Source organism: Luteimonas endophytica, assembly GCF_029887875.1.
In the GTDB taxonomy this organism is placed as follows: Bacteria; Pseudomonadota; Gammaproteobacteria; order Xanthomonadales; family Xanthomonadaceae; genus Luteimonas; species Luteimonas endophytica.
The window spans coordinates 55,269-100,353 of record NZ_JARXRM010000031.1 but is presented as its reverse complement, the minus strand read 5'-3'; the positions used below and the strand labels follow the sequence as shown (position 1 = coordinate 100,353).

At 71.0% G+C, this 45,085-nt stretch carries 39 protein-coding genes (1 of these 39 running past the window's edge); 11 read left to right on the top strand and 28 right to left on the bottom strand.

The genetic code is table 11. The features are described 5' to 3' along the window. Positions 1-55: 55 nt before the first annotated feature. From QFW77_RS10100 to QFW77_RS10065, 8 genes are all read right to left on the bottom strand, one after another. Positions 56-601 carry an XAC0095 family protein gene (locus QFW77_RS10100; protein WP_280574495.1) on the bottom strand — a complete coding sequence of 182 codons (546 nt, stop codon included), beginning with the start codon at positions 599-601 and terminating at the stop codon, positions 56-58. Between the two features lie 486 nt (positions 602-1,087). Continuing rightward, positions 1,088-3,580, bottom strand: a complete 2,493-nt coding sequence (locus QFW77_RS10095) for a hypothetical protein (protein ID WP_280574494.1) — start codon at positions 3,578-3,580, stop codon at positions 1,088-1,090. A gap of 503 nt (positions 3,581-4,083) precedes the next feature. Continuing rightward, entirely contained in the window at positions 4,084-4,677 is a 594-nt protein-coding gene (locus tag QFW77_RS10090; RefSeq protein WP_280574493.1) for a hypothetical protein, read from the bottom strand. 230 nt (positions 4,678-4,907) lie between these two features. Next, positions 4,908-5,138: a hypothetical protein gene (locus tag QFW77_RS10085; RefSeq protein ID WP_331487923.1), complete on the bottom strand. Its 231-nt coding sequence runs from the start codon at positions 5,136-5,138 to the stop codon at positions 4,908-4,910. Continuing rightward, positions 5,102-5,974 (bottom strand): Fic family protein, encoded by an 873-nt coding sequence (locus QFW77_RS10080; RefSeq protein ID WP_280574490.1) that lies wholly within the window; start codon positions 5,972-5,974, stop codon positions 5,102-5,104. The genes QFW77_RS10085 and QFW77_RS10080 overlap by 37 nt, the downstream gene beginning before the upstream one ends. A gap of 180 nt (positions 5,975-6,154) precedes the next feature. Next, positions 6,155-7,171 carry a 3-oxoacyl-ACP synthase III gene (locus QFW77_RS10075; RefSeq protein WP_280574489.1) on the bottom strand — a complete coding sequence of 339 codons (1,017 nt, stop codon included), beginning with the start codon at positions 7,169-7,171 and terminating at the stop codon, positions 6,155-6,157. 165 nt (positions 7,172-7,336) lie between these two features. Continuing rightward, a complete protein-coding gene (locus tag QFW77_RS10070) occupies positions 7,337-7,639 on the bottom strand; it encodes a DUF4156 domain-containing protein (RefSeq protein WP_280574506.1) in 303 nt (100 codons plus the stop codon). Between the two features lie 106 nt (positions 7,640-7,745). Continuing rightward, positions 7,746-10,721, bottom strand: a complete 2,976-nt coding sequence (locus tag QFW77_RS10065; RefSeq protein ID WP_280574488.1) for a M16 family metallopeptidase — start codon at positions 10,719-10,721, stop codon at positions 7,746-7,748. 126 nt (positions 10,722-10,847) lie between these two features. Between QFW77_RS10065 and QFW77_RS10060 the strand changes: the two genes are divergently transcribed. Further along, a complete protein-coding gene (locus QFW77_RS10060; protein WP_280574487.1) occupies positions 10,848-11,558 on the top strand; it encodes an SDR family oxidoreductase in 711 nt (236 codons plus the stop codon). Between the two features lie 53 nt (positions 11,559-11,611). Here the strand turns inward: QFW77_RS10060 and QFW77_RS10055 are convergent, their stop codons facing one another. Next, entirely contained in the window at positions 11,612-14,056 is a 2,445-nt protein-coding gene (locus tag QFW77_RS10055) for a TonB-dependent receptor (RefSeq protein WP_280574486.1), read from the bottom strand. Between the two features lie 231 nt (positions 14,057-14,287). Between QFW77_RS10055 and QFW77_RS10050 the strand changes: the two genes are divergently transcribed. Beyond that, entirely contained in the window at positions 14,288-14,764 is a 477-nt protein-coding gene (locus QFW77_RS10050; protein WP_280574485.1) for a tRNA (cytidine(34)-2'-O)-methyltransferase, read from the top strand. A 123-nt stretch (positions 14,765-14,887) separates the two neighbouring features. On the opposite strand, the gene QFW77_RS10045 is transcribed toward QFW77_RS10050, so the two are convergent. The 8 genes from QFW77_RS10045 to QFW77_RS10010 all read right to left on the bottom strand — a co-directional run bounded on the left by QFW77_RS10045 (position 14,888) and on the right by QFW77_RS10010 (position 26,778). Next, positions 14,888-16,510 (bottom strand): serine hydrolase, encoded by a 1,623-nt coding sequence (locus tag QFW77_RS10045; protein WP_280574484.1) that lies wholly within the window; start codon positions 16,508-16,510, stop codon positions 14,888-14,890. Next, positions 16,497-17,654, bottom strand: coding sequence for a YkvI family membrane protein (locus QFW77_RS10040; RefSeq protein WP_280574483.1), 1,158 nt, complete (start codon positions 17,652-17,654; stop codon positions 16,497-16,499). The genes QFW77_RS10045 and QFW77_RS10040 overlap by 14 nt, the downstream gene beginning before the upstream one ends. A 109-nt stretch (positions 17,655-17,763) precedes the next feature. After that, a complete protein-coding gene (locus QFW77_RS10035) occupies positions 17,764-18,807 on the bottom strand; it encodes an N-acetyltransferase DgcN family protein (RefSeq protein WP_280574480.1) in 1,044 nt (347 codons plus the stop codon). A 58-nt stretch (positions 18,808-18,865) separates the two neighbouring features. Then, on the bottom strand, positions 18,866-21,232 hold the full coding sequence (locus QFW77_RS10030) for a TonB-dependent receptor (protein ID WP_280574479.1): 2,367 nt from the start codon (positions 21,230-21,232) through the stop codon (positions 18,866-18,868). 40 nt (positions 21,233-21,272) lie between these two features. Continuing rightward, positions 21,273-22,358 (bottom strand): dipeptidase, encoded by a 1,086-nt coding sequence (locus QFW77_RS10025; protein WP_280574477.1) that lies wholly within the window; start codon positions 22,356-22,358, stop codon positions 21,273-21,275. A gap of 93 nt (positions 22,359-22,451) precedes the next feature. Next, positions 22,452-23,774, bottom strand: a complete 1,323-nt coding sequence (locus tag QFW77_RS10020) for a peptide MFS transporter (protein ID WP_280574476.1) — start codon at positions 23,772-23,774, stop codon at positions 22,452-22,454. Continuing rightward, a complete protein-coding gene (locus QFW77_RS10015; RefSeq protein ID WP_280574475.1) occupies positions 23,771-24,775 on the bottom strand; it encodes a dipeptide epimerase in 1,005 nt (334 codons plus the stop codon). The genes QFW77_RS10020 and QFW77_RS10015 overlap by 4 nt, the downstream gene beginning before the upstream one ends. 11 nt (positions 24,776-24,786) lie before the next feature. Next, positions 24,787-26,778: a serine hydrolase domain-containing protein gene (locus QFW77_RS10010; RefSeq protein ID WP_280574474.1), complete on the bottom strand. Its 1,992-nt coding sequence runs from the start codon at positions 26,776-26,778 to the stop codon at positions 24,787-24,789. A 219-nt stretch (positions 26,779-26,997) separates the two neighbouring features. Here QFW77_RS10010 and QFW77_RS10005 point away from each other — a divergent pair, with 219 nt between their 5' ends. Both QFW77_RS10005 and QFW77_RS10000 read left to right on the top strand, forming a co-directional pair. Further along, complete coding sequence (locus QFW77_RS10005; protein WP_280574473.1) at positions 26,998-27,663, top strand: response regulator transcription factor; 666 nt, start codon at positions 26,998-27,000, stop codon at positions 27,661-27,663. Beyond that, a complete protein-coding gene (locus QFW77_RS10000) occupies positions 27,663-29,021 on the top strand; it encodes an ATP-binding protein (protein ID WP_280574472.1) in 1,359 nt (452 codons plus the stop codon). The genes QFW77_RS10005 and QFW77_RS10000 overlap by 1 nt, the downstream gene beginning before the upstream one ends. Positions 29,022-29,065: 44 nt before the next feature. On the opposite strand, the gene QFW77_RS09995 is transcribed toward QFW77_RS10000, so the two are convergent. After that, the gene (locus QFW77_RS09995; RefSeq protein ID WP_280574471.1) at positions 29,066-29,545 is read right to left on the bottom strand and encodes a hypothetical protein; all 480 of its coding nucleotides are present in this window, start codon (positions 29,543-29,545) and stop codon (positions 29,066-29,068) included. Between the two features lie 347 nt (positions 29,546-29,892). Between QFW77_RS09995 and QFW77_RS09990 the strand changes: the two genes are divergently transcribed. After that, positions 29,893-30,483: an OmpO family porin gene (locus QFW77_RS09990; RefSeq protein ID WP_280574470.1), complete on the top strand. Its 591-nt coding sequence runs from the start codon at positions 29,893-29,895 to the stop codon at positions 30,481-30,483. Between the two features lie 87 nt (positions 30,484-30,570). On the opposite strand, the gene QFW77_RS09985 is transcribed toward QFW77_RS09990, so the two are convergent. From QFW77_RS09985 to QFW77_RS09965, 5 genes are all read right to left on the bottom strand, one after another. After that, positions 30,571-31,590 carry an NAD(P)H-dependent glycerol-3-phosphate dehydrogenase gene (locus QFW77_RS09985; protein ID WP_280574469.1) on the bottom strand — a complete coding sequence of 340 codons (1,020 nt, stop codon included), beginning with the start codon at positions 31,588-31,590 and terminating at the stop codon, positions 30,571-30,573. A 3-nt stretch (positions 31,591-31,593) separates the two neighbouring features. Continuing rightward, on the bottom strand, positions 31,594-32,130 hold the full coding sequence (secB, locus tag QFW77_RS09980; RefSeq protein ID WP_280574468.1) for a protein-export chaperone SecB: 537 nt from the start codon (positions 32,128-32,130) through the stop codon (positions 31,594-31,596). A 77-nt stretch (positions 32,131-32,207) separates the two neighbouring features. Beyond that, positions 32,208-32,648: a rhodanese-like domain-containing protein gene (locus tag QFW77_RS09975; RefSeq protein WP_280574466.1), complete on the bottom strand. Its 441-nt coding sequence runs from the start codon at positions 32,646-32,648 to the stop codon at positions 32,208-32,210. 133 nt (positions 32,649-32,781) lie between these two features. Continuing rightward, positions 32,782-33,201, bottom strand: coding sequence for a hypothetical protein (locus QFW77_RS09970; protein WP_280574465.1), 420 nt, complete (start codon positions 33,199-33,201; stop codon positions 32,782-32,784). A 31-nt stretch (positions 33,202-33,232) separates the two neighbouring features. Beyond that, positions 33,233-33,691, bottom strand: coding sequence for a YiiD C-terminal domain-containing protein (locus QFW77_RS09965; protein WP_280574463.1), 459 nt, complete (start codon positions 33,689-33,691; stop codon positions 33,233-33,235). 73 nt (positions 33,692-33,764) lie between these two features. Between QFW77_RS09965 and QFW77_RS09960 the strand changes: the two genes are divergently transcribed. The 3 genes from QFW77_RS09960 (at position 33,765) to QFW77_RS09950 (ending at position 36,934) form a co-directional block, all read left to right on the top strand. Then, a complete protein-coding gene (locus tag QFW77_RS09960; RefSeq protein ID WP_280574461.1) occupies positions 33,765-34,535 on the top strand; it encodes a uroporphyrinogen-III synthase in 771 nt (256 codons plus the stop codon). A 42-nt stretch (positions 34,536-34,577) separates the two neighbouring features. Beyond that, entirely contained in the window at positions 34,578-35,585 is a 1,008-nt protein-coding gene (locus tag QFW77_RS09955; protein WP_280574460.1) for a uroporphyrinogen-III C-methyltransferase, read from the top strand. 95 nt (positions 35,586-35,680) lie between these two features. Continuing rightward, positions 35,681-36,934 carry a heme biosynthesis protein HemY gene (locus QFW77_RS09950; protein WP_280574459.1) on the top strand — a complete coding sequence of 418 codons (1,254 nt, stop codon included), beginning with the start codon at positions 35,681-35,683 and terminating at the stop codon, positions 36,932-36,934. Between the two features lie 194 nt (positions 36,935-37,128). On the opposite strand, the gene QFW77_RS09945 is transcribed toward QFW77_RS09950, so the two are convergent. Further along, positions 37,129-38,406, bottom strand: coding sequence for an acetyl-CoA C-acetyltransferase (locus QFW77_RS09945; RefSeq protein WP_280574458.1), 1,278 nt, complete (start codon positions 38,404-38,406; stop codon positions 37,129-37,131). A gap of 83 nt (positions 38,407-38,489) precedes the next feature. Between QFW77_RS09945 and QFW77_RS09940 the strand changes: the two genes are divergently transcribed. After that, positions 38,490-39,371 (top strand): hypothetical protein, encoded by an 882-nt coding sequence (locus tag QFW77_RS09940; RefSeq protein ID WP_280574457.1) that lies wholly within the window; start codon positions 38,490-38,492, stop codon positions 39,369-39,371. Between the two features lie 224 nt (positions 39,372-39,595). On the opposite strand, the gene QFW77_RS09935 is transcribed toward QFW77_RS09940, so the two are convergent. The 4 genes from QFW77_RS09935 to QFW77_RS09920 form a co-directional block, all read right to left on the bottom strand. After that, entirely contained in the window at positions 39,596-40,231 is a 636-nt protein-coding gene (locus tag QFW77_RS09935; protein WP_280574456.1) for a superoxide dismutase family protein, read from the bottom strand. A 61-nt stretch (positions 40,232-40,292) separates the two neighbouring features. Next, positions 40,293-40,844, bottom strand: coding sequence for a superoxide dismutase family protein (locus QFW77_RS09930; RefSeq protein WP_280574455.1), 552 nt, complete (start codon positions 40,842-40,844; stop codon positions 40,293-40,295). A gap of 352 nt (positions 40,845-41,196) precedes the next feature. Continuing rightward, the gene (gene ntrC / locus QFW77_RS09925) at positions 41,197-42,621 is read right to left on the bottom strand and encodes a nitrogen regulation protein NR(I) (protein ID WP_280574453.1); all 1,425 of its coding nucleotides are present in this window, start codon (positions 42,619-42,621) and stop codon (positions 41,197-41,199) included. Continuing rightward, entirely contained in the window at positions 42,614-43,669 is a 1,056-nt protein-coding gene (locus QFW77_RS09920; RefSeq protein ID WP_280574452.1) for a two-component system sensor histidine kinase NtrB, read from the bottom strand. The genes ntrC and QFW77_RS09920 overlap by 8 nt, the downstream gene beginning before the upstream one ends. 126 nt (positions 43,670-43,795) lie before the next feature. On the opposite strand from QFW77_RS09920, the gene ku reads away from it, so the two are divergent. After that, the gene (gene ku / locus QFW77_RS09915; RefSeq protein ID WP_280574451.1) at positions 43,796-44,725 is read left to right on the top strand and encodes a non-homologous end joining protein Ku; all 930 of its coding nucleotides are present in this window, start codon (positions 43,796-43,798) and stop codon (positions 44,723-44,725) included. A 14-nt stretch (positions 44,726-44,739) separates the two neighbouring features. Beyond that, positions 44,740-45,085, top strand: the start of a protein-coding gene (ligD, locus tag QFW77_RS09910) for a non-homologous end-joining DNA ligase (protein WP_425603310.1). 509 nt of this gene lie beyond the right edge of the window; only the first 346 of its 855 coding nucleotides appear in the window; it begins with the start codon at positions 44,740-44,742; its stop codon lies off the right edge, out of view.

Below are 45,085 nucleotides of genomic sequence, written 5' to 3'. Positions count from 1 at the left end.
CTTCCGGCGCCCGCACCAGGCGCTGGGCATGAAGACACCCGCCCAGGCGTATGTCTTAGCGGCCTGACCTGTGCAGGAAGCGCTGGGTCATTACATCCAGCTGGTCCATGGTCATGCCGAAGACGAGGCGGGCTTCGGCCTCCTCCACCGTCGCGGCGGCGTCCGCCAGGTCAGCCTCGTCACCCTCCTTGGCGCCTGGTGCTTCGCCCACTTCGTCGTCCTGCGTGCCTGCGGCCGAGGCCGCTTCTGCCTCGTCATCCTGTGCGCCGGCAGCCAACGCCTCGCCGGTCCGTGCCGGTGCCTCCAGCACGTCGTCCTCATCGCGGGCCTGCGACCGATCGCCGCCCACCACCCGCTCGGCCGGCCATGTCACCTCGTGCAGCACGCGCTCGGCCTGGGCGGCCAGCACCTCCAGGCAGACGGCCAACTCATCCCCGCTGATCTCGGGCCCCCAGCCCGTCTCGTCCTCGTCGTGCGTGCGCGGCTGCGCCAGGTGCGACAGGAACACCATGTGGTCATGCAGCTTCTTCAGCCGGAACTGGCTGTCTTCCGGCAGGAAATAACCCCGCACCTGCAGATCGTTTGATTCACGGTTCGACATCGTTGCCTCCTCCTTCCATGAAGTGCCCGCCCACCGCGGCACGGCAGACGGGAAGTCGGGAGGTTAGAAACCGCACAGAGCCGGCGGGCGTATTTCCCCGAAGGGTGTTGTATTAGCCGCCCTCCCGACGCAGGCATCGCGTCGGTCGTGCCCGCAGCAGCACGGACACAAAAAACCCACCGGATTGTCGGAGGTGGGCACCGCTCTGTGTGGAGTTTCTACGCTCCTTAAGGTGAGTCTGTTCCGGTACAGCAACCCTGTCAAGTACCGTTTCTCTGAACCTCTCATACTCGAGCTTCACCCAATCCTACAAGGTCGCCCTTGATTCAGAGATCTTAATCGCTTGGCGCATCCGTGAAGCACAGCCTTTACCTCATCGGGGAGGACGTGCTCAGGCAGCGCGCAGTTCTGCGCCAGTAAGCAGCTGGCCTCGCGGGGAAGATATGCAGAAGCCTCAGCACTTGAGCTTTCTGATCCCATTATTTTCTAACCTGCTCTACTTCTCGGAACGCGAACTTTATTAGAAGGCGTTGGTCTTCGTCTGGCGACGCGTTGATGTAGCTGATCGATCTCAGATCTGACAGAGACAATCCAGGGATAAACATCCTCAGCCACAAAGGGAAAAACCTGGGTATCTTCCGCCCGCATCTCCGTCAGCAAAACATTGCAGATCTTCATCCAGCCCTGGTAAGTTTTCTGCACTTCCTCTCGAATAGTAATCGCCGCCGACTCGGCAGCTACGGGAGTAACCAATGCCATCTGAGATATGTACACATTATCGCTAAAGACCATTCGCAGATGGGCCAAGCCTGCAGGACTCACCCGAATCAACGTTTCGTCTCGCAAGGATTTCTCGGACGGGTCGTAAGTTTCAATTAGAGATCGCGAATGAAAGCGATCTACGTAGTATCTGAAAGTTTCTCTGTGAACACCTAAAGAGTGGAATCTATCCCAAAGCTCCGAGACCCCAACAAATCTATCCCTTGTCGTAGATGCCTTCTCATCAATCATCGCAAGGTACTTCAAGAGATACAAACCCATAAACGGCGAGGTCAACGATCCAGCCGGGCGCGCGAAGACATTGATAAGGAAGTTGTGCTTGTCCTCGTCGTAGATTGTCCCCTTCTGAAGAACCAGAGATGTCATAAGAACCGTACGCTTTGGCCGAACCTCGCCTCTAGCGACGTACATTTTTAGCAACTCTTCCAAACCAATCCACGGCGAAGAAAGAACCTCACCAGAGAGCTCTAGGCTTCTTCGAACATCGTAATTACAAAGGCGACCAATAACTGCTGTTATATCTGATGTGGCAACGAATATAGATTCAACTGCAGCACAAAATGATTGAATATCTTTAATTGTAAGGCGCATTCCACCACCGACAAACGCACTCTTTTCTGTTCTGTCCTTCTCTGTGATGTCCCACTCAGCTTGAAGCACCTCGAGCCGCTTAGCAAAGACATCCTTCAAGCTGGGAACAGGAAGAAAAAATGCGCGCGAATGAAAACTCTGAAGTGGTCCGGCTTTACTTAGGGACCAAACCGTAGTGTCAGTCACTGGGCAAACAAGGAATGAGGCAACGCTAGTGGAAAGACCAACAGCATACTGAAAAACTCTGTCCTGGATGGATCGCGGCAAATGATCCACGTTGTCGAACACAAGGATAGGAAGTCGCTGCTCTCCCACGAGAGAACGCTTCAGCAGATCAAGGAGAAACTCTCTTGGCTGGTCACGCCTAAGGCGCGACAACTCCTCGCCAAACCTCTGTCGAAAATCTTCTGGATTCTTCTTGTAAAGGGGCGCCAACTCTCCGCCGCGCATCTTTGTATACATCGACCAAAAGGCGCCTCGAAGCTGATCGTACGTCGGCTTAGTGGTACCAAATAGTTCTCGCTCTGACTGCTTTATCAGCTCGCTAGACATCCAGTCAGTTAGATGCGCCTCTGATCCCTCGCTCTTGAGCAAATCCACCGTGAGCGTAAGAACCTTATCTCTCAAGTTTGACGGTAAAACTTTTGAGAAGAATCTATCTAAGAAAGTAGTCTTTCCAGAGCCCTTGTTGCCTACAAGCAGGACAAATTCGCCTGTGCGAAGCTCTACTGAGTTTTCAATGAGTCCCTGAAGACTGTCCGGATTAGATACATCAATTCGATCCAATCGCCTAACAGTCCTGTCAATTAGTTCGTTAACTATTTTCTCAAAAGCGACATCGTTCTCACGGCTGGCTCGAGTCTCCACAAAGCATTCTATTAGTTCTGCTCTCGATTTTGTATTAATTTTAATGAATGATTTGCGAAACAGTTCACTCAAAGAGAATGCAAGCTCAGAAGACTGCGGCACGCGTTTATAGCTTCTATCCAATGCCCTGTAATAGGAGACGGTCACTGGAATTGATCCTGCGTCCTGCTCGCGGATATAGGTGGCGAGTTTTTGCTCCTGCAAACCAGCTTCCGAAAGGAAGTCATAGAACTGAGCCCAGGATTCGACTATGGACTCATAGGAAGGAAAGACTACCGCCAGCCCCTCGCTTGGGGGCCTACCATCGGTCCTAGATGCCAAAAAAAGAATCCATTGGCGGCCGTTGGTCACCACTCCGACCTGCGAACCAAGTCGAGCGGCGTACCCAACTGCCTGAGCTACACCATCTGCAGCTGCTTTCAACGCGGAGCCGTTCAGAGCAACAACCGCCATTTGTGGTTGTTTTACGGTACATAGATCCATGCCATCTCGTTTGGCCTCAAGCACAGCTTTGCAGCGGCCAGAGCTGAAGACTGCATAGTCAGCAAAGCCAGCACCGTCAAGGTAGGGTTCCACACGTATCGCGTCCTTTCGCCAGTCGAGTTCTCTGGAGAGGAACTCGTCGATCACGTGGAATCTTGTTTGAGCTTCATTCGCATCGACTTCGAGTGCGGCTCGGTACTCCGCGATTCGTTGCGCCAGCCCATCTTCCTTTGAAGCCGATGTCGTAAGAGTGTCCACAGCCCCTCTCCGCAGTAACTTCCCGTTCGCTCAGACGTTCCGCTGACACCTCCCAGCCGCGTCATACACCGCATGACTGAACTGCCTGAGGCCATAGCTCTTTACGGCCTCCTCCAGCGCCGTCGCGACGTTTCTTGAAGATACGCCAGCCCGCGTCCGTCGTGCATCTGATCGGCAGCGTTTTGCTCCCCAACCAAATCCGCGTGCGGAATCTCACCTTCTGGTGCCAGCCGGTTGCAATAAAATCCCGACCCCCCGCCGTTATGCTCCTTGGCAGGAAGGTGGTCGTGCCCACCAGCGACGGTTTATCGTGATCGTAGTACATGAAGCCTTTCTGGATCTTGTCTCGCTGATGCATGCTGTCCAGTACGCCGAGTACATCGCCGCGCTCGCTGGTGGCCTCTAACCCCTTCTAGAAGGCCTGCTCCGCGATGCCGATAGCTTGTGGACGATGAATCAGCCCTACCGGGAATTCTCGTATGGAGCTTCCTCCGTCCCAAGCGTCAATTCAACAGAGAGCTTGATTCGGGACGAACCGGGTGACCGACGTTAGTTTCGTCAGCACGAATTGCCGCCAAACGCTGCTCCAGCTCCTCGTCTGACAACGCGCCCTCGCGGTGCAGCCACTTGAAACGGCTGCGGTGCTGGTCCGGCGATTCCCCTTCCGGCATGAAGTCGTACTCGCGGCGAAACTGGTCGGCGCGGCGCGATGCGATCTCCTGCAGGATGCGCTCGCCTTCGGTGTCGTCGATCACCAGCAGGTTGCCCTTGTCGGACGGCACGATGGTGAAGCGGGTGACCCGGTAGCGGTAGATCGCGTAGCACGCGGCGCCCACCCAGAGCCAGATCGAGATGCTGCCGCCGCCCTCGCCTGCGAAGCTGGCGGCGGTGAGCACCGCGCCGATCGCCAGCCAGAGCAGGCCGACGTTGCCGAGCCACTGGTTGCGTTCCACCAGTGTCTGGCGGTCGCGGCTGGTTTCGATGTACGGGACGGAGAACGACCGGCTACCGGACCGGTCCTCCAGGCTGTACTGAAGCTCGTCCTGGCCGAATGCGAAGCGGATGCGGTTGGCGTTCCGCCGCTGGCTGATTTCCATGTGACACCCCCCTGGTGCCTCCCCTGGCAGGCAGGAAAGCCATGCCTGGGCCGACTATAGACCAGGGAACGGCGGGCTGCATGGGGCCCGCGGGGTCGGCGCCTAAGACCTTTGATGGCGCGAGTTCTTTCAAAGCCCGGGAGAGAAATGAAATTAGGCTTTACTTTCGGCAGGCCCGGCATTCGGCAGGTAGCTGGCTTGGGTCCGACCCGATGCCGGCATCCACGTTCCTAGCCGGCGCCGCGGCCGAGCAACTCGAACAGCGGTCGGTTCACATAGTAGTTGTTGCGACCTATCCGTATCTTGTCCAGCACGCCATCGCCGGCCATCGCATCGAGGTATCTGGTGGCGGTGAGTCGCGACACCCCAAGCTCGCGCTGGACGAACTCTACCCGGGTGTATGGATGGTTGAACAAATTGTTGATCAGATCCTGCGAGTAGAACTTGTAGTTCGCGCGCACACGCTGCTTGGTCTGTTGCAGCAGGATCTTGATGGCCTGGATCGTGGCGACGCTCTCGGCGGCCGTTGCCTCCACCGCGTCGAGCATGTAGAGCACCCAATCCTCCCACGCATCTTCGTCGCGGACGGCCGCAATAGACGATAGTAGTCCGGCTTGGTACGCACGATGTGGCGGCTGAGATACAGCACCGGAATATCGAGGAGACCTTCCTTGACCAAGTACAGCACGTTGATGATGCGCCCGGTGCGGCCGTTGCCGTCGTAAAACGGATGGATGCTCTCGAACTGGTGATGGATCAGGGCCATCTTCACCAGTGGATCGGCGGCAAAGGGCGGCTGGCCATGGAGGAAGCGTTCGAGTTCGCCCATCAGGCGCGCCACCTCGTTGGCATCCTGCGGAGGCTCGTATACCAGAGTGCCAGCGCCGTCGCGCAATGCGGTTCCGGGCAGCTTCCGCAGCCCGGCCCGATTGCACTCCAATTGCTCCTGGATTCCGAGGATGGTGTTGAGGGTCAGGAGGCCCGTCTTCCGGACCTGGGCGTATCCAGCCTGGAGCGCTTGCCGGTAGCGCAGGACTTCCTTGATCGCGGTGCCAGTGGCAGTCGCCGGGTCGTCCTCCCGGTACAGATCGTCCTGGGTGGTGATGATGTTCTCGATCGCCGAACTGTCCCGGGCTTCCTGCAGGGTCAGTGTGTTGATGAGGATGTTCTGGTTGGGGATGCTGGCCGCCACGCCCTTGAGTTCGGCCAGGCTGCGGCTGGCCGCGTTCAAGCGCTTGAGGATCGGCGCCGTCTCGAACCGCTCCGGCGCGAGTCCATTCAGGGGCGGAATGGGCATAAATGGCCTGACATGTATAGATAACTGACGTTTTTTATACACGTCACCGGCGATATGTCAAAGATCGCCGGAATTCCATACATGATGACTGGCCCGCCGCGGCCCCGAATCGAGCGGGGCGAGTCGCAGCCGCTCAAATCCCGTGCCGTGGGTCGGCCCGGCGCAGCCGGGCCGCCGGCCCTACCAGACCACCTCGGCCATCGAGCAGTTCAGGCCCGAGCCGATGCCCAGCAGGGCCACGCGGTCCCCCTTCTTCAGGCGGCCCATCTCGCGCAGCTTGCTGAGCACGATCGGCACCGAGGCCGGGCCGATGTTGCCGTGCTCGCCGAAGATGGTCATGACCTTCTTCGGGTCGATGCCCATGGCCTTGGTGAAGGCGGCGGTGTGCGCCTTGCTGACCTGGTGCACCACGAACTCGTCCAGCTCCTCCACCACCCAGCCCAGTTTCTGGGTGGCGACCTGGAAGGTCTTCTGGGCCAGCTTCACGCCCTCGATCAGCAGCATGCGGGTGTCGGTGATCATGCCGTCCAGGTTGCCGCGGCACAGCTTGTTCCACTCGGTGGCGGCGCGGGTCACGCCGCCGCGGTAGCGCGGGGCGCCCGGGGCCAGCTCGGCGCGCGCCAGCACCATGCCCGCGGCGCCGGAGCCCAGGGTCAGGGTGGCCAGCTCGTTGCGGAAGTCCTCCTCGCTCACGTCCACGCGGGTCATGCGCTCGAGGGTCTTCTCGTAGGCCAGGTCCGCGGTTTCGCCGTCCACCACCAGGGCGTAGTCGATCTCGCCGCGCTCGATCATGCGGCTGGCGATATCCATGCCGTTGATGAAGGCCAGGCACGCGTTGGCGATGTCGAAGTTCTGGCAGGTGTCGGGCAGCCCCAGGTTGCCGCTGACGATGCTGGCGGTGGAGGGCTCCAGGTAGTCGCGGCTGACCGAGGTGTTGACCAGCAGGCCCAGCCGGGACGGGTCGATGCCGGCATCGGCCAGCGCCTTCACCCCGGCCAGGGTGGCGGCGTCGGAGGCCAGCATGGCGCCGTCCCACAGGCGCCGCGCGTGGATGCCGGCGATGTCCTTGAGCACGTCGGTGCGGATGTTCAGCCGGTCGAGGGTGGGCTTGAGCCGTGCGTTGATCTCGTCGGTCGAGAGCCGCCGCGGCGCGTCGATATGGGCCAGGCCGGCAATGGCGACGTGTTGGAACAGCATGGCGGGCACACCGGGAACAAAAGGGCGCATAGCTTACCGGCTTCGCTCCCCCGGCGCATGATTGTCCCGCCGGTGCGCCGGATGCGGTTCACGCAAGCAGGTCCGGGGCCGGCGGGGCCGGCGCCGCGGGCCGGCACCGCTGCGCCCGCCGGCAGGGTGAACGGTTCAGCCGCCGCAGCGCCAGGCGGCGTAGCGCTGGTCGCCGTTCACCGGCTCGGACAAGGGGTGCACGGTGTCGGCGCCCAGGCCGGGCGCCTCGTTGCGGGCCAGGGTTTCCAGCTCCTCGCGCACCCGCAGCGGGTTGCGGTCGATGAAGGCGATGCTGTGCTTCACCGACACCGCCACCTCGCCGCGCTTCTCGCAGCCGGTGGGCGCGGTGGCCGCCACCCGCACCGCGCTGGCCCCCGGCGCCATGTGCACCCAGGTGCAGCCGGTGGCGGCCAGGATCGAGGCGAGCAGCAGGGTCAGGCGCATGCGTGTATTCCGATAGCGGTCCCGGCGCACATGGTGCGCGCCGGCCCGGGTGGCGGCAAGCGCGGGGCCCGGGCGGCCCGGGCGCCGGTGCGGGCGCGGTTCATCGCGCCCCGGCATCGGCCGCGTCGTTGTCCGGTTCGGCGGCCTGGTCGTCGCTGGCGTCCGCTTCGGCACCGCCGCCGGGCACCACCGGGTTGCCGTCTGCATCCACGATGGCCACCTCGCCCAGGCCGAGCGCGCGGATCGGCTGCTCGATCCGGTCCAGGTCGCCCACCACCACCCAGGTCAGCGCCGCCGGGTCGAGGGTGGCCGCGGCCTGGGCCACCTGTTCGGGCGTGAGCGCCTCGATCTCGGCGCGGCGGCGGTGCACGTAGTCGTCCGGGCGGCCATAGCGGACGATGCCGCCGATCTCCGACAGCACCGCGCTCGCGGTCTCGTAGGAGCCGGGCAGGCCGCGGATCTCCTGCGCCTGGATCCGCGCCACTTCCTCGTCGGAGGGCGGGGCCCGGCCGCTGGCGTAGCCGGCGATCTCGCGCTGCAGCTCCTGCAGTGATTCCACGGTCTTGTCGATCTGCACCGGCGCGAACGCCATCCACGGCCGCGGCCCCACCGCGCCGGGGCTGAAGCTGTAGGCGCCGTAGGCCCAGTGCTTGTCCTCGCGCAGGTTCATGTTCAGGCGCGAGGAGAAGGTGCCGCCCAGCACCGCGTCGGCGATGTCGAAGCGGGTGGCGCCGGGGTGGCGGGTGGAGGGCACCACCTGGCCGGTGAAGATGTTGGCCTGCACCGCGCCGGGCTGGTCGATCAGGAACACCCGCGGCGCGGCCGGGCGCGCCACGTCGCCCACCGCCGGCGCTTCCGGCGTCTCGCCGCTGCCGCGCCAGTCGCCGAAGTGGCGCTCGAGCAGCGGCACGATCTCTTCCAGGGTGGTGTCGCCCACCACGATCAGGGTGGCGTTCTCCGGGCGCACCCAGTCGCGGTGGAAGCCCACCAGGTCCTCGCGCGCCAGCGCCGCCACCGATTCCTCGGTGCCGGTGCCGCTGAAGGGAATGGCGTACGGGTGGTCGTCGCCGTACAGCAGCGGCGGCAGCACCCGCATCGCCGCGCCGTTCGGCCGCGCCTTCTCCTGGCGGATGCCGGCGATCCAGCTGGCCTTCACCCGCTCGATCTCGGCCGGGTCGAAGCGCGGCTTGCGCACCATGTCGGCGAACAGCGCCAGCGACGGGTCCAGGTTTTCCTTCAGCGCGGAGAGGTAGGCGCTGCCGCCGTCCAGCGATGCGCCGGCGCCCAGGTTGGCGCCCAGTGACTCGGCGCGGTCGGCGAAGGCCAGCGCGCCGAGCTCGCCGGCGCCCTCGTCCAGCATCGCCATGGAGAAGCCGGCGCTGCCCAGGCGGCGGCCCTGGTCGGCGGCGTAGCCGCCGTCGAACTCGTAGCTCAGCTGCACCACCGGCACGTCGTGGCGCTCGGCCAGGATCACCCGGGTGCCGTTGCCCAGGCGGGCGCGCTGCAGTTCCGGGAACTGCAGCTCGGGGAAGTCGTCGGGCACCGGCACGCCCTGGCTGCGGTCCACCGCGCTGGGGGTGGTGGCGTAGCGCGGGTCCGGCACCGGCAGTTCGAACGGGGCCGGGGTGACCGCCGGGTCCTCCGGGATCTCCTGGCGCTCGCCCGGCACCACCGTGAGCACGTGGTCGCCGGCCGAGAGCCACTCGCGCCCGGCCGCGGCCACCCCGGCCGGCGTGGCCGCGGCGATGTTGGCCAGCGACTCGCGGAAGCAGCCCGGGTCGCCGGCGTACACGGCGCACTCGGCCAGCACGTCGGCCTTGCCGCCGAAGCCGCCGATCCGCTCGATGCCGCGGATGAAGCCGGCGCGGAACGCGGTCTTGGCCTGCGCCAGCTCGGCGGCGGTGGGGCCCTCGGCGATCAGCCGGGAGAGCTCCTCGTCGATCGCCGCCTCCACCCGCGCCGGGTCCACGCCCTCGCGCACGTTGGCCATCACCATGAAGCTGGAGCCCAGCTGCGAGCCCCAGGCGCCGGCGCTGATGCTGTCGACCAGGCGGTCGGCGTGGAGCAGGCGGCGGTCCAGCCGCGAGGCCTTGCTGCCGCCGAGCACGTGCGCGAACAGCTGCAGCCGGTCCAGGTCCACGGTGCCGGTCTCGGCGACGTTCCAGACCCGGTAGATGCGGGTCTGCGGCACCTTGTCCTCGAGGGTGCTGCGGGTGGTTTCCTCGCGCCTGGCCGGGTCCACCGGCGGCTGGGCCATGTCCGGCCCGGCGGGGATGTGGCCGAAGTAGCGGGTCACCTTCTCGCGGGCGGTTTCCAGGTCGATGTCGCCGGCCAGCACCAGCACCGCGTTGTTGGGGCCGTACCAGGCGCGGAACCACTGCTTCACGTCGTCCAGGGTGGCGGCGTTGAGATCGTTCATCGAGCCGATGGTGCTGTGGTGGTACGGGTGCCCCTTCGGGTACATCGCCTTGCCCAAGAGCTCCCACACCTGGCCGTAGGGCTGGTTCTGGCCCTGGCGCTTCTCGTTCTGCACCACCCCGCGCTGCTCGTCCAGCGCGGCCTGGTCCACCGCGCCGAGCAGGTGGCCCATGCGGTCCGATTCCATCCACAGCGCCATGTCCAGCGCGGTGGTGGGCACGTTCTGGAAGTAGTTGGTGCGGTCGGAGTTGGTGGTGCCGTTCATGTCGGTGGCGCCGACCAGCTCGAACGGGGCGAAGTATTCGCCCTGGTGGTTTTCCGAGCTCTGGAACATCAGGTGCTCGAACAGGTGGGCGAAGCCGCTGCGCCCGGCCGGCTCGTCCTTGCTGCCCACGTGGTACCACAGGTTCACCGCCACGATCGGCGCCTTGCGGTCGGTGTGCACCACCACGCGCAGGCCGTTGGGCAGGGTGAACTGCTCGAACGGGATGTCGACTGCTGCCGTGTCTGCGGCTTGCGGGCCGGGGGCCGCGGCCTCTTCGGCCGGCGCGGCGCTCAGCGGCAGCGCCGCCAGCACGGTGGCCAGGCACAGGGCGAAGGCGGCGCCGCGCACGGCGGTGCGCGGCCGGCGGCCGGGCAGGATCGGGGACGGGGGCATGCGGGCTCCTTGCAGGTCGACCCCGCCATCCTAGCGGCGCCGGCGCGCCCGGGCATCCGCCACAAGTCCCGGCCGCCGCCGCCGCGACCACGCCGCGGCAACGCCGCTTGCGGCACACTCGCCGGCATGAGCACACCCAGACACGTCCTCGTCACCGGCGCCAACCGCGGCATCGGCCTGGAATTCACCCGCCAGCTGCTGGCCCGCGGCGACCGCGTGGTGGCGGCCTGCCGCCAGCCCGGCAAGGCCACCGACCTGAACCACCTCGCCGGCGAGTACCCGGGGCGCCTGCACGTGCTGCCGCTGGACGTGGCCGCGCCCAAGACCCACGCCGAGCTCGCCCGCGAGCTGCCGCTGGTGCTGGGGGAAGAAGGCCGCCTCGACCTGCTGATCAACAACGCCGGGGTGCTGCACTCTGGCGAGCGCTTCGGCGAGGTGGGCGCCGACACTCTGGACCACAGCTTCCGCACCAATGCCGCAGGTCCCTTCCTGCTCACCCAGGCGCTGGCGCCGCTGCTGGCCGACGGCGCCCGGGTGATGAACCTGTCCTCGCGGCTGGGTTCGATCGCCCTGACCGCGCGCTTCGGCACCCCGACCTACGCGATCAGCAAGGCCGCGCTGAACATGGCCACGGTGCTGCTGGCGCAGGCGCTGGCCGAGCGCGGGATCGTGGTGATCGCGGTCAGCCCCGGCTGGGTGCGCACCGAGATGGGCGGCGAAGGCGCCGAGGTGGCGCCGGAGGACGCCGCCGCCGGCCTGCTGCGGCAGGTCGACGGCGTGTCCGGGGACGACAGCGGGCGCTTCATCGACTGGCAGGGCGAAGCCATCGACTGGTAGGCCGGCGCTCCGCGCAAGCGGGGGCGACGGACGTGCCGCCGCCCCAAGGTGCCTCAGAAGCTGTAGTCGAACCTCACCCCCACGCTGCGCTCGGCGCCGTAGCGCTCGTAGAGCGCGGAACGGCTGGAGGTGCGCGAGCGCGCCGAACGGTAGGTCAGGTAGTCCTCGTTGAAGAGATTCTTCACGTGCACGCTGACCACCGCGTTGTCGTTCAGGTGCAGCCGCCCCGACAGATTGACCGTCTGGTACGCGGGCGCCACGTCCTCCGGGCGGGTGTTGAAGTGCGACTTGAACTCGCCGTAGGCGGCCAGGTCGACGCGCGCGAACGCATCGCGCCCGAACACGCGGAAGCCCTGGTCCAGCGCCAGGTAGGCGTTGTACCTGGGCACCATGGTCATCTTGTCGCCGGGTTCGGAGCCGAGCGCTTCGTTGGCGGCGGTCATCTCGGTATCGGTGTAGCCGTAGTTCACGGTCACCATGGTCGACTCGCCCAGCGCCAGCGAACTCTCGAACTCCAGCCCCTGCGATTTCGCCGACTGGCCCGGGGTGTTGGTGGTGTAGCTGAAGCCGCACGAGGGCATGTACACCTCCGCCCAGGTCTCGCTCCAGTCGATCCGGTAGATCGCCGAGGAGACCCGCAGCCGGCGGTCGAACATCGCCGCCTTCACGCCCAGCTCGTGGTTGTCGATCAGGTCGCTGTTGTAGCGCGACTGGTAGGCGCCGGCGAAATCGTCCTCAAGGCAGGAGGTCGGCAGCGGCGCGTTGTTGCCGCCGGGCCGGTAGCCCTCCGAGTAGAGCGCGTAGATGTTGGTCTCGGCATTGGGCATGTACGAGACGCCGAACTTCTTGCGGTTGCCCGACTCGCCGCCGCTGGAGGCCTCGTCGAAATAGGGGCTGTCGCCGTTGGTGCCGAACCAGATGCCGCTGCGCCGGAACGCGGTGGAGCCTTCGAAGTCGAAGTAGCGGATGCCGCCGGTCAGCTCGAAGCGGCCGATGCCGGTCTCGATGAGGTAGCTGAGCTCGCCGAACGCCGCCTGCTCCTTGGTGTAGTCGTGCAGGGTGGTCAGGTTGTAGTTGATGCCGGGGTTGCCGTACAGGGCCTGGCCGAGCTCGGCGATGTTGTCGATGCCCAGGTCGTTGAACCCGTACGCGAAGTAGTCGTTCCAGGCCGAGAAGATCGCGATGCTGCGCGGATCGGTGTCGTGGTACTGCCACTGCTCGTTGGGGTTGTAGCCCTGCCAGGCGCGGTCCTGGAAGAAGCCGACGGTCCAGTCCAGCCCGCCCAGCGACTCCAGGTTCTGGAAGCGCAGCTCGTGGGTGGTGCGCTGGTTGCTGCTGCGGTTGACGATCCAGGTGCGCGCCATGTCGTCCAGGTCCAGGCGCGACCAGTTGTCGAGCGAATTGCTGAAGTTCTTGCGGTACGAGCCCACGTAGTGCGCCGAGGCGATGCCGAACAGGTCGCCGTGGTCCATCTTCAGCGAGAACAGGTTGGTGGTGTCGCGGGACCAGCCGTCCATCAGCTCCCAGACGGTGAACTTGGGGTCGGAGTCGACGAGCGGCGTGGGCGCCCGGCAGGCGGGGCGCTCGGCGCCGGCCGGGCAGTCGATCTCGCCGAACTCGACGTCGTAGCCCCAGGGGGAGTCCGGGTTCTCGGTCAGGGTCGGCACCGTGTAGTAACCCGCGATCGAGCGGTCGGCATTGACGGTGCCGCGGGTGTCGGTCGCCGTCCAGATATGGCCGAAGTTGATGTCGAGGTCCTCGGTCGGCGCCCAGCGCAGCTGGGTGCGGATGAATTCGTTCTCCGATTCGTACGCGTTGCCGGTGTAGGCGTTGACGATCTTGCCCGGCGAGTCGCTGACGCTGGCGGCGATCCGCATCGCCAGGGTGTCGTCGACCAGCGGAATGTTGATGCCGGCCTGGGTGCGGCTGCGGGTGCCGGAGACGTTCTTCTCGTCCTCCGCCACCAGGGTGCTGTAGAGCTCGAAGTCGTTGAACTGGGGTGCGCGGGTGCGGATCTGGACGGTGCCGCCGATGGCATTGGAGCCCCACAGCGTGCCCTGCGGGCCGCGCAGCACCTCGACCTGCTCGACGTCGAAGACGTTGCCGAAGTCGAAGGGGATGCCGTCGACGAACTGGCTGGTGGTGCCGGGCGTGGTGGTGTTGCCGCCGACCAGGCCGCGCAGGATGAGTTCGCCGGTCGGGCTGGAGCCGCCGGCGATGGTGCGGTAGATGTCCTGGACGTTGGCGACGTTGCGGTCGTTGAGCTCGGTCGCCGAGATCACCGTGATGTTCATGGGCACTTCCATGATGTTCTCGGTGCGCTTGCGCGCGGTCACCAGCACCCGGTCGAGCGTGGTCGCCTCGTCCTCCGCGGCCGGCGGGAGCTGCGCCGCGTCGAGCTGCGGCTCCTGGGCCGAAGCGGTGCCGGCCGCCAGGGCCATGGCCAGTGCGCTGGCCAGCGCGCGCCGCTCCACGCGGCCGTTGCGGTGAAGACTCATCGGTTCGGGTTTCCCTGTTGGTTGGTTGGACGGCAGCGCACCCCGCAGTCGCCTTTCGCGCAGCCCGCACGACTGGATACCCGGGGGTTGCGGGGCGCGCAACGGCTCGGCCGCGATTGCGCAAGGGGGGCACACCGCCGCCTCTGTTTGGGCACGTGGGCGCGGCCGCGGGCGCGGCCCGGCTGCCGGACGCCCGGGGCTCAGGCCGCCGTGACCGCGCATAATCCACGCATGTTCGACGTGGTCCTCTACCAGCCCGAGATCCCGCCCAACACCGGCAACGCGATCCGCCTGTGCGCCAATACCGGCGCGCGCCTGCACCTGGTCGCGCCGCTCGGGTTCGACCTGGACGACCGCAACCTGCGCCGGGCCGGGCTCGACTACCGCGAGTACGCCGACGTGCGCGTGCACGACTCGCTCGCGGCGGCGCTGGCGCAGATCCGGCCGCCGCGCCTGTTCGCGCTCAGCACGCGCAACGCCAGGCGCTACGACACCGTGCGCTACGAAGCGGGCGACGCGTTCCTGTTCGGCCCGGAAACCCGCGGCCTGCCGGACCAGGTGCTGGCGGCGGTGCCGGACGAGCTGCGGCTGCGGCTGCCGATGCGCCCGGACAACCGCAGCCTCAACCTCTCCAACTGCGTCGCCGTGGTGGTGTTCGAGGCATGGCGGCAGCTGGGCTTCGCCGGGGCGGCACCGCCGGGGCAGTAGCCTTGTCGCGGCGGTCCCCTACGGGCTGCTGCGGCGTCTCCCCTGCGGGGTTGCCGCGGCGCCTCCCGTGCGGGGGTGCCGCGGCATTTCCCTGTAGGCGCGGCCCATGGCCGCGAAGGCCGGTCAGCGGGAGTCCGGGCCGGGCTCGCCCACCGGGGTGAACAGCAGGTCGTGATAGTCGTAGCTGAAGTCCGCGACCGGCGAGACCGCCTTCATGGTGATGCGATCGACCCGGCCCTCGGCGTCGAGCGCGAAGGTCACGTAGGCCGGTTCGATGGACCCGTCGTCCCAGTCGGCGCGGAAGGTGTCGTGACGGTGGTGGCGCAGCGTGCCGACCATGCCGGGGCTCTGGCTGAAGTCGATGCGCAGGCGGCCGCCCCGTTCGCCGATCGCGATCGGCCCGTACCACGGGTCGGCGTAGGCGCCGGCGTAGCCGGACGGCGGTAGCGAGGGGCTGCCGCGCGCGCCGCCGTCCTCGCCGGCCGCATCCAGCGCCGCCACGCCGGCTTCCAGCCGTGCGCGGTTCCACTCGGCGAAGGCGGCCACCCAGTCCTTCTGCGGCCAGTCTTCCGCGGCGCCGTCGAGGTAGTGATCGAGCAGCTCGTACATCAGCCCGCGCAGCACGTGCACGTCCTCGGCGTTCATCTGCAGCGCGAAGCCGACCTCGTGGTCTGGCACCAGCACCACCATGGTCAGCACCCCGAACACCGCGCCGCCGTGCTGGACCAGGCGGGTGCCGCGATAGTCCTGCACGTTCCAGCCCAGCGCGTAGGTCGAGAACTGCGGGGTGATGCCGTCGATCGGCGGCGGGTACCGGCGCACCGGCATCAGCACCTGCGGCGTCCACATCGCGCGCGCGCTGGCCTCGCTGTACAGGCGCCCGCCGCCGCCGGGCAAGGCGCCCTGCCCCAGCTGCACCTGCAGCCAGCGCGCCAGGTCGTTGGCACTGGAGGAGAGCCCGCCGGCCGGGGCCGCCACCTGGCCCAGGCCCTCGCGCTCGGGCAGCACCCGCTGGGCGCCGAGGCCGCGCACGCGGCCGTCGATGCGCGCGTGCGGCTGGGCGCGGTTGGGGTTGGCGAAGCGGTCGTCCTCGTGGCTGACCGAGGTGGTCATGCCGGCGGGCGCGAACACCCGCTCGCGGATGAAGTCCTCCCAGGTGCTGCCGGACACCGCGGCGACCAGTTCGCCGGCGACCACGTACAGGATGTTGTCGTAGGCGTAGCCGCTGCGGAAGCTGGTGGCCGGGGCGATGTGGCGCAGCGCGCGCACCACGTCGGCGCGGCTGCGCGAGGTGCGCGGCACGAACAGCAGGTCGCCGGCGCCCAGCCCCAGCCCGCTGCGATGCACCAGCAGGTCGCGCACGGTCATCTCCCGGGTCACCCAGGGGTCGTGCATGCGGAAGTCGGGCAGGTGGTCGATGACCTTGTCGTCCCAGCCGAGCCTGCCCTCGTCCACCAGGATCGCCAGCGCCGCGGCGGTGACCGCCTTGCCGGTGGAGCCGGTGGGGAAGAGGGTGTCCGCATCCACCCGCTCCGGCGCGCCCAGCCGGCGCACCCCGTAGCCGCGCGCCAGGGCGACCTCGCCGTCCTCGACGATGGCGATCGCCATGCCGGGCACGCCGTGGGCCTGCATCGCCTCCTGCACGCGCGCGTCGAACCCCTGCGGCGGGGCGGCGAACGCCGCGGCGGTGGCGAACAGCGATGCGAGCAGCGCCGCGATGCGCGGCGGTCGTCTACGGTGTGGCATGTCGGTCTTCCTCCGATGCGGGTTTGGACGCGGGCCGCGGGCGCGCCCACAGCCGCCAGACCCCGACGGTCAGCAGCGGCAGCACGAACACGAACAGGATCAGCCAGGCCAGCGCCCGGTAGCCGTGGGCGATCAGGTCGACCAGGCCGAAACGCCCGGCGACGAAGATCGAGCCGACCAGCAGCACCGCGGCGATGGCCGGCCGCGCACCGCGCGGCAGGTCGCCGGCGCCGCGCGCGCGCCAGGCGCCGGCCACGCGCTCGTTGACCGCGTGCACCGCGCCCACGCCGCTCTCCAGCAGCGCCGAGAAGATCATCGCCTGGAACAACAGGTGGAACAGCGGCCGCTGCATCTGCCGCAGCATGTAATCGGCCGGCAGCGGTTCGTCGGCGATCGCCGGCAGCCAGGCCGCCATGCAGGCGAAGAACGCGAACGCCGGCAGGATCGCGATCGGCCCGGCCAGCAGCCCGGCCACGGCGGCGTCGCGGCGGCTGGTGAAATGCCGCGCCACCGGCAGGATCGCCACCGCGCCGACGATGTTGTAGCAGGCATAGGTCAGGCCGCCGCGGATCCAGTCGCCGGGGGGCCCTGCGGCGGCCGGCTGCGGCGCGGACAGGGCCGCGCCGATGCGCTCGCCGAAGGCCTGCCAGGCGAACACCACGAACAGGAAGTACACCGCGTACAGCAGCACCGAGGCCCAGCCGAACAGCCGCTCCACCGAGCGGTTGCCGAAGGTCACCACCGCGCCGATCGCCAGCATCAGCGCCAGCGTGCCCACCAGCGGCGGCCAGCCGGTGGCGGCCGCCACGATCGCGCCGGCGGCGGCGCCGAACACGGCCAGGATCAGCACCATGAAGACCACGTACGAGGCCTCGAACACCACCCAGCCGCGCCCCACCAGCTGGCCGAAGAAGGCGCGGTAGTCGTAGCTGCGCGTGGCCCGCGCGAACAGGAAGGTCACCGCGCAGACCGTGCTCCACACCAGCGTGGCCAGGGCCAGCCCGAGCAGGCCGCCGCGCGGCCCGGCGGGCAGGAAGTATTCGGCCAGCTCGCGCCCGGTGGCGTAGCCGCCGCCGATCACGAAGCCCTTGAAGGCCAGGCCGGGCAGGAGCCAGCGCTGGAAGCGCGAGGCGCCGGCGCTCACGGCCGCTGCCCGCCGCACGCGCCAGAAGACCGGCCGCCGCGCGCACGCCAGCGCTGCAACGGTCCCGCCCCGGCCGCGGCCGCGGGGCTTGCGGACACGTTGGGATTGGTCAGGCCAGGCACGCCTGCACCAGGCGCCGGAACGGCTCGCCGCCGCGCATCGGATCGGCCACCGGGCAGCCGAGCCGCGCGCTCTCCTCCGCCAGCAGCCGCTCCGCCCGCGCGGGGTCGAGCCGCGCGGTGTTCAGGCTCACCCCGGCGCAGCGGATGCGCGGGTTGGTGCGCCGGCCCAGGCGGAGATTGAGTTCGATGGCTTCTTCGATGTTCGGCAGCGGATAGTCCGGATGGCCGAGCACCGTCTCGCGGCCGGCCTCGTGGCAGAGCACGATGACGTCCGGCTGGCTGCCGTGCAGCAGCGCCAGCGAGACCCCGGCATAGGCCGGGTGGAACAGCGAGCCCTGGCCCTCGATGACGTCCCAGTGGTCCGGGGCGGCGTCCGGCGCGAGCAGTTCCGCGGCGCCGGCGGCGAAGTCGGCCACCACCGCGTCCACGGCGATGCCCTCGCCGGCGATCAGGATCCCGGTCTGGCCGGTGGCGCGGAAGTCGGCGTCGACGCCGAGCCCGCGCAGTTCCCGCGCCAGTGCGAGCGCGGTGTACTTCTTGCCCAGCGCGCAGTCGGTGCCGACCGTCAGCAGGCGCATGCCGCTGCGCCGGCGGCCGCTGGCGACCGCGAGTGCCGGCGGCGGGCGGCGTACGTCGATCAGCCGCCGCCCCAGCCGCGCGGCGGCGGCGCGCAGCGGCGCGATCGCCTCCAGCCGCGCATGCATGCCGCCGATCAGGTCCAGCCCGGCTTCCAGCGCCTGCAGCAGCGCCGGCTGCCACGCGGCGGGGATCTGGCCGCCGGGGTTGGCCACGCCGATCACCATGGCGCGGGCGCCGGCGGCATGGGCCTGCGCCGGGGTCAGGTTGCGCAGGCCGGTGCTGACCGTGGCCCCGGGGCAGGCGAACTCGCCCACGCAGCGCTCGCCGGCCCAGTCGCGCAGGCCGAACGCGGTCTTGGCGTAGGCCGGCTCGACGATGTCGCCGAGGAACAGCAGGTACGGCTGCGGCAGGCTGTCGACCCTGCGGGGCCCGGGCGGGACGGTTTCCAGCATCGGTGTGCTCGGTCGGGGTCGGGGCGCTGCCGGCGCGGGGCGCCGGCAGCGGCTGGCGTCAGAACCGGTAGTCGAATTCCAGGCCGTAGGTGCGGGGCCGGATCGGCACCGCGTTCAACTGCGCGACCGTGCCGGACAGCGCGCTCTCCAGCCGCGAGATAGACGAATAGCCGCGCTCGTCGGTGGCGTTGTTGACGTAGGCGCGGATGTTCCAGCTGCCGTTGGTGACGCTGGCATACAGGTCGAGGGCCTGGTAGCCGTCCACGTCCAGCGGCGCGGTCACGGTCTCGTCCAGGATCGTCGACGGATCGCCGGGCAAGACGATGCGCTCGCGGTCGCTGGTGCCGCCGACCCGGTCGCCGACGTGGCGCAGCGCCCCGCCGACCAGGCCCTGCCAGCCGGCGCCCAGCGCGAACGCGTATTCGGCCGTGGCCGACCAGGACCACTCGGGCACGTACGGCATGCGGTCGCCGGCCAGGCCGCTGTTGAGCACCACGTCGAAGTCCGGCGTCTGCACCGTGGTCGGCTGGAAATCCTCCTTGAGCGAGGCGTCGGTCCAGGCGGCGTTGAGCCCGAGCCGCAGGCTGTCGGTGGCGCGGAACACGGTGCTCAGCTCGACGCCTTCGCTGGTGGCTTCGCCGCCGTTGACCAGCACCCCCAGGCCGTCGATCTGGGTCACCACCTGGATGTCCTCCCAGTCGATGCGGAACGCGACCAGGTCGAACAGCAGGCGCTGGTCGGCGAACTGCGACTTCAGCCCGAGCTCGTAGCTGGTCAGCATCGAGGAGTCGACGCTCGGCGGGGCATTGCCGAACACCGCGTTCGGTCCGCCGGGCTGGTAGCCGGTGGCGGCCTTGGCGTAGAGCATGACGTCGTCGGCGAGCTGGAACTTGGGGCTCAGGCTCCAGGTGAACACGTCCTCGCTGGATTCGCCCGGTGTGCGCTCGATCGGGGCGAGGATGCCTTCGGTCACGTCCTGCACGAACTGCTGGTCGTTGCGCGCCTGGCGCACGCCGGCGTCGAGGGTCAGGCGGTCGGTGACGCGCCAGGAGCCGTTGGCGAACAGCGCCATTTCCTCGTACTCGCTGGGCAGGTGGATCACCGCCAGGGTGCCTGCGACCGCGTCGAGCGGGGGCGGCAGCGGCGAACCGTCGAGCTGGCTCAGGGACGCGAACTGGCGCTGGACCCCGTCCTCCTTGGTGTAGAACGCACCGACCATCCATTCGAACGGCCCGCCGGCCTTGGAGGTCAGGCGGAACTCCTGGGTGAACTTGTCCAGTTCCAGCTCGTTGACGACGGTGGACGCGCCGGCTTCGGGCAGCCCCAGCAGCAGATTGGCGACCTCGCCGTAGGGGATCGTGGCGTCCAGCTGGATGTCGGTGGTGGTGTCCGACCAGCCGCTGGCCGAGACGAAGTCGGCCCAGCCCAGGTCCCAGTCGAGGGTCAGCGCGTACAGGTCGAACTCCTTGCTGAAGGGCTGGCGCACCCACAGCCGGCCGTCCAGTTCGCCGAACAGCGGCTGGTAGGTGTCCGGATCGAGGGCGACCTCGGCGCGATCGTCCGCGTCGATGGTCTGGCGCAGCGCCGAGACCCTCATGGTGAAGGCATCGCCGTACCAGCCGAAGGCCGCGCGCGCGCTGGTCTGCACGCTGTCGTTGATGTCCTGCTCGCCGTCGATGGCGCTGTCGGTGTAGCCCGCCCCCTCGTGGCGGCCGTAGCTGACCCGCAGCGCCATGCGGTCGTCGGACAGCGGCAGGTTGGCGCCGGCGCGGCCGCTCCAGCCGTTGCCGCCGCCGCTCACCGTGGACAGGCCGCCGCCGACGCGGAACTCGCGCGCGGCGGTGTCGGGCTCGCGGGTCACGTACTTGATCAGCCCGCCCATCGCGCCGGCGCCGTAGAGCGTGCCCTGGGGGCCGCGCAGCACCTCGATCCGGCCGATGTCGTACGGCAGCAGGTCCAGCGCCAGGGTGGTCGCGGCCTGGTACAGGCCGCTGGAACCCAGCGGCACCTCGTCGACGTAGGTGCCGACGGTGGCGCCGGACGACAGCGCCGAGATGCCGCGCATCGAGACCGAGGTCAGGCCCGGCGCACCGTTGTCCTGCACCTGCAGGCCGGGCACGTAGTCGGCGTAGTCCGACATTCGCGCGGCGTTGAGGTTCTCCAGCTGCTGTTCGCCGATCAGGCTGATCGAGGAGCCCACCGTGCGGATGTTCTCGACCCGCTTGTTGGCGGTGACCACCACCACGTCGAGATCCACGGCATCCGCCGCGGGCTGCCGCTCGGGCTGCGATTCCGGTTGCGGTACGGCCTCTTGCGCGAAGGCCGGCGCCGCCGCCATCCACGCCAGCGCGGCGGCGGTCGCCGCGAACAGCGCGCTGCGCTGCGGAACCCCACCCTGCCGGCCCTTCTCCCCATTGCCGTTCATGTGTCTTCTCCTCGATACGAGCCGCCGGAACGCGACGGCTTCAGCCCCAGATCTGCCCCAGCAGGCGGCGAAAGTTGCCGCCCAGGACCAGTGCGATGTCGCTGTCGGAATAGCCGCGCGCGATCAGCGCCGCGGCCAGTGCATGGAACTTGCGCGGACTGTCGAAACCGTCGGTGTCCAGGCGGTCGCGGAACGCGTAGCTCGACTTGTAGAGCCCGCGCAGCATCTCCAGCTGGTCGGGCGGCATGTCGTCGTAGCCGTGCAGGTCGGCGTCGGAGCCGATGCCCACGTGCTCCACGCCGACCAGGCGCGCGACGTGGTCGATGTGGTCGACCACGTGCTCCACCGTGGTGGGCTCGCGGTCGCGCACGAAGTTGCGCACCCCGGTGATGCCCATCACCCCGCCCCGCGCCGCCAGCTTGCGGATCGCCTCGTCGGTCTTCAGGCGCGGATGGTCGTTGAGCGCGCGGCAGTTGGAATGGGTGATCGCGATCGGCCCGGACGACGCCTCGATCGCGTCCAGGGTGGTGCGGTCGCCGCAATGCGAGACGTCGACCAGCATGCCGGCGGCGTTCATCGCCGCGACGATCTCCACCCCGTAGTCGCTCAGCCCGCCGTCGACGCGCTCGGTGCCGCCGGAGCCGAGGCGGTTCTGGCTGTTGTAGGTCAGCTGCGCGCAGCGCTGGCCGAGCTGGTGGAAGAACGCGACGTCCTCGGCGCTGCGGAAGTGCTCGGCGTTCTGCACCCCCATGATCACCGCGATCCGGCCCTGGGCCTTGGCGCGGTCGAGGTCGGCGGCGTTGCCGGCCAGGCAGAACAGCTCGCTGTTGCGGGCGATGAAGCCGTTCCAGCCGGCCAGGTAGGCGAGCACCTGCTGGTGCGCGTCGGGCCCGCCGAAGCCGATGGCGTGGTGCATCGCGGTGACGCCGCTGGCGCGGAACTCGGCCGCTTCCTGCGCGGACAGGCGCCCGGCATAGGTCTCGGGGCGGAAATCGATCTTCAGCGGCGCCAGCATGTCGACCACCAGCGATCGCTCCACCAGCGCCGCGGCCGGCCCCTCCGCCGCCGCGGGGCCGGCCGCGGCGCCGATGCCCGGCAGCGCCGCCGCCACGGCGCCGGCCGCCATGCCCCTCAGGAGCCCCCGCCTGGACAGGTCTACAGCCATCGTTTCATGCCCCGTGTTCTCTCAACGGGCATAATGATCCTGATTGGAGAATTGTCAAACCCGTGCCACCGCGGCGTCGGCGGCCGGGCGCGCTTCCGCCTCGATCCGCCGCGCCGAACCGTCCAGCAGCCCGAGCAGCACCCCGGCGCTGCCCGCCACCGCCGCCATCAGGGCGAAGAACGCCGCCGGCCCCAGCGCGGTCCAGGCCATGCCCAGCAGGCCGGCCAGCAGATTGCCGCCGAAGGCGGCGAAGAACCACGCCGCCACCGTGGTGGCGCGGTGCCGGGAGGGCGCCAGCCGCGCGAACAGCCCCAGGCCGACCGGCAGGATGAACAGCTCGCCCGCGGTCAGCACCAGGAAGAACAGCGCCAGCCACAGCCAGCTGGTCTGGCCGGCCGCGGTGCCGGCGCTCACCGCCGCCAGCAGCAGGTAGGCCAGCGCCACCCCGCCCGCGCCCAGCGCCATCTTGCGTGCCGAGCCCGGCTCGCGGCCGTCCCGGGCCTGGCGCGACCAGTGCGCCACCAGCACCGGGGTGAGCGCGATCACCAGCAGCGGGTTGAGCGCCTGGAACCAGGTCATGGGGATGGTCAGCGCGCCGAGGCTGCGGTCGATGCCGGTATCGGCCCACAGCGCGATGGTGTTGCCGACCTGCTCGTAGGCGCCGCGGAACAGCATCACGCACAGGCCGATCGCCAGCAGCACGCGCAGCCGCAGCGCCATCCCGGCTTCCCCGGCTTCCCCGGCATCGCCGGCGCGGCCGGCGGCCTCGACCGGGCCGCGGCGCTCGCCGGCGGGCAGGTAGCGCCCGCCCAGCACGTACACCGCCAGCCCCAGCAGCATGCCGATGCCGGCGGCGCCGAAGCCGTAGTGCCAGCCGTACAGCTCGCCGAGCGTGCCGCACACCAGCGGCGCCAGCAGGCCGCCCAGATTGATGCCGACGTAGTAGATGTTGTACGCCGAGCCGCGGCGCGGATCGCGGCGTGCGTAGAGGCCGTCGACCTGGCTCGGCAGGCTCGGCAGGAACAGCCCGTTGCCCAGCGCGATCGCGGCCAGGGCCAGGTAGAACAGGCTCTCGGAAGCCATCAGGAAATGGCCGATCGCCATGACCGCCCCGCCGATGATCACCGCGCGGCGGCGGCCCAGCCAGCGGTCGGACACGACGCCGCCGAGGATCGGGGTGAAGTACACCGTGGCCGCGTACAGCCCGTACACCAGCGAGGCCTGCTGCTGGCCCATCAGCAGCTGCTTGGTCATGTAGTAGACCAGCAGCGCGCGCATCCCGTAGTAGGAGAAGATCTCCCACATCTGGGTCAGGAACAGGATGGTCAGCCCGCGCGGCTGGCCGAACCATTGCGGCTCCGCGGCCCCGGCGCTCACGGATCGCCCCACACCTCGCCCGGGCAGTCGATGTGGCCGTCGCGGTAGACCGCGCCGGGCCGGCGGTCGGCGGTGAGGAACAGCGGCCCGTCCAGGTCGACCACGTCGCAGTGCTGGCCGAGCACGAATGCCGGCGCCATCGCCAGGCTGGTGCCGACCATGTTGCCGACCATGACCCGCTTGCCGAGCTCGCGGGCGCGGCGCGCCATCGCCAGCCCCTCGGTCAGGCCGCCGCACTTGTCGAGCTTGATGTTGATCACGTCGAAGTGGCGGTGCCGCGCCTCGAGCTCGCGCAGGTCGAGAATGCTCTCGTCGGCGGCCACCGGCACCACCCGTTCGAGGCCGTCCAGGTCCGCTTCGCGGCCGCGCGCGCCGGGCTGCTCGAGCAGCGCCACGCCGGTCTCGGCCAGCACCGGCAGCAGCAGCGGCAGGCTGGCGGCATCGAAGCCCTGGTTGGCGTCGACGCCGAGCCAGACCCGGGGCAGGCGGCGGCGCACCGCGCGCACGCGTTCGCCGTCTAGCGCCGGCTCGCCGGTGAGCTTGAGCTTGATCGCACGCGCGTGGTCGTACGCGGCGGCGCGTTCGGCCATCGCCTCGGGGGTGTCGGCGCCGACGGTGAAGGTGGTCAGCAGCGGGCGCACGCCGTCGAGCCCCGCCAGCCGCCAGACCGGGCTGCCGGCGAGTTTCGCTTCCAGGTCCCAGAGCGCGCAGTCGAGCGCGTTGCGCGCGCCGCCCGGCGGCAGCAGGGCCTGCAGCGCGCGGCGGTCCAGGCCGGCCTCGATCCGCCCGCGCAGCGCTTCCAGGGTCGCCCGCATCGCCTCCGGGGCGTCGTCGTTGTAGTAGACGCCGGCGGCCTCGCCGCGGCCGGTCCCGCGCGGATGGTGCAGTTCGACCACCAGCGCCGGCGAGTCGCGGAACACCCGGCCGGAGATCCGGAACGGCGCGGCGAGCTGCAGCAGCTCGCTGCGCAGCTCGAGGCGCAGCGGGACGGCGTTGCCCATCGCCGGCGCCCTCAGTAGTACGCGCCGTAGCCGAGGACGTGGTGAGCCGCCGCCACCCACAGCAGGAACAGGCAGGCCAGCGCCAGCAGCACGCTCCACAGCTTGGCGAGCACGCGCCGGCGGCTGCGCAGCACCTGCCAGGCGTTCCACAGCGCCAGCAGCGCGCCGAGCGGGAACACGACCGTCGACAGCAGCCGCAGCGCGTTGACCATCGCGTCGCTGCCGGGGCCGAGCAGCGACAGGTCGCTCATCATCATCACCACCATGACCAGCACCGCGATCATGGTCAGCGGCACCACCAGGGCGACGATGCGGACGATCCGGTGCGCGCGCGCGTCGGCGCCGGTCAGCGCGTACCTCACGCCGTAGTGGCGGCGCACCAGCGCCGACACCGGCCACGCCAGCGCGGTCAGCAGCAGCACCGCCAGGCTCAGGCCCAGCAGCGGCAGCAGCAGCGACGAGGCCCGCCACGCCGGCAACCGCTGGAACACCATGATCGGGGCGTAGGGTTCTGCGGTGAAACGGGTCACCGCGCCGTCCACGACCTCGGCCGCGAGGCGGTCGCTGCCGGCGGTGTCCTGCCACACCCAGGGGGAGATCTCGCGCCACTTCTTCGGCGTGCCGTCCGGCCCGACCATCAGCGACGCGCTGATGGTGCCGTCCTCGTTCGCGAACACCTTCACCTGGCCCATCAGCCCGACCAGCGACATGAAATTGCTGTCCGGACGCCGGCTGCTGTCGTAGTGGCCGGCGATGGCCTCGGCGTGCTGCCGGGCGGTGTCCTCGTCCACGCCCTCGCCGCGGGGGCCGGGGCCCGGCAGGTAGCGGTCGGCCAGGCCGCGCACCAGCGCGCTGCGCAGGTGGCCGGTGGCGCCCTCGCGGCCGGAGCTGTTGAACGAGACGAACACCCCCAGGCCGTCGTCGGGAAACAGCTGCAGGTCGCTGTGGAACCACTGGGTGTCGCCGCCGTGGGCGATCGCGCGGTGGCCGTTGATGCTGGTCTCGTAGAAGCCGAGCATCATCCGGTTGAGCGGCTCGATCGAGGGCTGGCCGGTGGTGTGCATCCGCTCGGCGGTGCGCTCGGAGAGGATGCGCGCATCGCCCAGCCGGCCGCGCTGCAGGTGGGCGATCATGAAGCGGGCCATGTCCGCGCCGGTCGCGGCCAGGCTGCCGGCCGGGGCGAGGCTGATGAACTCGTACGGCTTCGCCTCGCCGTCGGAGGCACGCTCGTAGCCTTTCGACATCCGCGCCAGCAGCGGCGCGGGCAGCGGCTGGCGGAAACTGGACGAGCGCATGCCCAGCGGTTCGAACAGGTGGCGGTCGATGTAGTCGTCGAAGGACTCGCCGGAGACGCGCTCGACGATGTAGCCGGCCAGCGCGGTGGCGTAGTTCGAATAGGCGGGGGTGGTCCCCGGCGCGTGGATGCGCTCGGGCACCCAGCGCTTGAGGGCCTCGCCGAGCGGGACGATCTCCTCGGGATCGCTGGCGATCAGGCCGCGGATCTGCTCCTCCAGGCCCGGCGTGTGGGTCATCACGTGGCGCAGGGTGACCGGCTTGCCGTCGACCGCCGGAATCTCGAAATCGAGGTACTGGTTGACGTCCGCGTCCAGGTCCAGCCGGCCCTGCTCCACCAGCTGCATCACCGCGGTCCAGGTGAACAGCTTGGAGACCGAGCCCGGGCGGAACAGGGTGCGCTCGGGGTCGACCGGGGCGCCGGTGGCCAGGTCCGCGACCCCGTAGCCCTTCTGCAGCAGCACCTCGCCGTCCGCGACCACCACCACCACCGCGCCGGCGATGTCGCCGCTGGCCAGGCCATAGGGCATGAAGCCGTCCACCCAGGCCTCCAGGTCCGCCCGCGACAGGGCCGGCCCCGCGTCCACCTCGGGCGCCGCCGCGACCGGCAGGTCCTCGGTCGGCGCCGGCGGGGCCATCTCCTGGGCCAGCGCCGGGGGCAGGGCCAGCAGCAGGCCCGCGACGACGGAAAACAAGGTGGATACGCGCATCGCAAGCTCCTGATTGGTTCCCCCGGACCGGCGACGGGTGCGGCCTGTACACGCCAACCCGGCCTCGATCACGCCTGTATGAGCGATAATGATCCCAATTGGAGAATTGTCAACCTCGACCAGCCGCGCCCGCGGGGCGGCCGAGGCGTGGGGGCGCGCTTAAACCTGTTTTAATCGCCCCCGGCGAGCCTGCCCGGCCGCATCCGCCCCCGGCGCCCCATGGATTCCGTGCTCCTGGTCGAAGACGATCGCATGCTCGGCGACGCCCTGGAGGCGGCGCTGGCCCAGGACGGCTGGCGCGCCGATCGCAGCGAGGACGTCGCGGCGGCGCGGCTGGCCCTGGTCGACCATTGCTATGCGGCGGTGCTGCTGGACCTCGGCCTGCCGCGCGGCTCCGGCCTCGAGGTGCTGGCCGGCATGCGCGAACGCTACGACACCACCCCGGTGCTGATCATCACCGCCCGCGACCGGCTCAGCGACCGCATCCGCGGCCTCGACGGCGGCGCCGACGACTACATCCTCAAGCCGTTCCAGCGCGACGAGCTGCTGGCGCGGCTGCGCGCGGTGGTCCGCCGCAGCCGCGGCCGGGTGGCGCCGCAGCTGCGCTGGCGCGACCTGGTGCTGGATCCGGCCACGCGCAGCGTCACCCTCGGCGGGGCACCGGTGGCGCTGGGCGCGCACGAGTACCGCACCCTGCTGGCGTTGATGGAATGCGAGGGCCGGGTGCTCGCCCGGGCGCACCTGGAGGACCGCATCTACGGCGGCGACGGCGCGATCGGCAGCAACACCGTGGCGGTCTACGTGCACCAGCTGCGCCGCAAGCTGGGCGAGGACGTGGTGGTCACCGTGCACGGCTACGGCTACCGCCTCGGCGACCCGGCCTGATGCGCTCGCTGCGGGCGCGGCTGCTGGTGGTGCTGGCCCTGGTCGTGCTGGCGGCCTGGGCGATCTGGTTCGGTTGCCAGTACCAGCACATGACCCGGCAGCAGAGCGGCCTGCTGGACCGCTCCCTGCGCAGCATCGCCGAACAGATCCTGCTGTCGCTGCCGGGCGATATCGAGGCGAGCGGCGCGAGCCCGCGGCTGCGGCTGCCGCGCGAGGCCGCCGCGCTGACCGGCAAGTTCGACAACCTGCATTTCCAGGTCTGGGAGGTGGCGCGGGGCGAGGGCATCGTGGCCTCGTCGCAGGCGCCGGCCGGGCCGATGCGCGCGGATTTCTCCGACGGCTACGCCGACGTGCTGGTCGGCGGCGATCCCTGGCGGGTGTTCGCGGTCACCGACGCCGAGGGCCGGGTGCAGGTCCAGGTGGGCCTCGACGCCTCGGCGCGGCATCACGAGATCAAGCGCTGGGCGCATACCAGCCTGGTCACCGCGCTGGCGGTGCTGGGCGGGCTGGCGCTGGCGGTGTGGCTGGTGGTGCGCTGGTCGCTGCAGCCGGTGCTGCGGGTGCGCCAGGCGATGGCCAAGCGCGAGACGCTCGATCTCGCGCCGCTGCCGGGGGCCGGGCTGCCCACGGAGGTGCGGCCCCTGGTCGACTCGTTCAACGCGCTGCTGCAGCGGCTCGACCACGCGCTGCAGGCCGAGCGCCAGTTCCTCAGCGAGGCCGCCCACGAACTGCGCACCCCGCTGGCCGCGCTGCTCACCCAGGCCCAGGTGGCGCTGCATTCCAGCAGCCCGGCCGAGACCCGCGAGGCGCTCGACCGGCTGGTCCGCGGCATCGAGCGCGCCTCGCGCCTGGCCCAGCAGCTGCTCGATTCGGCGCGGGTCGAGAGCGCCCGCGGCGGCGAGGGCCACGGCCCGGTCGACCTGGCGCAGGTGATCGCGATGGTGGCCCAGGAATTCGAGCTGGTGTCGGCGCGCAAGCGCCAGCGGATCGCGCTGGACGCCGCGCCGTGCGTGGTCCAAGGCGACCTCGACGACCTCGGCATCCTGGTGCGCAACCTGCTCGACAACGCGCTGCGCTATGGCCGCGAGGGCGGGCGCGTCGAGATCGCCTGCCGGCAGCGCGCGGGCGGCGGCGGCGTGCTGGAGGTGCGCGACGACGGCCCCGGCGTCGCCGAGGAGGAGCGCGAGCTGATCTTCGAGCGCTTCTTCCGCGGCAGCAACGGCAACGGCGAGCGCGGCAGCGGGATCGGCCTGTCGCTGGTGGCGCGCATCGCGCGGGCGCACCGGGCCGCGGTGCACGCCCTGAGCGGCATCGACGGCCGCGGCTTCGGCGTGCGGCTGGAGTTTCCGCCCCGCTGAGCGCCGGCGGGCGAGGGCGCGTCGCCCGTCACGACGCGCCTCGGTCAGCCCGCCGCCCCGCGCACCGGCAGCAGGTAGTGCGCCGGGTCGGTGCGGACCGCATGCGCGGGCAGCACCTCGCGCAGCCGGTCGGCCTGGGCCGCCGGCAGGTGCCAGCGCACGCTGGCGCAGTCGAGCGTGTCGGCCGCGCGCAGCGCATGCAGGAACAGGCGCCGTTCGACGGCCGCGGCATCGCGGGTGCCCGGCTGCACGAACAGCGACTCCAGGCGCAGGTAGTTGCGGCGGTCCGGCAGCGAGCAGCCGGCGCTCGCCCCCGCATACCCGGCGTAGCGGCCGTCCATGCTCGCCAGCCACGCCCACGCCCGCAGCGGCGGGTCGAACAGCGCCTCGTGCAGCTCGATCGGATCGGCGGAGGCGTAGCCGCGGCCCGCGCCGGGAGCGCCGGCGGCGCCGCCGTCCACCCGCGACTGCGCCTCGCACAGCGCCAGCAGCGCCGGAAACTCCTCGCGCCGGACCGCGCGCACGGCCAGTGCGGACCTCGGCCTCGGGAGCGGGGGGCGCGGCGCGCGATCGCGGAGGTCTGGGGAGCGGGACGGGATCGGATGGGACATGGCGGATTGCTCCGGGCACTGGGGGTGCTCCCACGCTGCGGCGGCGGGATTAAAACCCGTTTAAGCCCCGGGCCGACCTGAATGCGCGCTCAAAGTTCCTGTACTTTCAAGTTCAGTATTCAGGCCATGTTGCGCTTGCCCTCGCACAATGCGTGCACCGGCCCGGGCGGCAGTCGTGCTTTTCAGCAACTGAAGCACTTCTCCTCCCTCCCCTCGCCGCCCGGGCCGGCCCATAAACAAGAAAGAAGAGGCACCCCCCGATGAAGCGTTCCCTGCTCGCCCTGACCCTCGCCGCCGCGCTGCCGTTCGCCGCCGCGCACGCCGCCGAGGGCATTTCCTACAACTACGTCGAAGGCGGCTACAGCGCCACCAACGGCGATGGCGACGCCGATGCCGACGGCTTCGGCGCCAACGCCTCGTTCGCCTTCCATCCCAATTTCCACGTCTTCGGCGGCTACCTGAACCAGGAGATCGACGACACCGATCGCGACTTCGACCAGTTCCGTGTCGGCGTGGGCTACAACCACGAGATCTCGCCGCGCGCCGACCTGGTCACCCGCATCGCCTACGAGAAGGTCGATGCCGGGCGCGACCTGCTCGGCAACCGCATCGATCCGGACGGCTACAGCGCCGAGGTCGGCGTGCGCGGCGCGCTGACCACCAACTTCGAGGGCTACGCGATGGCGGGCTACGAGGACTACGGCAGCGACGATGGCTTCGACTACGAAGGCGACTTCTACGGCCGCCTCGGCGCCCAGCTGAAGTTCAACCCCAACTGGGGCGTCAGCGGCGACGTCAAGTTCGCCGACGGCGACACCCAGTGGTTCGTCGGCCCGCGCTTCACCTGGTAGGCCGCCGCAACCCGCACCAATCGCGATCGACTCTCTCTCCCCCGGAACATCGCGATCGCCCCGGCCGGCAACGGCCGGGGTTTTTTTTTAGAACAGCCGCACCGGATACTCCGCCTTGCGCTCGCGGGCCATCAGCCGCGCCAGGCCCTCGGCCGGGGAGATGTGCCCGTGCAGCACGTCGCGCACGTTGCCGGCGATCGGCAGTTCGATGCCGTGGCGGTCGGCCAGCCGCATCACCTCGTCGGCGGTCTGCAGCGACTCGACCACCTGGCCGATCTCGCGCACCGCCTCCTCGATGGCTCGGCCGCGGCCGAGCGCCAGCCCGAGGCGGCGGTTGCGCGAAAGGTCGCCGGTGCAGGTCAGCACCAGGTCGCCGAGCCCGGCCAGGCCCATCAGCGTCTCCGGGCGCCCGCCCATGGCGATGTTGAGGCGCAGCATCTCGTTGAGCCCGCGGGTGATCAGCCCGGCGCGGGCGTTGAGCCCCAGCGCCATGCCGTCGGCCACGCCGGTGGCCACCGCCAGCACGTTCTTCATCGCGCCGCCGAGCTCGGCGCCGCACATGTCGTCGCCGGTATAGGCGCGGAACGCCGGGCCGTGCAGCACGTCGGCGACGGTCTGGGCGAAGCCCTGGTCGTCGGCATGCACGGTGAGCGCGGTCGGCAATCCCCGCGCCACCTCCTGTGCGAACGACGGCCCGGTGACCACCGCCAGCGGCACCTCGGCACCGAGGATCCCGGCGGCGACCTCGTGCAGGAACCGCCCCGAACCCGGCTCGAAGCCCTTGGTCGCCCAGGCCACGCCGGCGTGGGCCGGGCGCAGCGGCGCCAGCGCCTGCAGGGTCTCGGCGAAGGCGTGCGAGGGCACCACCACCAGCACCAGACCGGCGCCCGACAGCGCGCCGGCCAGGTCGGTGGTGGCGCGCAGCGACTCCGGCAGCGCGCTACCGGGCAGGTAGCGCGGGTTCTCGTGCTGCCGGTCGATGGCCGCGACCAGGGCGGCATCGCGCCCCCACAGCACCGTCGGGACGCCGTGGCGCGCGGTCAGCGCCGCGAGCGCGGTGCCCCAGGACCCCGCGCCCAGGACCGCGACGGAGGGCGGGTTCGACATCGGTCAGGCGTTGCCGACCGTCTCGCTGTCGCCGTTGCCCGCACCCTGCTGCTGCCGCGCGTTGCGCTGGCGCAGGCCCTCGGCATACAGCGCCTCGAAGTTGATCGGCTGCAGCAGGAACGGCGGGAAGCCGCCGGCCTGGATCAGCTCGCCGAGCAGCTGGCGCGCATAGGGATAGAGCACGTTCGGGCAGTGCGTGCCGAGCATCGCGTCGAGCACGTTGGCCTCGAACCCGGCCAGGCCGAACACGCCGGCCTGCTGCACTTCGGCCACGTACACGGTATTGCCCTCGCCCTCGCCGAGGGTGCAGGTCAGGGTGATCGCCAGCACCACCTCGTAGCCGTTCTCGCCGACCTTCTGCACGCGCTGGTTGAGGTTCATGTTGAGCTGCGGCTGGGCCTGCTCGTTGAACACCTGCGGCGCTTTGGGCGACTCGAAGGACACGTCCTTGACGTAGATCTTCTCGACGCTGAACTGCGCGCCGGCGGGCTGCGCGGGTGCGGCGGCGCCGTTGGCGGTATCGGGTTGTTGCTCGGCCATCTCGGTGGGACTCCAGCGGTTGATCGGTTCGACGGAAAAGAGGGCGATTATGGCATCTCGGCGCGGGACCGGCCCGCTCAGCGGCCGCGACCGCGGCTCAGCGGCAGGTCGGCCTGCTGCCAGCCGTAGATCCCGCCGTCGAGCACGAACACGCGCTCGAATCCGGCCTTCTTCAGCCGCGCCGCGGCGCCCGACGCGGTCTGGCCGGTCTTGCAGACCAGCACCACCGGCAGCGCCTTGGCCGCGGCCAGCTGCTTGCTTTCCGGATCGAACTGGCTGAGCTGCACGTTCTTCGAACCGGGGATGTGGCCCTTCTCGAAATCGGCCATCGGCCGCAGGTCCACCACCAGCGCGTTGTCGCGGTTGACCAGCGCGGTCAGCTCGGCCGGGCGCAGGCCCTTGAAGCCGCGGAACAGGCGCGCGATCTCGGTGAAGAGGATGGCGGCGGTGAGCCCGGCCAGGGCCAGCGACAGCAGCGGGTGGCGGCCGGCGAACGCCAGCAGTTCTTCGAGATTCACGGGGGGCACGCAGATCCGGCAGCGGGCGGCGATTGTCGCCCAGCGCGGGGCGCGGCGCAAAGCGCGCCCGCGGGCTTAGCGCCGCGCAGGGGCCCCGGCGGGGCGCCGGCTCGCGCCCCGGCGCCGGACGCGGCTATTCGCCGCGCCAGAAGTCGGGCAGGCCATTGGTGATCCACCATTGCCCGGCGTCGGCGTCGTAGCGCCACTGCTCGGTGTAGCGAAGCGAGCGCTCGGTCATGGTGTGGCGGTTCACCACCCCGATCTCGATCTCGCGCACCGCGGTGCCGTCTTCCAGCGCCTGCGCGCCACGCTCGCGGTAGCCCGAGACCTGGATGTGCCGGTAGCGCTCGAACTCCAGGTCGGTCATCGGATTGGCTTCGCGGTAGTCCGGGTCGACCAGGTTCCAGGCGCCCTCGAAGTCGCCCCAGCGGATCGCCGCCGACCAGGCGTACTGCTGGCGCTGCAGGGCGTCCGCCTGCTTCCTGGTGGCGGCGCAGCCGGCCAGCAGCAGCGCCGCCAGCAGCAGCCATGCGATCCTGCGAATGTCGCGCATGTCGATGGTTCCCCTTCTGGATGGACGCATCCTAGCGCCTGGCGATCGCCACGTAACGCGCCAGCCCCTCGGTGGCGGTGCCGCCGTCCGGCAGCGGCACGCGCGCCGAGAGGGTGGTGCGGGCGCGGCCGCGCTCGCGCAGGGTGGCGGTGAAGTCGCTCCAGCGCAGATCGGGCGCCAGCCGCGACTCGGACTCCAGATCGGCATACAGCGGCGCCAGGTAGCGAACGCTGCTGTCGGCGACGAAGACGTCGGCCTGCAGCCCGGCTTCGCGGATGCGCAGCGACACCAGCCCCCAGGACGACAGCGTCATCAGCGACACCAGGCTGCCGCCGAACGCGCAGCCCTTGTCGTTGACGTGCTGCGCGAGCGGCGCGTGCAGGCGCAGGCACTCGCCGTCGTAGCCGGCGATGCGCAGCCGCATCGCCGCCACCGGCGGCATGGCCTGGTAGTGGGCATCGAGCGCGCGCAGCGATTCTTCGGGCGACATCCGCACTGGGTCCTTGGTTCGGGAGTGGGTACCGGGCTTGCGGCGGCGCTGGGCTGCCACCAAGCTGCCGCCCATGCTCGGCGCGACGGATTCCTCGGCACTGGCGGGATGCTACGTCATCTCGCTGCGGCCCGTGGGCGCGCACGCCGGTTTGCGCCGCGCCGCGGCCCGGCACGGCGCGCGCGTGCTGGCGCTGGCGCCCTGGAAGCTGGTCCGGCTCGACGATGCCGGCAGCGTGCGCGATCTGCGCGCCGCGCTGTCGGCGCCGCGGGTGGTGTTCACCAGTCCGGCCGCGGTCCGCGCGGCGGCGGCGTTGCGCCCACTGCGGCCGCGTGCCGGCCAGGTCTGGCTGGGCGTCGGCGCCGGCACCCTGGCCGCCCTGCGCCGCTGCGGCGTCGCCAGCGCGGCGGCCCCCGAGCGCATGGACAGCGAGGGCCTGCTGGCCATGCCGCAGTTGCGCGGGGTCCGCGGTCTCACGGTGGGCCTGGTGACCGCCCCGGGCGGGCGCGGCCGGATCGCCGCGGTCCTGCGCCGGCGCGGTGCGCAGCTGTTGCGCGCCGACGTGTACCGGCGCCTCCCGGTGGCGCCCGCGCCGCACGCGCTCGCCCGCCTGCGCGCGCTGCGGGCCCCGCTGCTGCTGGCGGTGAGCAGCGGCGAGGCGCTGGAGCGGACGTTGGCGGCCCTGCCCCCCGACCTGGCCGCGCGCCTGCGCCAGGCCCGGGTGCTCGCCGCCAGCGCCCGCTTGGCCGATCTGGCCCGCGCCCGCGGCTTCGCCAGGGTGGCGGTGGCGGCGGACGCGCGGCCGGGCTCGCTGCTGGCCGCCGCCGGCGCGCCGATCCGGTAGCATCGCCGCGACCGGCCGGTGCCGGCGCCCCCTTCCCCCGTCATGATCGAGCCCCCGCACGCCCCCCCTCCCCCCGCCCGCGGCCGCCGCGCTGGCTGGTGGCTGGCCCTCGCACTCGCGCTGCTCGCGGCCTTGGCCGCCTGGGCCTGGTGGTCGGCGCGCGAGCAGGCGCGGCTGGCCGGGGACCGCGGCGTCGACCAGCGCGTGGAAGCGCTCGAAGCGCGGACCGGGCGCCTGCGCGACGACCTGCGGGCGCAGGCGCAGCGCCTGCAGCAGGCCGAGGCGACCAATCGCGTCCTGCGCGACGAACTGCTCGGCCTGGGCCAGCGCGCGGCGATCGTCGAGGACGACCTGGCGGCGCTCGCCGCGCCCCGGCGCGATGCCGCGCAGGCGCTGCGGCTGGACGAGGTGGAGCTGCTGCTCGCCCAGGGCGAGCAGCGCCTGCAGCTGGCCGGCGACCTGGACGGTGCCCGCCGCGCCTACGCGCTGGCCGCGCAGCTGCTGTCCGGGCTGGATCACCCGGCCCCGGGGCTGCTCGACCTGCGCCAGGCCCTGGCCCAGGAGCGCGCCGCGCTCGACGTGCTCGGCGAGGACCCCCGGCGGATCGCCGCCGGCCGGCTGGAGGCGCTCGCCGCCGCGCTGCCGGCGCTGCCGGTGGACACCCCCGCCGGCGACGCGCCGGCGGCGAGCTGGTGGCAGCGGGCGTTCGGGCGGCTGGTCGAGGTGCGCCCCACCGAGGGCGCGGTCGCGCTCGAACCGGCCGATCGCGCTGGCGGGCTGGCGGCGTTGCAGCTGGAACTGACCCTGGCGCGGGCCGCGATCGAGCGGCGCGACGAGGCCGGCCTGCGCGCCGCGCTCGAGCGCATCGATGCCTGGCTGACGCGGCTGTGGCCCGACTCCCCGGCGCTGCGCGAGCGCCGCGCCGGCATCGCCGCGCTGCGCAAGGCGCCGCTGTCCGTGCCGCTGCCGGTGCTCGGCACCACCCTGGACCAGCTGCGCCGGCAGCGTGCCGGCTCGCCGGAGGGCGCGCTGGCCGGCCGAGAAAGCTGAACGGGGGATTTGGGGGCGGGTCGCGCGCGCGCCGGCTGCACGCGCCGGCCACACCCGCGCGCCTACCGTGGCGGCAACGAGCGAGGAATCCGGCTATGAACCTGTTCCGCAACCTGCTGTTCTGGATCGCCCTGGCGGTGCTCGGCGCGCTGCTGGCGCAGATGCTGATCACCCACGACCACGGCTTCGTGCTGGTGCGCTACGGCGGCTACGACTACACCACCACCCTGGTGCGGGCGATCGGCATCGGCCTGCTGGTGGTGCTGGTGCTGTGGCTGCTGTGGAAACTGCTGAGCTTCCCGTTCCGCAGCTGGAACCGCCGCCGCGACCGCCAGAGCCGGGCGCGTCTCGGCGACGGCCTGGACGCCCTGCACCAGGGCCACTACCAGCGCGCCGAGAAGCTGCTGGCGCAGGCCACCGACGACCCGCCCGCCGAGGCGCCGGCCCGGGTCGCCGCGGCGCACGCCGCCTGGGCGCGCGGCGACACCACCCAGGCACGGCAGCTGCTGGCGGGATTCGGCGAGCGCCACCCCGCCTCACGGGCCATCGCCGAGGCCGAACTGGCGATCGCCGACGGCCGCCCCACCGACGCGCTGGTGGCGCTGGATGCGCCGGCCGCGCAGCCGCTGCCGCCGCGCGGCCTGGCGCTGCGCGCCGAGGCGTTCGCCGGCTCCGGCCAGGCCGCGCAGGCCTATGAAATGCTCGGCGCGCTGCGCCAGCAGCAGGCGCTGCCGGCCGCGCGCCTGGACGAATACGAAACCCGGTGGGCGGCCGCGGCCCTGCGCGAGGCCGCCGATGCCAACGTGCTGGCGGACCGCTGGGAAACCCTGTCCAAGCGCCAGCGCGCCGAGGCCGCGGTGGTCGCCGCCTATGCCGACCGCGGCGCCGCGCTGCGCTGGGAGGAGGCGGCCACCCGCAGCCTCGAGCAGGCGCTGGACACGCGCTGGGACGAGGGCCTGGCGGAGCGGTACGGGCTGCTGCCGCTGGGCCGCGTCGAGCACCGGCGCGAGGTCGCCGAACGCTGGCTGCAGGCGCATCCCTCCAGCCCCGCCCTGCTGCTGACCCTGGCGCGGCTGGCGCAGGAACAGCAGCAATGGGCGCAGGCCGAGGACTACCTGCATCGTGCGCTGGCGCAGGGCGCCGGCACCGAGGCCTGGGAGGCGCTTGCGCGCGGCTACGAGGCCCGCGGCGACGAGGCGCGCGCCAGGCTGTGCTATCGCAATGCGCTGCGCTCCGCGCGCGGCGAGCCGATCGAGGCCTTCGCCGACCGCGACCTGCGCCAGCAGATCCACGACCAGGCCGCCGGCGAGGACCGCGACGAGCACGGCCTGCCGCGGTTGCGGGAGTAGTCGCGAGCGCATTCTTCCCGACCGAGCGACGGCGACCCGCGGCGAGTGCGCCCGTGCGGGTAGCTCATGGCGCCGGAGGCCGCTGGTGGTGCCGGCCGGGTGGGCGGTGATTCCGGGGGTTTGCGACCGCGACGGCGTTCGCGTGCGCGGCACGCTCCTGCTGGACTTGGCGCGGCGCGGCGTGGCCGGGCCGCTCAGCGCTCGAGGATCGCCACCACGCCCATGCCGCCGGCGGTGCAGATCGACACCAGGCAGCGGCCGCCGCCGCGCTCGGCCAGCTGCTTGGCGGCGGTGGCGACGATGCGCGCGCCGGTGGCGGCGAAGGGATGGCCCGCCGCCAGCGAGGAGCCGACCGGGTTGATCCGGGCCGGGTCGATCCGCCCCAGCGGCGCTTCCAGGCCGAGCCGGTTGCGGCAGTAGTCCTCGCTCTCCCAGGCGCGCAGCGTGCACAGCACCTGCGCGGCGAAGGCCTCGTGGATCTCGTAGATGTCGAAATCCTGCAGCGTCAGCCCGTTGCGGCGGAGCAGTTCCGCGACCGCCACGGTCGGCGCCATCAGCAGGCCCTCGCCGTGGACGAAATCCACCGCCGCCACCTGGGCGTCGCGCATCCAGCACAGCGGTTCGTGGCCGTGGGCGCGGGCCCAGTCCTCGCTGGCCAGCAGGCAGGCGGCGGCGCCATCGGTGAGCGGGGTGGAATTGGCGGCGGTGAGGGTGCCGCGCCCGGAACTGCGGTCGAAGGCGGGCTTGAGCGTGGCGAGCTTGTCGATCGAGGTGTCGGCGCGCAGGATGTTGTCGCGCGCCACGCCGCGGAAGCTCACCACCAGGTCGTCGAAGAAGCCGCGCTCGTAAGCGGCCGCCAGCTTGTGGTGCGAGGCCACCGCCAGCTCGTCCTGCGAGTCGCGCGAGATGTTCCACTCCTTGGCCATGTCCTCGCAGTGCTCGCCCATCGACTTGCCGGTGCGCGGCTCGGCCACGCCGGGGAAATCGGGCCTGAGCTCGCGCAGGCGGAAGCCCCGGAACGCGGCGAGCTTCTCGCCGGTGGTCTTCGCCGCCGCGGCGCGCAGCAGGCGCCGGCGCAGCGACTGGCCGTAGACGATCGGCACGTCGGAGGTGGTGTCGGAGCCGCCGCCGATGCCGGCCTCGATCTGGCCCACGGCGATCTTGTTGCCGACCGTGATCAGGCTGTCGAGCGAGGTGCCGCAGGCGCGCTGCAGGGTGATGCCGGGCGTGAGTGCCGACAGGCCCGACGACAGCGCCGCCTCGCGGCCGAGGTTCCAGTCGCTGGCGTGCTTGATCACCGCGCCCATCGCGACCTCGCCGAGCTGCTGGCCGTGCAGGCCGAACCGTTCCACCAGTGCGCCGAGGGTACGCACCGACATGCCCAGGTTGCCGACGTCCGCGTAGGCGGTGTTGCGGCGGCAGAACGGGATACGGACGCCGCCGAGCACGGCGACCGGACGACCTTGCTGCATCGGGAGCACCTCGCGACGGCCCATCGACCATGACGGGCATAATGAAAGCAGTCTAACGCCGCCGCCGTGCACGGCCAATCACGATGACCCAATCCGCGCTGAACCCGACTCCGCCCGTGCGTGCGGCCCTGGCGCTGGAACTGCGGCCCGGCAGCGCAGCGGGCAGCGACGCGCTCGCACAGGAGCAAGCCGGCGAACTGGGCGCGCTGATCGCCGCGGACCTGGCCGGTTTCGCCGCCGAGGCGACGGCACTCGACCTGGTGCTGGTGGGCGCGCACTACGACCCGGTCGAACTGCTGCGCCCGGGCTGGCCGCTGCACCACGAACTCGAACAGCTGTCGGCGCGCGCACCGGGGGAACGCGGCGGCCGGGTGATCGCCTTCGGCGCGCACCAGGGCCGGCTGCCCGGCGCGCTGGCGCCCTCGCCCGAACATCGCGGCGGGCCGCTGCGGCTGCTGCCGCTGACGCTCACCGGGGACCCGGCGGTGCTGGCCGCCGTTGGTGCGGCCTTGGAAGACGACCTGATGGAGCGCGGCATGGCCGGCGCGGCCACCGCGCTGCTGGCGCAGGAGACATTCGGCCTGCAGCTGGAGCACGTGCGCTACCTGACCCTGCACGATCTGTGCGCGATGACCGCGCTGCAGTACGAGCACGCCGGCCTGAAGCCGCTGTGGCCGCTGCTGGAGACCGCGCTGCTGGCGCCGGGCGACGAAGCCTGGCTGGATGCCCCGCCCGAGCCGCTGCTGCACTATGCCGGCGGCGAGGCGCGGATCGCCCTGTTCTCGCCCGACGGCTGGCGCAACCGCTACGCGCCCGGCGAGGGCGACGAGGCCCGGCTGGAGCGCGGCTTCGCCCGCTTCGAGGCGCGCCAGCGCCAGCTGTCCGCGCTGCTGCAGGCGCACGGCGTGCCCGTCACCTACGCCCACTGCCGCTCGCGCCTGGACCCGCACGACGAGCTGGCCTGAGCGGACGGCTGGCGACACCTGCGATCACCGCCAACCCGGCCGGAACCGCCCGCGGCCTTCGCGGCCGTGGGCCGGTCCTACGGGCAAACCCACCGTCCGCCCCTCGCAGGAGCGTGCCATGCACGCGAAAGCCGGCGCGCTCGGCAACGCCCGCGATCGCCGCGAACCCCGCCGGCGCGTCCCACGGCCCTCGCGGCCCCCGGCGCGCCGCCGGATAATCGCGGTCAGAGATTGATCACGCCGCAGGCCAGGCGCGCTCCGGCATCTCCGGTCGGCTGGGTGGTGTAGTCGTCGGCGCCGGCATGCACGATGACCGCCTTGCCGGCGATGTCGGCCGGGCCGCCGTCGCCGAGGGTGGCGCCGTGCAGCGTCGCGTCGACCATGGCCACGCCCTGGGCGTCGGCGCGGATGTTGTCGCTGTCGCCGGCGTGGTGCTCGCCCTCCCCGGCGCGCCCGTGGGGGTTGTCGCCGGGGTTGAAATGGCCGCCGGCGCTGCTGGCGTCGGGCGCGCTGCAATCGCCGGTCTCGTGCACGTGGAACCCGTGCACGCTGTCGGCGGACAGGCCGCGTACTTCGCCGCTGATGTGCACCAGGCCGCCCTCGGCCTCGAAGCCGAGTTCGCCGGTGACCTCGTTGCCCTCGGTCGGTTCCAGGGTGGCGCGCGCGACGGCGGACTGATCGGCGTCGGTACCGGCCTGGGTGCCGTAGGTCTGGGCGACCGGGTCGGTCCCGGGATCGGCCGGCGCGTTCGTCGCGGTATCGGCGGCGACCTCGGCCTCGGTATCGGCGCGGTCGTCGGGCGAACAGGCGGCCAGCGCCAGCAGCGTCGTGGTCAACAGCAGGGTGCGGGGGAGTCGCATGGGGCGTTTCCTCGGGAGGGGACGTGTGGGCCTGTATACACGCGGGTGCGTCATGCAGCCGTCATCGCACGATCTCGATCGGGCCGCAGGCCACGCGGGCGCTGAACGCGCCCGGGGTGGCGCCGAGCACCAGCAGCGCGCGGCCGGCAATGTCGTTGGCGGCGCCGCCGCCCAGCACCGCGCGCGGCACCAGCAGGTCGACCCGGGCCAGGCCGTCGCCATCGGCGACGATGCGGTCGCGGTTGCCGCCGACCACGCCGACCTGTTCGGCGCCCGCCTGCGGGTCGAAGTAGGGCCCGGCGCTGCTGGCATCGGCGGCGCTGCAGTCGCCGCGCTGGTGCACCTGCAGGCTGTGGGCGCCGTTGCGCACCAGGCCGCCGACCTCGCCGGTGATGCGCACGCCGCCCGGCACCGCCGCCAGCGCCACCCGGCCGCTGACCAGGCTGCCCGAGGCCGAGGCCAGGTTGGCCAGCGCCGCGCCGGCGGTGCCCTGTTCGGCGAGGTGGGGCGACGGTACCGGGTTGGCACCGCCCGCGCGCGGCGGCGACGACGGCGGAGTGCTCGCGCAGGCGGTCATCAGCAGGGCGAGGACAACGGCGGGAATCGGACGCATGGCGCGGCGCTCGTAGGCGGGAGGGGGGTTGGCGACGATAGCGCCACGCACCCGAGTGCGCGATGAACTCGCGGTGGCATGGCGGCGACCGAGGGCGCGGTCGCCGGCGTCGGGGCGACGGGGTGGCTCCGGCCGGGGGCGGCGATGCCGGGGATCGCCGACCACGCCGGCCTTCGCGTGCATGGCACGCTCCTACGGGGCCGGGCGATGCATTCGCCTGTAGGAGCGGCCCATGGCCGCGAAAGCCGCGGACGGGTCCGGCCGGGGCGGCGGCAGTGCCGGGCATTGCCAAACACGCCGGCCTTCGCGTGCGTGGCACGCTCCTGCGGGCAGCCCGCGGCAGAAGTGCGCCTCAGCGGCGCCTGCGCCCGGCGAGCTTGCGGGTGACGGTGTTGCGGCCCAGGCCGAGGCGGGCGGCGGCCTCGGCACGGCGGCCGCCGGTATGCGCCAGCGCGGCCTCGAGCAGCACGTGGTCGAAGCGTTCCAGCGCCTGCGCGTGCAGGTCGGAGTCGCCGGCGGCCAGGCGCTCGCGCACCCAGCGCCCGAGCGCGTCTTCCCAGCTGCCCTCCTCCCCCGGCGGTGCCGGCGCGGACAGGGCGCCTTCCACGTCGGCGGCGGTGATGGTATCGCCCGCCGCCAGCGCCGCCAGCCGCCAGCACAGGTTCTCCAGTTCGCGCACGTTGCCGGGCCAGGGGTGCGCCAGCAGGCGCTCGCGCGCCTCGCGGTCGAAGCGCTTGGCCGGCGCCTGGAACCGGGCCGCCGCGGCCTGCAGGAAGGCCTCGGCCAGCCGCGGCACGTCGGCGCGGCGCTCGCGCAGCGGCGGCAGCCGCAGCCGTACCACGTCGAGGCGGTGCAGCAGGTCGGCGCGGAACCGGCCCTCGGCCACCAGCGCCTCGAGCTGCTGGTGGGTGGCGGCGATCACCCGCACGTCGACGCGGATCAGCTCGCGCCCGCCGACCCGGAAGAACTCGCCCTCGGCCAGCACCCGCAGCAGCCGGGTCTGCAGCGGCAGCGGCATGTCGCCGATCTCGTCCAGGAACAGCGTGCCGCCGTCGGCCTGCTCGAAGCGGCCGACGTGGCGCCGGGCGGCACCGGTGAAGGCGCCGGCCTCGTGCCCGAACAGCTCGCTCTCCAGCAGTTCCGACGGCACCGCGGCGGTGTTCATGGCGATGAAAGGCAGGCGCGCCCGGGGCGACTCGCGATGCAGGGCGCGCGCCACCAGTTCCTTGCCGGTCCCGGTCTCGCCGGTGACCAGCACGTTGAGCGGCGCCTGCGCCAGCCGGCCGATGGCGCGGAACAGCTCGCGCATCGCCGGGGTGTCGCCGATCAGGGCGTCGGCGGCGGCGGCTTCCGGCGCGCTGCCGGCGGGCTCGGCCGCGGCCTCGCGGCGCAGGGTGCGCGCCGCCAGCGCCACCGCGTCGTCCAGGTCGAAGGGCTTGGAGAGGAACTCGTGGGCACCGCCGCGGAACGCGCCGGCGGTGCTGGCGATGTCGGTATAGGCCGACATCACGATCACCGGCAGCGCGGGGTGCGCCGCTTTGAGCTTCTCCAACAGCACCAAGCCGTCGTCGCCGGGCATGCGCACGTCGGTGAACAGCAGGTCGGGGGCCGGCTGGTGCTGCGCGGTGCGCCGCCCCAGCGCCTCCAGCGCCGCCTGCGCCGAGTCGAAACCCGAAACCTCGTAGCCGGCATCGCCCAGCGCCGCCGCCAGCACGAAGCGCACGCTGCGGTCGTCGTCGACCACCCAGACCACCGCCGCGCCGTTGCCCTCATGCATCGTCCTGCTCCCTGGCCGCCAGCGGCAGCAGCAGCGTGAAAACCGTATGCCCGGGGCGCGAGCGGTACGCCAGCGAACCGCGGTGCTCGCGCGCCACCTGCTGCGCCAGCGCCAGCCCCAGGCCGCTGCCGTCGGCGCGGCCCGAGACCAGCGGCAGGAAGATCTGCTCGGTCAGCTCCTCCGGCACGCCGCGGCCGTCGTCGGCGATCTCCAGCCGCAGCGCCAGCGGGTGCGCGGCGTCGGCGATGCGCACCCCGCGCTCGATGCGGGTGCGCAGGGTGACGTTGGCGGCGCCGGCCTGGATCGCATTGCGGACCAGGTTCCACACCGCCTGGGTGAGGCGGTCGGCGTCGCCGTGCAGGTCCGGCAGGCTGGGGTCGTAGTCGCGGATCAGCTTCACCACCCAGCCGGCCTCGTGCTCGGCCAGGCGCAGCACCCGCTCGAGCACGCCGTGGATGTTGAGCGCCGCGTGCGGCTGCGGCGGCGCCGGCGCCAGCAGCTGGTCGACCAGCGCGGCCAAGCGCCCGACCTCGGCCTGGATCACCGCCACCAGTTCGCGCGCCTCGGCCTCCTCGCTGCGCCGCGCCAGCAGCTGCGCCGCACCCTTCAGCCCGGCCAGCGGGTTGCGCAGCTCGTGCGCCAGCCCCTTCAGCGCCGCCGCCAGCGCGCTCGGCAGCACCCGCAGCGGGTCGTCGCCCGGGAACTCGTCGACCGGGTGCGCCTCCAGCAGCCAGCCGCCCGCCTCGCGCCGCGACAGCCAGCCGTCGGCGAAGCGCGGCTCGCCGCCCAGGAACGCCAGCTCGATCCTTCGCAGCCGCAGCTGCTCGCTGGGCTCGGCCCCTTCGGCGCCGGCCGCCAGCGCCCGCCGCAGCGCCTCGCCCTCCACCTCCAGCGCCGCCAGCGGCTGGTCCAGCAGCCGCCGCGCGCTCACCCCCAGCCAGCGGGCGAAAGCGGCGTTGCAGCCCTCGATGCGGGCGCTACGGTCGGTCCAGGCCACGGGGGTGACCAGGACGTCGAGGGGGGAGTCGGGCAGGTCCGGGGGCGCCATTGCACCAATGTAGTGCATGCACCGAAGTGGAGCGAGCGTGGGGGCTCGCGCGCTGCCACCGCCCGCTTCACCCCTGTCTCACCCATTCAGCCGTAGCGTCGATTTCCCGTTTTGCGGAGCCTCCCCATGGCGCGCCCGATCTGGACCGGCACCCTCTCCTTCGGCCTGCTCAACGTGCCGGTCTCGCTGATGTCCGGCGAGCGCAAGACCGACCTGAGCTTCCGCATGCTCGACTCGCGCGACAACACCCCGGTGCGCTACGAGCGGGTCAACGCCGAGAGCGGCGACGAGGTGCCGTGGAAGGACATCGTCAAGGCGTTCGAGTACGACAAGGGCAGCTACGTGGTGCTGGAGAAGTCCGACATCGCCTCGGCGACGCCGGAGAGCCACGAGACGGTGGAGGTGGAGACCTTCGTCGATGCCGAGTCCGTGCCACTGACCTACTTCGAGAAGCCCTACGTGCTGGTGCCGGGCAAGAAGGCCGAGAAGGGCTACGTGCTGCTGCGCGAGACCCTGAAGCAGACCGGCAAGATCGGCATCTCCAAGGTGGTCATCCGCACCCGCGAGTACCTGGCGGCGGTGATCCCGCGCGACGACGCCCTGCTGCTGATGCTGATGCGCTATCCGCAGGAGCTGGTAGACCCGGCCGAGTACCGCCTGCCCGAGGGCAAGGCCGCCGACTACCGGATCAGCCCGAAGGAACTGCAGATGGCCACCCAGCTGATCGAGTCGATGTCCGGCGAGTGGAAGCCGGAAGACTACAAGAACGAGTTCCGCGCACGGCTGGAGGAGGTGATCCGCAAGAAGATGAAGTCCAAGGGCGCGCTGGCCGAGACCGACGAACGCGAGTTCGATACCCCCGAGGACGCCACCACCAACGTGGTCGACTTCATGTCGCTGCTGGAGAAGAGCATCGCCGGCAACAAGCGCACGCCGGCCAAGAAGACCGGCGGCAAGAAGACCGCCAAGAAGGCGGCGAAGAAGACCGCGAAGAAGGCGGCCAAGAAGACCGGCCGCAAGGCGGCGAAGAAGACCGCGACGCGCAAGGCCGGCTGAGGAGGCGGAACGCGATGCGGCTCACCAGCCCCGACCGGGTGGTGTTCAAGGGCGCCGGCTGCACCAAGCGCGACGTGGCCGAGTACTACCGCGCCGTGGCGGACCGCCTGCTCGTGGAGATCGGCGGCCGGCCGCTGTCGCTGCTGCGCTGCCCGGATGGCGCCACCGGCGACTGCTTCTTCCAGAAGCACCATGCCGACAGCCTCGGTGCGCACGTGCACGCGATCGAACTGGAACAGAAGAGCGGGCCGGCGCAGTACCTGTATATCGACGATGTCGACGGGCTGCTGGAGCTGGTGCAGATGAACACCCTCGAGTTCCACCCCTGGGGGGCGCGCGTGGCCGCGCCCGAATGCCCGG

Coding starts and splice junctions, on each gene's coding strand:
- QFW77_RS10100 (WP_280574495.1), bottom strand. CDS start 601: ATGTCGAACCGTGAATCAAACGATCTGCAGGTGCGGGGTTATTTCCTG.
- QFW77_RS10090 (WP_280574493.1), bottom strand. CDS start 4,677: ATGGAAATCAGCCAGCGGCGGAACGCCAACCGCATCCGCTTCGCATTC.
- QFW77_RS10080 (WP_280574490.1), bottom strand. CDS start 5,974: ATGCCCATTCCGCCCCTGAATGGACTCGCGCCGGAGCGGTTCGAGACG.
- QFW77_RS10075 (WP_280574489.1), bottom strand. CDS start 7,171: ATGCTGTTCCAACACGTCGCCATTGCCGGCCTGGCCCATATCGACGCG.
- QFW77_RS10065 (WP_280574488.1), bottom strand. CDS start 10,721: ATGCCCCCGTCCCCGATCCTGCCCGGCCGCCGGCCGCGCACCGCCGTG.
- QFW77_RS10060 (WP_280574487.1), top strand. CDS start 10,848: ATGAGCACACCCAGACACGTCCTCGTCACCGGCGCCAACCGCGGCATC.
- QFW77_RS10055 (WP_280574486.1), bottom strand. CDS start 14,056: ATGAGTCTTCACCGCAACGGCCGCGTGGAGCGGCGCGCGCTGGCCAGC.
- QFW77_RS10050 (WP_280574485.1), top strand. CDS start 14,288: ATGTTCGACGTGGTCCTCTACCAGCCCGAGATCCCGCCCAACACCGGC.
- QFW77_RS10045 (WP_280574484.1), bottom strand. CDS start 16,510: ATGCCACACCGTAGACGACCGCCGCGCATCGCGGCGCTGCTCGCATCG.
- QFW77_RS10035 (WP_280574480.1), bottom strand. CDS start 18,807: ATGCTGGAAACCGTCCCGCCCGGGCCCCGCAGGGTCGACAGCCTGCCG.
- QFW77_RS10030 (WP_280574479.1), bottom strand. CDS start 21,232: ATGAACGGCAATGGGGAGAAGGGCCGGCAGGGTGGGGTTCCGCAGCGC.
- QFW77_RS10025 (WP_280574477.1), bottom strand. CDS start 22,358: ATGGCGGCCGGCGCCGTGGCGGCGGCGCTGCCGGGCATCGGCGCCGCG.
- QFW77_RS10015 (WP_280574475.1), bottom strand. CDS start 24,775: ATGGGCAACGCCGTCCCGCTGCGCCTCGAGCTGCGCAGCGAGCTGCTG.
- QFW77_RS10010 (WP_280574474.1), bottom strand. CDS start 26,778: ATGCGCGTATCCACCTTGTTTTCCGTCGTCGCGGGCCTGCTGCTGGCC.
- QFW77_RS10005 (WP_280574473.1), top strand. CDS start 26,998: ATGGATTCCGTGCTCCTGGTCGAAGACGATCGCATGCTCGGCGACGCC.
- QFW77_RS10000 (WP_280574472.1), top strand. CDS start 27,663: ATGCGCTCGCTGCGGGCGCGGCTGCTGGTGGTGCTGGCCCTGGTCGTG.
- QFW77_RS09990 (WP_280574470.1), top strand. CDS start 29,893: ATGAAGCGTTCCCTGCTCGCCCTGACCCTCGCCGCCGCGCTGCCGTTC.
- QFW77_RS09985 (WP_280574469.1), bottom strand. CDS start 31,590: ATGTCGAACCCGCCCTCCGTCGCGGTCCTGGGCGCGGGGTCCTGGGGC.
- secB (WP_280574468.1), bottom strand. CDS start 32,130: ATGGCCGAGCAACAACCCGATACCGCCAACGGCGCCGCCGCACCCGCG.
- QFW77_RS09970 (WP_280574465.1), bottom strand. CDS start 33,201: ATGCGCGACATTCGCAGGATCGCATGGCTGCTGCTGGCGGCGCTGCTG.
- QFW77_RS09965 (WP_280574463.1), bottom strand. CDS start 33,691: ATGTCGCCCGAAGAATCGCTGCGCGCGCTCGATGCCCACTACCAGGCC.
- QFW77_RS09960 (WP_280574461.1), top strand. CDS start 33,765: ATGCTCGGCGCGACGGATTCCTCGGCACTGGCGGGATGCTACGTCATC.
- QFW77_RS09955 (WP_280574460.1), top strand. CDS start 34,578: ATGATCGAGCCCCCGCACGCCCCCCCTCCCCCCGCCCGCGGCCGCCGC.
- QFW77_RS09950 (WP_280574459.1), top strand. CDS start 35,681: ATGAACCTGTTCCGCAACCTGCTGTTCTGGATCGCCCTGGCGGTGCTC.
- QFW77_RS09945 (WP_280574458.1), bottom strand. CDS start 38,406: ATGCAGCAAGGTCGTCCGGTCGCCGTGCTCGGCGGCGTCCGTATCCCG.
- QFW77_RS09940 (WP_280574457.1), top strand. CDS start 38,490: ATGACCCAATCCGCGCTGAACCCGACTCCGCCCGTGCGTGCGGCCCTG.
- QFW77_RS09935 (WP_280574456.1), bottom strand. CDS start 40,231: ATGCGACTCCCCCGCACCCTGCTGTTGACCACGACGCTGCTGGCGCTG.
- QFW77_RS09930 (WP_280574455.1), bottom strand. CDS start 40,844: ATGCGTCCGATTCCCGCCGTTGTCCTCGCCCTGCTGATGACCGCCTGC.
- ntrC (WP_280574453.1), bottom strand. CDS start 42,621: ATGCATGAGGGCAACGGCGCGGCGGTGGTCTGGGTGGTCGACGACGAC.
- QFW77_RS09920 (WP_280574452.1), bottom strand. CDS start 43,669: ATGGCGCCCCCGGACCTGCCCGACTCCCCCCTCGACGTCCTGGTCACC.
- ku (WP_280574451.1), top strand. CDS start 43,796: ATGGCGCGCCCGATCTGGACCGGCACCCTCTCCTTCGGCCTGCTCAAC.